Source organism: Micromonospora sp. NPDC005299, assembly GCF_042872345.1.
Classification (GTDB): Bacteria; Actinomycetota; Actinomycetes; order Mycobacteriales; family Micromonosporaceae; genus Micromonospora.
Window position 1 is genome coordinate 1 of record NZ_JBIAKG010000020.1, and the last position, 48,340, is coordinate 48,340.

General features: G+C 70.1%; 41 protein-coding genes and 1 pseudogene. 26 read left to right on the forward strand and 16 right to left on the reverse strand.

Translation table 11 applies throughout. The features are described from left to right. Positions 1 to 425: 425 nt before the first annotated feature. Positions 426 to 782 carry a hypothetical protein gene (locus ACFYPD_RS32375; protein ID WP_387122026.1) on the forward strand — a complete coding sequence of 119 codons (357 nt, stop codon included), beginning with the start codon at positions 426 to 428 and terminating at the stop codon, positions 780 to 782. A gap of 1,153 nt (positions 783 to 1,935) precedes the next feature. Here ACFYPD_RS32375 and ACFYPD_RS32380 read toward each other — a convergent pair. From ACFYPD_RS32380 to ACFYPD_RS32395, 4 genes are read right to left on the reverse strand one after another with little or no spacing between them, the layout of a single operon-like run. Further along, entirely contained in the window at positions 1,936 to 2,958 is a 1,023-nt protein-coding gene (locus ACFYPD_RS32380) for an ABC transporter permease (RefSeq protein WP_387122028.1), read from the reverse strand. Continuing rightward, positions 2,955 to 3,917, reverse strand: coding sequence for an ABC transporter permease (locus ACFYPD_RS32385; protein ID WP_387122031.1), 963 nt, complete (start codon positions 3,915 to 3,917; stop codon positions 2,955 to 2,957). The genes ACFYPD_RS32380 and ACFYPD_RS32385 overlap by 4 nt, the downstream gene beginning before the upstream one ends. Next, complete coding sequence (locus ACFYPD_RS32390) at positions 3,910 to 5,436, reverse strand: sugar ABC transporter ATP-binding protein (RefSeq protein WP_387122034.1); 1,527 nt, start codon at positions 5,434 to 5,436, stop codon at positions 3,910 to 3,912. The genes ACFYPD_RS32385 and ACFYPD_RS32390 overlap by 8 nt, the downstream gene beginning before the upstream one ends. After that, on the reverse strand, positions 5,436 to 6,500 hold the full coding sequence (locus ACFYPD_RS32395; RefSeq protein WP_387122037.1) for an ABC transporter substrate-binding protein: 1,065 nt from the start codon (positions 6,498 to 6,500) through the stop codon (positions 5,436 to 5,438). Before ACFYPD_RS32395 ends, ACFYPD_RS32390 begins: the two co-directional genes overlap by 1 nt. Positions 6,501 to 6,643: 143 nt before the next feature. Between ACFYPD_RS32395 and ACFYPD_RS32400 the strand changes: the two genes are divergently transcribed. Then, entirely contained in the window at positions 6,644 to 6,772 is a 129-nt protein-coding gene (locus ACFYPD_RS32400) for a helix-turn-helix domain-containing protein (protein ID WP_387122132.1), read from the forward strand. Continuing rightward, positions 6,738 to 6,833 (forward strand): zinc ribbon domain-containing protein, encoded by a 96-nt coding sequence (locus ACFYPD_RS32405; RefSeq protein ID WP_387122040.1) that lies wholly within the window; start codon positions 6,738 to 6,740, stop codon positions 6,831 to 6,833. Before ACFYPD_RS32400 ends, ACFYPD_RS32405 begins: the two co-directional genes overlap by 35 nt. A 121-nt stretch (positions 6,834 to 6,954) precedes the next feature. Here ACFYPD_RS32405 and ACFYPD_RS32410 read toward each other — a convergent pair whose 3' ends face one another. Together ACFYPD_RS32410 and ACFYPD_RS32415 are read right to left on the reverse strand one after the other, a co-directional pair. Continuing rightward, positions 6,955 to 9,846 (reverse strand): PA14 domain-containing protein, encoded by a 2,892-nt coding sequence (locus ACFYPD_RS32410; protein WP_387122043.1) that lies wholly within the window; start codon positions 9,844 to 9,846, stop codon positions 6,955 to 6,957. Beyond that, positions 9,843 to 12,329 carry a LamG-like jellyroll fold domain-containing protein gene (locus tag ACFYPD_RS32415; RefSeq protein ID WP_387122045.1) on the reverse strand — a complete coding sequence of 829 codons (2,487 nt, stop codon included), beginning with the start codon at positions 12,327 to 12,329 and terminating at the stop codon, positions 9,843 to 9,845. The genes ACFYPD_RS32410 and ACFYPD_RS32415 overlap by 4 nt, the downstream gene beginning before the upstream one ends. A 258-nt stretch (positions 12,330 to 12,587) precedes the next feature. On the opposite strand from ACFYPD_RS32415, the gene ACFYPD_RS32420 reads away from it, so the two are divergent. The 9 genes from ACFYPD_RS32420 (at position 12,588) to ACFYPD_RS32460 (ending at position 23,412) form a co-directional block, all read left to right on the forward strand. Further along, on the forward strand, positions 12,588 to 13,424 hold the full coding sequence (locus ACFYPD_RS32420) for a DeoR/GlpR family DNA-binding transcription regulator (protein WP_387122048.1): 837 nt from the start codon (positions 12,588 to 12,590) through the stop codon (positions 13,422 to 13,424). A 73-nt stretch (positions 13,425 to 13,497) separates the two neighbouring features. Continuing rightward, the gene (locus ACFYPD_RS32425; RefSeq protein WP_387122051.1) at positions 13,498 to 15,006 is read left to right on the forward strand and encodes a sugar ABC transporter ATP-binding protein; all 1,509 of its coding nucleotides are present in this window, start codon (positions 13,498 to 13,500) and stop codon (positions 15,004 to 15,006) included. 479 nt (positions 15,007 to 15,485) lie between these two features. Beyond that, complete coding sequence (locus tag ACFYPD_RS32430; protein ID WP_387122054.1) at positions 15,486 to 16,739, forward strand: ROK family protein; 1,254 nt, start codon at positions 15,486 to 15,488, stop codon at positions 16,737 to 16,739. Beyond that, positions 16,723 to 17,544: an ABC transporter permease gene (locus tag ACFYPD_RS32435; protein ID WP_387122057.1), complete on the forward strand. Its 822-nt coding sequence runs from the start codon at positions 16,723 to 16,725 to the stop codon at positions 17,542 to 17,544. Before ACFYPD_RS32430 ends, ACFYPD_RS32435 begins: the two co-directional genes overlap by 17 nt. Continuing rightward, positions 17,541 to 18,380: an ABC transporter ATP-binding protein gene (locus ACFYPD_RS32440; RefSeq protein WP_387122060.1), complete on the forward strand. Its 840-nt coding sequence runs from the start codon at positions 17,541 to 17,543 to the stop codon at positions 18,378 to 18,380. Before ACFYPD_RS32435 ends, ACFYPD_RS32440 begins: the two co-directional genes overlap by 4 nt. Positions 18,381 to 18,399: 19 nt before the next feature. Further along, on the forward strand, positions 18,400 to 19,392 hold the full coding sequence (locus ACFYPD_RS32445; RefSeq protein WP_387122063.1) for an aliphatic sulfonate ABC transporter substrate-binding protein: 993 nt from the start codon (positions 18,400 to 18,402) through the stop codon (positions 19,390 to 19,392). Beyond that, complete coding sequence (locus ACFYPD_RS32450; protein ID WP_387122066.1) at positions 19,389 to 20,891, forward strand: sulfatase-like hydrolase/transferase; 1,503 nt, start codon at positions 19,389 to 19,391, stop codon at positions 20,889 to 20,891. The genes ACFYPD_RS32445 and ACFYPD_RS32450 overlap by 4 nt, the downstream gene beginning before the upstream one ends. Further along, positions 20,888 to 22,354 (forward strand): sulfatase, encoded by a 1,467-nt coding sequence (locus ACFYPD_RS32455; RefSeq protein ID WP_387122068.1) that lies wholly within the window; start codon positions 20,888 to 20,890, stop codon positions 22,352 to 22,354. Before ACFYPD_RS32450 ends, ACFYPD_RS32455 begins: the two co-directional genes overlap by 4 nt. An 11-nt stretch (positions 22,355 to 22,365) precedes the next feature. Next, a complete protein-coding gene (locus ACFYPD_RS32460; protein ID WP_387122071.1) occupies positions 22,366 to 23,412 on the forward strand; it encodes a formylglycine-generating enzyme family protein in 1,047 nt (348 codons plus the stop codon). A 66-nt stretch (positions 23,413 to 23,478) separates the two neighbouring features. Here the strand turns inward: ACFYPD_RS32460 and ACFYPD_RS32465 are convergent, their stop codons facing one another. The 9 genes from ACFYPD_RS32465 to ACFYPD_RS32505 form a co-directional block, all read right to left on the reverse strand. Then, entirely contained in the window at positions 23,479 to 25,860 is a 2,382-nt protein-coding gene (locus tag ACFYPD_RS32465) for a family 43 glycosylhydrolase (protein WP_387122074.1), read from the reverse strand. Between the two features lie 32 nt (positions 25,861 to 25,892). Next, positions 25,893 to 27,128 carry a hypothetical protein gene (locus tag ACFYPD_RS32470; RefSeq protein ID WP_387122077.1) on the reverse strand — a complete coding sequence of 412 codons (1,236 nt, stop codon included), beginning with the start codon at positions 27,126 to 27,128 and terminating at the stop codon, positions 25,893 to 25,895. A gap of 189 nt (positions 27,129 to 27,317) precedes the next feature. Next, complete coding sequence (locus ACFYPD_RS32475) at positions 27,318 to 28,661, reverse strand: family 43 glycosylhydrolase (protein WP_387122080.1); 1,344 nt, start codon at positions 28,659 to 28,661, stop codon at positions 27,318 to 27,320. A 50-nt stretch (positions 28,662 to 28,711) separates the two neighbouring features. Then, positions 28,712 to 28,996 carry a transposase gene (locus ACFYPD_RS32480; protein WP_387122135.1) on the reverse strand — a complete coding sequence of 95 codons (285 nt, stop codon included), beginning with the start codon at positions 28,994 to 28,996 and terminating at the stop codon, positions 28,712 to 28,714. A gap of 132 nt (positions 28,997 to 29,128) precedes the next feature. After that, a complete protein-coding gene (locus tag ACFYPD_RS32485; RefSeq protein WP_387122083.1) occupies positions 29,129 to 29,326 on the reverse strand; it encodes a hypothetical protein in 198 nt (65 codons plus the stop codon). A 303-nt stretch (positions 29,327 to 29,629) separates the two neighbouring features. Further along, positions 29,630 to 30,004 carry a DUF202 domain-containing protein gene (locus tag ACFYPD_RS32490; protein ID WP_387122085.1) on the reverse strand — a complete coding sequence of 125 codons (375 nt, stop codon included), beginning with the start codon at positions 30,002 to 30,004 and terminating at the stop codon, positions 29,630 to 29,632. Then, positions 30,001 to 30,411: a YidH family protein gene (locus ACFYPD_RS32495; RefSeq protein ID WP_387122088.1), complete on the reverse strand. Its 411-nt coding sequence runs from the start codon at positions 30,409 to 30,411 to the stop codon at positions 30,001 to 30,003. The genes ACFYPD_RS32490 and ACFYPD_RS32495 overlap by 4 nt, the downstream gene beginning before the upstream one ends. After that, positions 30,405 to 31,130 carry a TSUP family transporter gene (locus ACFYPD_RS32500; RefSeq protein WP_387122091.1) on the reverse strand — a complete coding sequence of 242 codons (726 nt, stop codon included), beginning with the start codon at positions 31,128 to 31,130 and terminating at the stop codon, positions 30,405 to 30,407. The genes ACFYPD_RS32495 and ACFYPD_RS32500 overlap by 7 nt, the downstream gene beginning before the upstream one ends. Position 31,131: 1 nt before the next feature. Beyond that, complete coding sequence (locus ACFYPD_RS32505) at positions 31,132 to 31,998, reverse strand: hypothetical protein (RefSeq protein ID WP_387122094.1); 867 nt, start codon at positions 31,996 to 31,998, stop codon at positions 31,132 to 31,134. Positions 31,999 to 32,122: 124 nt separating this feature from the next. On the opposite strand from ACFYPD_RS32505, the gene ACFYPD_RS32510 reads away from it, so the two are divergent. From ACFYPD_RS32510 to ACFYPD_RS32565, 12 genes and pseudogenes are all read left to right on the forward strand, one after another. Then, positions 32,123 to 32,905, forward strand: a complete 783-nt coding sequence (locus tag ACFYPD_RS32510) for a DeoR/GlpR family DNA-binding transcription regulator (RefSeq protein WP_387122096.1) — start codon at positions 32,123 to 32,125, stop codon at positions 32,903 to 32,905. A gap of 189 nt (positions 32,906 to 33,094) precedes the next feature. Continuing rightward, the gene (locus tag ACFYPD_RS32515; protein ID WP_387122099.1) at positions 33,095 to 34,276 is read left to right on the forward strand and encodes a mandelate racemase/muconate lactonizing enzyme family protein; all 1,182 of its coding nucleotides are present in this window, start codon (positions 33,095 to 33,097) and stop codon (positions 34,274 to 34,276) included. Next, on the forward strand, positions 34,273 to 35,724 hold the full coding sequence (locus ACFYPD_RS32520; protein WP_387122102.1) for an aldehyde dehydrogenase family protein: 1,452 nt from the start codon (positions 34,273 to 34,275) through the stop codon (positions 35,722 to 35,724). The genes ACFYPD_RS32515 and ACFYPD_RS32520 overlap by 4 nt, the downstream gene beginning before the upstream one ends. A 2-nt stretch (positions 35,725 to 35,726) precedes the next feature. Then, on the forward strand, positions 35,727 to 36,839 hold the full coding sequence (locus tag ACFYPD_RS32525) for a diphosphate--fructose-6-phosphate 1-phosphotransferase (protein ID WP_387122138.1): 1,113 nt from the start codon (positions 35,727 to 35,729) through the stop codon (positions 36,837 to 36,839). Between the two features lie 2 nt (positions 36,840 to 36,841). Continuing rightward, positions 36,842 to 38,137, forward strand: a complete 1,296-nt coding sequence (locus tag ACFYPD_RS32530; RefSeq protein ID WP_387122105.1) for an ABC transporter substrate-binding protein — start codon at positions 36,842 to 36,844, stop codon at positions 38,135 to 38,137. A gap of 3 nt (positions 38,138 to 38,140) precedes the next feature. Beyond that, the gene (locus ACFYPD_RS32535) at positions 38,141 to 39,094 is read left to right on the forward strand and encodes a carbohydrate ABC transporter permease (RefSeq protein WP_387122108.1); all 954 of its coding nucleotides are present in this window, start codon (positions 38,141 to 38,143) and stop codon (positions 39,092 to 39,094) included. Beyond that, complete coding sequence (locus ACFYPD_RS32540; protein ID WP_387122111.1) at positions 39,091 to 39,906, forward strand: carbohydrate ABC transporter permease; 816 nt, start codon at positions 39,091 to 39,093, stop codon at positions 39,904 to 39,906. The genes ACFYPD_RS32535 and ACFYPD_RS32540 overlap by 4 nt, the downstream gene beginning before the upstream one ends. A 5-nt stretch (positions 39,907 to 39,911) precedes the next feature. Further along, the gene (locus ACFYPD_RS32545; protein WP_387122141.1) at positions 39,912 to 40,901 is read left to right on the forward strand and encodes an alcohol dehydrogenase catalytic domain-containing protein; all 990 of its coding nucleotides are present in this window, start codon (positions 39,912 to 39,914) and stop codon (positions 40,899 to 40,901) included. Then, positions 40,898 to 41,758, forward strand: a complete 861-nt coding sequence (locus ACFYPD_RS32550) for a 2-deoxy-5-keto-D-gluconate 6-phosphate aldolase domain-containing protein (RefSeq protein ID WP_387122114.1) — start codon at positions 40,898 to 40,900, stop codon at positions 41,756 to 41,758. The genes ACFYPD_RS32545 and ACFYPD_RS32550 overlap by 4 nt, the downstream gene beginning before the upstream one ends. After that, on the forward strand, positions 41,755 to 42,402 hold the full coding sequence (locus tag ACFYPD_RS32555; RefSeq protein WP_387122117.1) for a GntR family transcriptional regulator: 648 nt from the start codon (positions 41,755 to 41,757) through the stop codon (positions 42,400 to 42,402). Before ACFYPD_RS32550 ends, ACFYPD_RS32555 begins: the two co-directional genes overlap by 4 nt. Then, positions 42,389 to 43,417 (forward strand): alcohol dehydrogenase catalytic domain-containing protein, encoded by a 1,029-nt coding sequence (locus ACFYPD_RS32560; protein WP_387122120.1) that lies wholly within the window; start codon positions 42,389 to 42,391, stop codon positions 43,415 to 43,417. Before ACFYPD_RS32555 ends, ACFYPD_RS32560 begins: the two co-directional genes overlap by 14 nt. Before the next feature lie 398 nt (positions 43,418 to 43,815). After that, positions 43,816 to 44,226: pseudogene (locus tag ACFYPD_RS32565) on the forward strand (helix-turn-helix domain-containing protein); the annotation flags it as partial. A gap of 232 nt (positions 44,227 to 44,458) precedes the next feature. Here the strand turns inward: ACFYPD_RS32565 and ACFYPD_RS32570 are convergent. Next, positions 44,459 to 45,649 (reverse strand): aromatic acid exporter family protein, encoded by a 1,191-nt coding sequence (locus ACFYPD_RS32570; RefSeq protein ID WP_387122123.1) that lies wholly within the window; start codon positions 45,647 to 45,649, stop codon positions 44,459 to 44,461. A 386-nt stretch (positions 45,650 to 46,035) separates the two neighbouring features. Here ACFYPD_RS32570 and ACFYPD_RS32575 point away from each other — a divergent pair, with 386 nt between their 5' ends. Then, positions 46,036 to 47,214 (forward strand): IS701 family transposase, encoded by a 1,179-nt coding sequence (locus tag ACFYPD_RS32575; RefSeq protein WP_387122126.1) that lies wholly within the window; start codon positions 46,036 to 46,038, stop codon positions 47,212 to 47,214. 302 nt (positions 47,215 to 47,516) lie between these two features. Further along, on the forward strand, positions 47,517 to 48,206 hold the full coding sequence (locus ACFYPD_RS32580) for a sulfotransferase domain-containing protein (RefSeq protein ID WP_387122129.1): 690 nt from the start codon (positions 47,517 to 47,519) through the stop codon (positions 48,204 to 48,206). Positions 48,207 to 48,340: the final 134 nt, after the last annotated feature.

The following is a 48,340-nucleotide window of genomic DNA, read 5'->3' on the forward strand; positions in this document are numbered from 1 at the left end:
ACGCGGACTTCGGCGGTAGCCAGAGGCGAGGACGGGTCGACACCTTCACAGGTCAAGCCTGCCTCGATCTTGCCCACGACCAACGCAACAGAGCCGGCGAGCACCCCTCTGCGCTCGTCCGGCCTCGGCCGTCACTGTTGATGTCGACCACTGATGTCACGCTGCTTCCCGCGAAGAGCGGAACCGGCCCGCACCAATGCCCGGAGGAAGTGCGCTGGACCCGGAGCGCATGTGATCGCGCACCCCAGACCCGCCCGGTTAGCGTCGATCGGTGCCCGTCAACGTACCGGCGTCCCCTCAACCCACCCATCGTGCCCGCCGCGTGGGCCTGAGACTGGTCTGGCTGGCAACCGCCCTGGCCGGGACAGCGGTGGTGGTGACCGGAGTGCTAGTCGCCCGGATGGACGAGAATCCTCGCCTCGGCGGTGTCGCAGCGCCGCGCGTTCCCATTCACCGGCGAGGCCGGTGACCAGTCCGTGCTGCCGCTCCTGCTCGGGTGCGCCCTGACCGCCCTCTTCCTCACCACCGCGGCGCCGGGCTACCTGCTCAGGGGGTGGGCCTACCACAACGAGCACATCGCGATGGCGCTTCCCGCTGCCGCGCTGACCATCGTGATCGACCTCTGCACGCCGCTCGTCGCGCCGATCGACCTCGCGCACCAGCAGTACACCCGAGACCTCTACGGATGGTGGTACTTCCCCCTCCTCATTGCCACCGTGGTCTGTCACCTGGGCTGCCTTCTCGCTGCGTCGGTGGTCCTGTTTCGCGCCCGCTCAACGTGAACGGGTTGCGGTGACCACGGCGGAACCCTCACCGACCAGACCGACGACCCCCGCCGGGGGAGCCTGGTCGGGCTAACCATCCCGCATCAACGGAGGTCGTCGCGTGCGCTCATGCACCGGCGACCTTGTCACACCTTTCCAGCCGTCATCGACCCGTAGCGAGCCGTTTGCTGACTCTTTGCTGACTCAGCCTGACGGAGGTCATCCACCCGTCTCCGCCGCCTGGTAGGGGCTACGCTCCGGAGCGATCTTGACTCTGAGGAGCGGCCATGAGCGCCAGCGAACCCCCCTTTCCAGCCTGCCCCTGCTGGTGCTGCCTCGGCGGCACAACACCGTTGGCGTGGCTGAACTGCGCACAGGACCTGGCCTCGGCACTGGCCCAGCACCCGCTCACGTTCCTGAATTCGTTGCAATCAGGTGGCGGATCAACGGGGTTGGCCATCGGCCTCATCCGCCGGTACCAGACCGAGGTCTCGGCCCACCTACCGGCGCGTTGCCCCTTCACCCCGAGCTGCAGCGCATGATGATCGGCTACACCGTACCGGAGATCCGCCGACTCATGGTGTCCCTGATCCTCACCGTCCCGCGCTGCCCCGCACGCATCTGGGCCTGGTCAGACTGGCGCCGCCGACGCCAACACCAAGCCCGCACCAGCCACTACCGCCACCGCGGCTACCCGCCATAACTGCCGTTGCAGTATTAGGCGGCCTGGTGGCTGGGGGTGTCGCCATTCAAATGATGTATTACGTAGCGCCTCCACCTCCGGGGTGGCACGGCGAGGCAGCGACGGCTCAGCGTGGGGCACACTCGCTGCGTGGATGAGATCGCGTTTCGGTCCCCGGCTACGACAGCGCGCGTGGCGTTGTGGCGCCGTGGAGGGTGGCACACTGTCCGTAGAGATCGTGGACGGCTCAGTTGAGATCTTCGGCGACCGAGCCGGTCTGCGGGATCTCGCACGATGGTGCCTCGCCCTCTCCGACGAGCGGGCACCGTCTGGGGCCTACATCCACCTCGTCCAGGTCCCCTTGGGCGGCGGCTCGTCGCCCAAGGGGACCTGCCGGTGATGGTCCGAAACCACCAACGGCCGGTCAGCCGCAGCTCGTCAGGCGGCGTCCTGCTGCGCCCCTGGCGCTGGTGCAGCCCGGGGCCGCCCTCAGGACAGCCGCTGCGCCCGGTGCAGGATCCGCTGGGTAACCACCACCAGAGCGAGGAACGCGCCGCTGACGACCTGCTGGAACGACGAGGTGAGCACGCCGATCTGATTGATCAGGCTCTGGATGACCCCGAGCAGGAGCACACCCGCCATCGTGCCGGTGAGACCGCCGGAACCACCGGTGAGTAGCGTGCCGCCGATCACCACGGCGGCGATGATGTCGAGTTCCATGCCGGCACCGAGGATGGTGACCCCGGAGGACAGGCGGGCGGCGTTGAGGGCGCCCGCCAATCCGGCGAGCAGCCCGGAGATGAGATAGACGAGGACCTTGACCCGGGTGACCGGCACGCCCATGAGGACCGCGGCCTCCTCGCTGCCGCCGATCGCGTAGACGTTCTGGCCGAAGCCGGTGCGTTGCAGCAGCACCCCGCCCAGCAGGGCCAGACCCAGCGTGATCCAGACGGGCACGGTGAGGCCCAGGAAGGACGCTTGGCCCAGGGCGCTGAACGCGTCGTTCTGCACCAGGTAGGTGTTCGCCCCCTCGTCGGATACGGCGAGCATGAGGCCCCGCATGCCGAGCAGCCCGGCCAGGGTCACGATGAACGGTGCCATGCCGGTGCGTGCCACGATCAGCCCTTGCACCAGTCCGATCGCGCCGCACACGGTGAGCGGCAGCAGCAGTGCGACGAGCAGCCCGTACCGGGAGCCGTAGGCGGCCAGCACACCGGCGAGCACGAAGGACGAGCCGACGGAGAGGTCGATGCCGCCGCTGATGATGACGAAGGTCATCCCGATCGCGACGATGGCCAGGAACGACGACGACACCGCGATGTTCGCGGTGTTCTGCGGGGTGGCGAACGAATCGAAGGCGACGGCCCCGACCACGACGGTGACCGCCAGCACCATGGGCGCGCCGTGGTGCTGCAGCAGGTGGCCGATCCGTTCGCGGCGCAGCATGCCCGGCCCGCGCCGCGCATCGGTGCCGGGGTCCGCGTCCGCAGCGGTGGTCGTTGTGGTGGTCATGCGCGCCTCCCTCGGGCGGCGTAGACGGCGGCCAGGATGATGACCGCTTGGACCATCTGGGTCCAGGACTGCGGCAGGTTGTGCTTGATGAGCGTGGCCTGGAGGAGCTGGATGAGCAGGGCACCCATCACGGTGCCGAGCACGCGGACCCGGCCGCCGGTGAGCGGGGTGCCCCCGACGACCACGGCGGTGATCGCGGACAGTTCCATGAGCAGGCCCAGCGAGGTGGGGTCGCTGGCCTGCAGCCGGGACGTGGCCAGCACGCCGGCCACCGCGGCGAGCAGGCCGGAGATGATGTAGACCGTGATCAGGACGCGTCGGACCGGCAGGCCGGACAGCCGGCTCGCGGCCCGGTTGCCGCCCACGGCGACCAACTGCCGGCCGAAGGTGGTGCGCTTGATCAGGAACCCGACCAGCACGGTGAGCACCGCCGCGACGATGACCACGAGCGGCAGTCCCAGCACCGACCGGCTGCCCAGGGTGATCAGCGTGGGGTTGCGGAACTCGGTCAGCTGCGGCACCAGCACGTTCGCCACGCCGCGTACGCCGACCAGAAGCGCCAGCGTCGCCACGATCGGCTGCACCCCCACGTACGCCACCAGCGCGCCGCCGGCGGCGCCGGCGGCCGCGCCGGCGATCAGGGCCGCGACGATCGCGACCGGAGCGCCGTAGCCGAGGTAGAGCACCACCATCGCCGAGGCGAGCGCCATGACGGCACCGACGGACAGGTCGATGCCCTCGGTGCCGATCACCAGCGCCATGCCGAGTGAGGTGATCACGACCGGCGCGACCTGGATGAGCTGCGTCCGGAAGTTCGCCACCTCCAGGAAGTGCGGCGTGAACAGCACGTTGAAGAGCAGGAGCGCGAGCACCGAGGCGTAGACGCCGTACTCCTGCAGCCACGCGAGCAGGCGTGCCCGCCCTCCCCACACGTGCGGCGCGGCCGCGAGCTCAGCCATCGGTCTCTCCCGTCCCGGCAATCGTTGCCATGATCGCTTCTTCCGTCACCTGGGCGCCGCTCAGCTCGCCCGCGACCGCGCCGTCGCGCAGGACCACAACCCGGTCCGCCCCTTCGACGAGTTCCTCCAGATCGGATGAGATCAGCAGCACGCCGAGCCCTTCGGCCGCAAGCTCGTCGATGAGCGCCTGCACCTCGGCCTTGGCGCCGACGTCGATGCCCCGGGTGGGTTCGTCGAGCAGCAGGACCTTGGCGCCGGTGGCCAGTGAACGGGCCAGCAGGACCTTCTGCTGGTTGCCGCCGGACAACTCGGAGACCTTCTGGTACGGCGAGGCGGCCTTGATGCGCAGCCGCCGCATGAAGCTGTCGACGATCCGGTCGATCCGGGCGTCGGACACCACTCCGGACCGGGACAGCTGGGGCAGGGCGGCCAGCGCGATGTTGTCCCGTACCGACAGGGTCGGCACGATCCCCTCGGCCTTGCGGTCCTCTGGGACGAGACTGACGCCGGCCCGGATCGCCGCCGCCGGAGAGCCACGACGTACCTGTTGCCCGGCTACCCGCACCGTGCCGGCGTCGACCGGTAGGGCACCGGCGATCGCCTTGGCCGTCTCGCTGCGCCCGGCGCCCAGCAGCCCGCCCAGGCCCACCACCTCGCCGGGACGGACCTGCACGGACACGTCGCGCAGGACCGGTCGGCGGGACACCGAGCGGGCCTCGACGAGCGGCTCGCCGGCCATGGTGGCGTGCTCGCCGGTGAACCTCGTCGCGCCGTCGCGCCGGATCTCGGCGGGGTCGCGGCCGAGCATCAGGGCGACCAGGTCCACCCGGGCCAGCTCGTCGAGCGGCCCGTCGTGCGCGACCCGGCCGTCGCGCAGCACGGTGACCCGGTCACAGATCCGGTACAGCTCGTCGAGGCGGTGGCTCACGTAGATCACCGAGATGCCCTCCGATCGCAGGCCGGCGATGACACCGAAGAGGGTGTCCACCTCCCGCGGTTCCAGGGCCGAGGTCGGCTCATCCATGATCACTACGCGGGCCTCGATCGAGACGGCGCGGGCAAGGGCCACCATCTGCTGGGTGCCCATGCCGAGCGAGCGCAGCGAGCGGCGCACGTCGGTGCGGATGCCGTACCGGGTCATCACCCGCTCGGCCTCGGCGTACAGCTGCGTCGTGTCGATCACCCCGAGCCGGCTGCGCGGTTCCCGCCCGAGCAGCAGGTTGTGCGCGAGGCTCATCTGCGGGACCAGGTTGACCTCCTGGTAGATGGTCGAGATCCCGGCCCGCTGGGCGGCGAGGGGGTTGTCGAAGGTGACCGGCTCGTCGCGCAGCAGCAGCGTCCCACGGTCCGGCCAGTACACGCCGGTGAGGACCTTGATCAGGGTGGACTTGCCGGCGCCGTTCTCGCCGACGAGGGCGTGGACCTGCCCTGCGTCCAGCCGGAAGGACACGTCGTCGAGGGCGAGGACGCCGGGGAATCCCTTCGAGATTCCCCGGGCCTCCAGAACCGCGGTCGCCATCAGTACGCGTTTCCCAGGCTCTCCTTGGCGTTCGCCGTGGTGTACTCCTGGTCACTGATGATCACGGTGGCCGGGATCCCCTCCCCGTCGAGGAACTTCTGGGTGGTGGAGAAGGCGAGCGGGCCGAAGCGCGGGTTCGACTCGACGACTGCGGAGAGCCAGCCGCCGACGATGCCCTGCACGGCGGCGCGGGTGCCGTCCACCGACACGATCTTGACCTGGCCGGGTGACTTGCCGGCGCCCTTGAGCGCCGTCACCGCGCCGAGCGCCATCTCGTCGTTCTCGGCGTAGATGCCCTTGGTGCCGGGTCGGGACTGGATCAGCTGCTCGGTGACCTGCTGACCCTTTTCCCGGGTGAATTCGCCGGTCTGCTCGAACGAGACGGTGATGCCGGGTGCCTTCTCCTGGATGCGGTCCTTGAAGCCCTTGGTCCGGTCGGTGGTGACGTTGTTGCCGGGCGCGCCGAGGAGGATGGCGACCTCACCCTGGCCGCCGAGGGCCTGGATCATCTGGTCGGCCGCCCGCTTGCCCTGCTCGTAGAAGTCCGAGCCGATGAAGGTGAGGTAGTCGGTGCACGGCTGAGCGTTGATCTTGCGGTCGATGGTGATGATCGGGATCTTCTTCTCCGCCGCCTGCTTCAGCACCGGCTCCCAGCCGTCGGAGTTCAACGGCGCGATGACCAGCAGCTTGGCGCCCTGGGCGATGAGTTGCTGAACGTCCGAGATCTGCTTGGAGAACTGGGACTGGGCGTTGGTGACCCGCAAGTTGGCGATGCCGAGCTTGGCGGCCTCGTCCTTGATGGACTTGGTTTCGGCGATGCGGAACGGGTTGGCTTCCTTCTCCGACTGGGAGAAGCCGACCATGTCCTTCTTGAGGTCGAACTTCTGCCCGCCAAAGCTCTGCAGGGTGCAGGTGGGGCCGGTGGCGCCCGCGCTCTGCACGGCCTGCTGGCCCGCGCTGCCGGCTGGTGCGGGCGTGTCGCCGCTGTCCTCGCTCTTGGCGCAGGCCGCGGTGGTGAGCAGGGCGGCCAGCGCGACCGCGGCCAATCCGGAGGTCCTGGACATGAGAGGTCCTTTCGCTAAGGGATTCTTCATCGGATTTGCGGCGTGGAGACCCGGCCGTCCAGGGCCGGGAGGAAACGCCGCTCCCTTCCCTCGATATTTGTCTTATATGGACGGCTGGTGGGGTGTGAGGCGTGGGTGAGGTGGTGAAGCGGGCGTACAGGTACCGCTTTTATCCGTCTCCTGAGCAGGCCGAACAGTTGAGCCGGACGTTCGGGTGCGTGCGCGCTTACCCTCACCGTGCGCGCCTGGATATGCCCGAGTTGCGGGGTTGAGCACGACCGGGACATCAACGCCGCGAAGAACATCCTCGCCGCCGGGCTGGCGGAGAGGTAAAACTCCTGCGGAGCGGATGTAAGACCTCAAGGGAGACCTCCCGGCAAGGCAGTCGGCGATGAAACAGGAAACCTCACGGGTGACCGTGAGAATCCCGGCCCCCTTCAGGGCCGGGAGGATGTCAATCGGCAGGGGGATACAGCGCACAGGTCTCGACGACGCCCTTCGGCTGGCTCGGGCTCTGCCAGCGCAGGTGCAGGTTCGAGCCGCCGTAGTGCTCGAAGTACTCGACCTTGATGTCGTAGCTGGTCCCCGCCCGCAGGGTGATCGGGGCGGCGCTCCGCTCGACGTCCCAGTTGTCCATCCAGTTGTCGATCAACAGTCGCCCGTCGACCCACAGCCGGAAGCCGTTATCGCCGATCATCGAGAAGGTGTAGGTCTGCGAGTACCTGGGCACGATCGAGCCGGTCCACCGGACCGTGACGTCGTCGGACTGGCCGGTGCGCTGCCGCAGGACCGGTTCGAAATCGTCGAAGTCGAGGTTGGGGTCGACCGCGGACGATTTCAGCGCACCGAAGTCGAAGGCCCCCGGTCCCGTACTCACGTAGTAGTCGCCGCGCAGGCCGCGCGGCTGCGCCGGGTCGTAGCCGACCTCGACGGTCGCGCGGGCGTGCGTCGGCTGCCGCACCCCGTCGACGGTGTAGACAGCCTCGCCGGTCAGCGCCGCGTCGTCGCACGGTGCCACACCGTCCGCCGGGTGGACCGACCACCTGGTGGTGATCGTCCCGGCCGGTGGCACGCGCCGGGTGAGCACGGCGTCCAGGGGCGTCACCGTCCAGCCTCGCGGCGCCGCGAGGCTGACCGAGACGTCTTCGGCGGGCCGGTCGGACCGGTTGGTGAACGTGGTGGTCACGGTGGTGGCGTGGCCCGGCCGCACGGACACGTGGCCGCCGTCGCCGACGACGAATCCGGCGGCCGCGCTGGAGGGGCTCCATGCCTGCAGTTCGTTGACGCCGACGAACGCCCCGTCGGGGTTGGTGAAGAGCACCCGGAGCCGGTCGGTCGTCAGCGCCGGGAAGGTGATCCGGTTGAGGCCGTTCCCGATCGGGTGCTGGCTGGAACGGCGTTGCTCCGGGACGTCGACCCAGGCGCCGTCGGTCCAGTACTGCAACCGGTAGTCCGCTGCGGCCTGTACGCCGCCACCGTCGTCGTAGCCGTACCAGCGCACGTCCTGGATCCGGGTCGGGCCGCCGAAGTCGACGCCGTACCAGTCCTGCGCGTTGGGCGACCGGTAGTTGGTCCACCGGGTGTTCTGCGGCACCTCGTTGAACCACACCTTGCCGTCCAGCGCGTTCCAGGGGTTGTCGTACGGCGAGGTGTAGGACGCGATGGGCTTGGGGTAGCCGGTGCGCAGGGGATTCGCCGCGTCGTTGGCCAGGCGTACGGTCTGCGGGGCCGGCTCGGCCGCACCGACCGGCACGGTGAGCGGGCCGGGCTCGGCGGCCATCGTACGCGGCGCGCCGTCGACGTACACGCGCAACCCGGCGCCCTGCCCGTAGTGGGAACCGTCCCGATCCCACAGCACCGTCACGTTGTGCCCGTGGTAGGGCACGTTCTCGATCGCGTAGTGGTCCCAGGCGCTCGGCACCAGCGGCTTCAGCTTCAGCGTGCCGCCGTCCTGTGGGCGCAGGCCGAGCAGACCCGAGATGACCAGGTCGGTGTACGACGAGTGGAGGTAGTCCTCGCTGTGCGAGTGCCCGTCGTAGATCCAGCGTTTCTCGTCCGGGTGGTGTGCCTCGGCGACGTACGGTCGGCCGTCGCGGTACTGGGTGAGCACATAGGTCCGCAGCAGGGCGTAGTAGTCGTCGCGGCCGATGTCGTCCTGCGCCGGCTGGTCGTCGAGCAGGTTCGCCAGGCCGGTCAGCGCCTGTGCGGTGCTGTACGGCCAGGAGGGTCCGTCCCAGTGGCAGCACCCCTGGGCGGCCTCGCTCATGAAGTAGGGGCTGCGCCGTTCGACCGTCGTCGGCCCGTACGTCGAGGCGAAGCCCTGCGGGTCCAGCAGCTGCCGCCAGGCCACCGAGTCGGCCGGCTCGGCCAGGCCGAACTGCCACGGGATGAAGCCGACCTCGGTGCGGACCTGCTGCCGCTCGTGGGTCGGGTTGTTCTCGTCGACGATGTCCAGCCAGAACTTCGCCTCCGGGTCCCACAGCCACCGGTGCGCGTTGGCCTTGAGCGCCGCCGAGCGCCCGGCGTACTCAGCGGCGACCTTCTCGTCGCCGTTGCGCCGGGCGATCGCGCTGATCGCCAGCGCGTCGCCGTACTGGTAGGCGTTGATGGACGGCCGGAAGGTGTGCACGCCGCCGAAGCGGTCGCTGGAGGCGTAGCTCGCCGGGGACAGCTCCTTGGCGTCCCAGACCGGGCGCTGCCAGTAGAGCCCCAGCTCCGGATCGAAGTGGTTGTCCCAATCGCGGTACTGGTCGATCAGGGCGTCCTGCAGGCGCTGGAGGAAGGCGAAGTCGCCGGTCACCTGCGCGCGTTGGTAGGCGGCCGTCGCGGCCCAGAAGCTGTACTCGTGCGCCCAGTCGGGCGCCTCCGGGTTGACCGTCTGCGGCCGCTGCCCCGGACCGGTAAGCCAGAAGGTCAGATAGTCGTTCAGGTAGCTCCCGTCGCGCACCCAGCGACCCTCGGTGATGTGGTGCCCGGCTGCGGCATTGATGGCCTGGTACGGCGCCGAGTACCCGCAGCAGTCAAGGAACTCGGTCAGCACCCAGCCGTCGGTCGGGCCGGTGTAGCGCAGGTGCTCCTTCCACACCCGCCAGCGGTAGTAGTAGACGTCCTGGATCTGCTGGTCGGGCAGGTCCACGAAGGGGATGTTCGCCTCGTACCAGGCCGGCTCGGCGTACCCGGTCAGGTAGCGCCGGTGATCGAGGAAGTGGGTGCCCGCGCCGACGGTGGGATACGGCGACGCGGCAGCCGGCGGGGGGCCCTCCGGCGGTGCGGCGGCGCCGGGGGCGGCCGTCGCCGCCGCGGTCAACACCGCGGCGACGACGGCGACGAAGCGGATCCGCCTCACTTGCTGGCTCCCGCTGCGTAGAGCTGGGCGACCTCGGCGGCGGACAGGGCGCGGTCGTAGACCTGCACCTGGTCGATCGCGCCGCGCCAGTAGTCGACCGGGCCGCTGTTGTACCAGGCCCGCCCGATGACGGTCGGTCCGCTGGACGCCTCGCCCAGGCAGGAGCTGGCCGTGCCGGCCCGTTGCCCGTCGACGTAGAGCGTCAGCGTGCCGGTGGCGGCGTCCCGCACGCCGACCAGGTGGTACCAGCGGCCGGTCTGCGGTGCGGTCGGCGCGAGCGCCCGGACCCCGGCGAAGCTGAACGCGAACCGGTTGTCCGCGCCCGAGTACTGCAGGAAGAAGGCGCTGTGGTTGCTGCCGTCCTGGCTAACCGCGGTGGCGAACCCGCCGAGGCTGTCCAACTTCACCCAGGCCGACGCGGTGTAGTTGCCGGTGGTGTCGAGGATCGCGGCGCCGGTGTCGACGTACTGGTTCACGCCGTTGAGCTGCACCGCGCTGCCGGAGTGGCCGGTGGTCCACGTCGCGCCGTTCATCAGCGTCCCGTCGTGGTTGCCGGCCTTGTCGTCGGTCACTGTGCCGGTGCCCTCGTCCAGCGGCCACCAGCCCACCCCGGTCAGCCCGGGCGTGCCCGGCGGGAGCTGCGGTGCGTTCGCGCCGGTGCCGTCGACCGAGCGGACGATGGCGCGGTTGACGTCCCGGACCCGGTCGAAGTCCATCTTCTGGATCTGGCGGTCGTAGGTGTAGAACCCGTTGACCTCGTGCTCCACGTCGGTGGTCTGGGTGTAGACACCGCCGGAGAGCCCGCACCGGTTGGCCACGGTCAGCAGGTCGCGCTGGTTCTCCACGTAGCGCCGGGTGAGGGTGGTGCTGTCCGGCGTCATCTCGTAGCCGTGCCCGTCGCCGAACCACATGTGGCCGGGCACCTCCAGCCCGAGGCCGCCGTGCTCGCCGTCCACGGCGACCCGGTCCCCGCTGGGGATCGGTGAGGCCGGGCCGAGGTATTGGTGAAAGTCAATGATGTCGCCGCGCCCCGAGTCGCCCTTGGAGGCGCAGCAGTTCACGCCGCTGTGCGCGTTGACCATCCGGCTGGTGTCCTGGGCGCGCAGCTCGTCGGCGATCCGTCCGGTAGCGGTGCGGTCCCACTCGCCCCAGCCCTCGTTGAACGGCACCCACACCGTGATGGACGTCCAGCTCTGGTGCTCGTCGACGATCTCCTTCAGCTGCCGCTCGAACTCCTGCTGCGCGTCGACCGGCGGGATACCGCCGGTACGCATGGCGGGCATGTCCTGCCACACCATGAGGCCCAGGCGGTCGGCCCAGTAATACCACCGGTCCGGCTCCACCTTGATGTGCTTGCGTATCGTGTTGAAGCCGAGCCGCTTGGTCTCGGCGATGTCGAAGCGCAACGCCTCGTCGGTCGGCGCGGTGTAGATGCCGTCCGGCCAGTAACCCTGGTCGAGGGTGGACAGATTGAACAGGATCTTGCCGTTGAGGGCCAGGTGGAGCTTCCCGTCCGCGCCCTTGACCTTGGTCACCTCGCGCATGCCGAAGTAGGACTCGACCCGGTCGACCTCCTTCGGGCCGTCCAGCACCCGCACCGTCAGGTCGTAGAGGTACGGCGAGTCGGGCGACCAGAGCTGCGGGTTTGGCACCGGGACGCGCAGCTCGGCGCCGGCCGGTCCCGAGGCGCGGCCGACGACCTTGTTGCCGGCGTACGCGACGGCCTCGACCGTACGGCCGTCGCCCTCGGCGACCTGCGCGGTGAGCCGGAGGCTGGCATCGTCCGCGTCGGGCGTCATCCGTAGCCGGTCGACGTGGCTCGCCGGCACCGGCTCCATCCAGACGCTCTGCCAGATGCCGGACGACGAGGTGTAGAAGATCCCCCGGTCCGGCACGTTGCGCTGCTTGCCGATCGGCTGCCAGGTCTTGTCGGTGCGGTCCTCGACGCCGACCACCAACTCCTGGGCGCCCCGACCGCGCAGGGCGTCGGTGACGTCGACGCTGAAGCTGTCGTAGCCGCCACGGTGGGTGGCGACCTGGACGCCGTTGACCCAGACCGTGGCGTCGTAGTCGACGGCGCCGAAGTTGAGGCGCAGCCGCTCGTCGCCGCCGATCCGCCAGTTCGCCGGCACCTGGAAGGAGCGCCGGTACCACATGCGGTCCTCGTGCCGCTGAATGCCGGACAGCGCCGACTCGATCGGGTACGGCACGAGCACCCGCTCGCTGAGCTGCTCGCCGATCGGCGGGGCTTCGCCTTCCTGTGCCCCCGCGAACTGCCAGACTCCGTTCAGGCTCTCCCACCTCTTACGGACCAGCTGAGGGCGGGGGTAGTCGGGAAGCGCATTGTCGGGCGACACCTGGCCGGTCCACGGCGTGGCGATCGGTGGTGTGCCCGGATGCCAGGTCGCCTCGGCGCGCGCGACCCCTGGCACGCCGCCGATCACGCAGGCCGCGGCGATCAGCGCGGTGGCTGCTCTTCTCATCGTTCAGGGCCCCTTTCTCACGAGCATGGCGTGAGAGGGCAGGCCGCAGCGCCCGGGCCAGGGCCGGCGGTGGAGCCGGCCGGGCCGGGTGCAGGCCTGCCTGAAATCGTTGAGAAACAATCAATCACCGTCACGATCCCAAGTCAATACCATTCGATCAGATCCGATCAGAAACGATCCGGGAGCGCTCTCACGGGGGTGGGGGAGGTGCAGAGTACGATCAGAACCAGACCGACCCGTTCACGAAGAGAGGACAACGTGGCACCTGGCGACGACTCGCGGACGGCGACCGAGGGCCGGCGAAGCATGTTCGCCGCCGAGCGCCGGCAACGCATCCTCGAACTGATGCACGCCAACGGCGCGGTCTCCCTGCGGGACATCGCCCAGGCCGTCCAGTCCTCAGAGGTCACCGTGCGACGTGACCTGCGGATCCTGGAGGCCGACGGGCTGCTCAACCGCCATCACGGCGGGGCGACCCTGCCAGGCGCGCTGGCCACCCCGCCCGGCGCGCTGTCCCGGGAACCCACCTACGCCCAGAAGGCCCAGGTCGCCGCCGCCGAGAAGGCCGCCATCGCCGAGCTCGCCGCCTCGCTCGTCGAGGACGGCGACGCCATCGTCATCGGCGCCGGCACCACCACGCAACTCTTCGCCCAGCAGCTCACCCGGTACGCCGAGCTTGCCGTCGTGACCAACTCGCTGCTGGTGGCCCAGGCGCTCGCTAACGCGCCGCGGGTCGAGGTTGTCCTCACCGGCGGCACGCTGCGCGGCGCCATCCTCGCGCTGGTGGGCAGCGCCGCCGAGCGCTCGCTCGCCGGGCTACGGGTCCGCCGGGCCTTCGTCTCGGGCAACGGCCTCACCCCCGAACGGGGCGTCTCCACGCCGAACATGCAGGTCGCCAGCGTCGACCGGGCGCTCGCCGCGGCCGCCGAGGAGATCGTCGTACTCGCCGACCACACCAAGATCGGAGTGGACACCATGGTGCAGACCATCCCCACGGACGAGATCGACCACCTCGTGACCGACGACGCGGCCCCCCGCGACGTGCTCGACGAATTGGCCAACCGGGCCGTCCGACTACACGTCGCCCGCCCCTGACGTCTTTACCTTTGCACCCACCGTGCGCAATCATTCGCCTCAGCCGACTCGCCGGCCGCTACGAGGAGGCGCCGTGGCAGGCAGCAGCACTGTGATCGAAGCCGGGGGCGTGGTCCGCGACTTCCCCGGCACACGCGCCCTCGACCACATCTCGTTCACGCTCCGGCGGGGCGAGGTGCACGCCATCCTCGGCGAGAACGGCGCCGGCAAGTCGACGCTGGTCAAGGTGCTCTGCGGCATCGACCGACCGGACGCCGGGGTGCTGCGGCTGCACGGCACGCCGGTACGGTTCTCCTCCCCCCGCGACGCCGAGCGCGCCGGGATCGGCGCGGTCCACCAGGAGGCCAATCTCGTCCCCCAGATGAGCGTCGCCCGCAACCTGTTCCTCGGCCGCGAACCGCGCCACCGGCTCGGCCTCATCAACGTCGCGCGGATGAACGCCCGGGCGCGCGACGTCATGGCCGACTGCGGCCTGCGGATCGACGTACGACAGCCCCTCGAGGCGTTCGACGCCGGAATCCAGCAGTTGGTCGCCGTGGCCCGCGCGATCGCCACCGGCACCTTGGTGATCGTCCTCGACGAACCCACCGCCGGCCTGGACGACGAACAGGCCGAACGACTGCTCAGCATGCTCGACACGCTGCGCGACCAGGGCCGTTCGATCGTCTACGTCAGCCACCGTCTCACTGAGATCGAGCGGATCTGCGACCGGGCCACCGTGCTGCGCGACGGCCGAGTGGTACACACCGGCCCGCTCGCCGGCCTCGACCGGATGCGACTCGTGTCGCTGATGCTCGGCCACCGGGTGACGCTCGGGACGACCACGAGCGGCGGCGCATCAGCCGTCGAGCCCGCCGACCCGCCGATCCTGCAGGCCACCGGCCTCACCCGCCGCCACGTGCTCGGCGGCGTGTCGATCAACCTCCGACCGGGCGAGGTCGTCGGCCTCAGCGGCCTGCTGGGCGCCGGTCGCAGCGAGACGGCGAAGGCGATCGCCGGCGCGATGCCGCTGGACGCCGGGCAGGTGACCGTCTCCGGCGCCCGCCTGCGCCAGCGCTCGATCGCCGGCGCCGTCCGAGCCGGAGTGGGACTGCTGCCGCAGAACCGTACGACCGAGGGCATCATCGCCTCACTGTCGGTCCGCGACAACATCGCGCTCGCCGCACTCCCCCGACTCTCCCGCGCCGGCATCGTCTCCGAGGCCCGGCTCGACCGGATCGTCGAGACCTTCATGCGGCGGCTACGGATCAAGGCGACCAGCCCGCACCAGCCGGTCGGGGAACTCTCCGGCGGCAACCAGCAGAAGGTGCTGCTGGCACGCTGGCTCGCCACCCACCCCCGGGTCCTGATGCTCGACGAACCCACCCGCGGCATCGACATCGGCACCAAGTCCGAAGTGCAGGCCCTCATCGACGATCTCGCGGTGGACGGGCTGGCGGTCATGCTGATCTCCTCCGACCTGGAGGAACTCGTCGGTTCCTGCGACCGCGTCCTGGTGCTGCGCGACGGCGCCGTCGCCGGTCAGCTGACCGGCCCGAACGTCAGCGAGAAGAACATCATGGCGCTGCTCGCGGCGACGTGACCGCCGACGACGACGCCGAGACTCAGGCCGAGACTCTCTCGCAGTGATTGCGGGGCAGGACGAACACAGCCGGCCGGGCGGGGCCGGCGAACCTCTGTCGATCCCCGGCTTTCGTACGCGCGGCTCTCCAAGCGAAACACCAGCGGCGGGCCGCTGCGGACGCACGGCTCACCGGCCGGGCACCAGCGGCGGCACATCCCCAGACGGCCCCGGGAAGACCGCACGACCACACCGACGGCCGCGAGGGCTGGCGACCGGGCAGGCGTACGCGCCGCACCGGCGGCCGGCGCCGACCGGGAAACTCATGCGCGGCGGGGCCCAGGCCGTGACTGGCGGCCCGGCCAGGGGCGCACCGCCGGCGAGCGGTCAGGGTCGGGACTCCTGACAAATTCGAGCCGAATTTTGTCGGAAGGTTGACGGAATAATTCGCCGCTGTAACGGTCGTCACCGTGCCGTCATCAAACGGAGTACACGCCCTCGTGCGGCTGACGCACGAGGAGCGCGTGTTACGCACCCTGCGGGAGCAGGGAGCGTTGAGCCGGAGCCAGATCGCCCGCGCCGTCGGGCTCTCGCGCTCTACGCTTTCCGAGATCACCGCGAGCCTCCTGCAGCGCGGCGCCATCGTGGTGGTGGATACCGACGCGGCGAAGCGCGAGGGCAGTGGACGCCCGGCCGAACGGCTCGCCCTGGACCCCTCCTCCGGGCAGTTCATGGGGGTCGACTTCGGCCACCGGCGGGTCTGCGTTGCGGTTGCCGACGCGTCGCACGAGATCATCGCGTCCGGCTCTGAACGCTATGAGGACGACGCGCCGTGGCCGGAACGGCTGGACGCCGCCTTCCGGCTGATCGACCGGCTCACCGACGAGACGGACGTGCACTACGGCGCGCTGCAGGGCGTCGGTATCGGGGTGCCCGGACCGCATCCGGTTCCGCCGGCTGCGCACCCCGCACCACGGCAGGTCCCGGCACTGGGCCTGCTCGACACCGTCGAGGACGTCGGCGCCGCGTTCGCGAGCCGGTTCGACGCCTCGGTGCTGGTGGACAACAACACCCGCTTCGCCGCTCTCGCCGAGGCGATCAGTGGTAGCGGCACCGTCGACGACCTGATCTACGTACGGGTTTCCGACGGAGTGGGTGGTGGCCTGGTCGTGGGCGGCCGCCTCGTCACGGGATCGACCGGACTCGCCGGCGAGTTCGGCCACGTCAGGGTCAACGTGCACGGCGGGTCGTGCCGGTGCGGTAAGAACGGCTGCCTGGAGACCGTCGCGTCGGTACCGGCGATCCTGGCGAACTGCCGGACCCGCGGCGTCGCGGTCGACGACCTCGACGGACTCCGCGCGGCGGTCGAACGGTCACACCCGATCGTCGAGCAGGTGTTGCGTGCGGCGGCCGCCGCCATCGGCCGGGTCGTCGGCACGGCGGCGATGGCGCTGAACCCTGCCGAGATCGTCATCGGCGGCGAGATCGTGCGCGTCGCCCCCGTCATCGTCCAGCAGGTCCGCGCCACCATCGCCTACGAGCTCCTGCCGGATGCCGCCAGCATTCCGGTCGTCCGCGCGGCGGAGCTCTCGGACGACGACGGCGCGCTGGGCGGCCTGGCCGCGCTGTTTCACAGTTCGCCGCTGCTGGCGGCCTACCCCGAGCCCCCGAAGGCAGGCGCCGCCTGCAGCGGGGGCGGTATCCGCGTCCCGCAGACCACGATCGAAAGGGTGTCCCATGGCCGTCATCATTGAACCGGCTGCGCACACCGGACGTGACAACCGGCTCGCGTCATCGCAGACGCGCCGCGGCCGTCCACGCGGACTGCCGCTGGCGTTGAACGCTGTGTCCATAGCGCTCGGCATCGGCGTCTGGTGGGCCCTCGCGGCCCTCGGCGTGAAGGTGCCACAGCCGACCGAGGTCGTCTCGCGGGCCGGGGATTTGCTCGCCGACGGCACGCTGGAGAACGACATCCTGGTCAGTCTCGGTCGGGTGCTGGCCGGTTTCGTCCTCGGTACGGCGGCGGCCATCCCGATCGGTTTCCTCATGGGGTGGTACGGCGTCGTGCGCGGCCTGGTCGAGCCGTGGATCCAGTTCTTCCGCACCATCCCGCCGCTGGCCATCATCCCGCTCGCAATCGTGCTGATGGGTATCGACGAGGCGCCGAAGATCTTCGTCATCTTCCTGGCGGCCTTTCTGGCCTGCGTCATCTCTACGTTTCAGGGCGTGGTGAGCGTCGACCGTACGCTGATCAACGCGGCGCGGGTGCTCGGCACGCGGGATGCCGGAATCTTCGCCCGGGTGGTGGTGCCCGCCTCCACTCCGTTCATCCTCGTGGGCATGCGGGTCGGCCTCGGCTCGGCGTGGGCCACCCTGGTTGCCGCCGAGCTGATCGCTGCCCAGCAGGGCCTGGGCTACCGCATGCAGAACGCCCAGCTCTACTACGACCTCCCGACGATCTTCGTCGGTCTGATCTCGATCGGGATCCTCGGCCTGCTGATGGACCGCGTGCTGCTCGTGGCCGAACGCAGGCTGACCGGATGGCAGGAGCGCCGATGACCACCTCGAATTCGCCACGTCCCGGCACGCAGGCCGCCAAGATTTCGGTACAGGCGGTCACCAAGACGTTCTCGCTGGGCCGGCAGACGTTCACCGCACTCGACCAGGTGTCTCTCGACATCGCTGACAACGAGTTCGTCACCGTGGTCGGGCCGTCGGGTTGCGGCAAGAGCACCCTGCTCAACATCCTCGCCGGGCTGGAGGAGCCGACCGATGGCCGAGCGATCGTGGATGGGACACCCGTGTCTGGCCCGGGTCCCGAGCGGGGGGTCATCTTCCAGCAGTACGCGCTCTTCCCCTGGCTGACTGTACGCAAGAACGTGGAGTTCGGCCTGAAGACCGCCCGCGTGCCGAAGGCGGAGCGCCGCGAGCGGGCCGAGTACTTCATCCGGATGGTCGGCCTGGAGGACTTCGCCGACGCCCTGCCGAAGATGCTCTCGGGCGGCATGCGGCAGCGCTGTGCCATCGCCCGCGCGTACGCGGTGAACCCGTCGATCTTGTTGATGGACGAGCCCTTCGGCGCGCTCGACGCCCTCACCCGGGTCAAGCTCCAGGAACAACTGCTCGACACGTGGAGCAAGGAGCAACGCACGGTCATGTTCATCACGCACGACGTGGACGAGGCCGTGTTCCTCGCCAACCGCGTCGTCGTCATGGCGGCACGGCCCGGACGCATCTACGACGTCATCGACGTCGACCTCCCGTATCCCCGATCGGAGGAGTTTCGGCTGAGCCCGGAGTTCGCCGCGCTCCGCAACCGGGTCTGGCACTCGGTCTACCACCAGGACGGCACCACCCCTTCCTCACCCCCCGCACCGTCACTCACGACGGCCTGATCCGAAGGATGTTTTGATCATGAGAGTCTCCCGCAGACTCATCGCCGCCGCCGCCGGTGCCATCGTCGCCGCGCTGCTCACCGGCTGTGAGAGTGACTCCGGCTCCGGCGGCAAGGCGGAGGAGGTCACGTTCGGATACATCGGCGATTTCAACGGCACCAGCCTGCTCGCCATCGCCAACGACCAGAAGCTCTGGGCGAAGCACGGGCTCAAGGCCGACGCCAAGGTGTTCACGAACGGTCCGCTGCAGATCCAGGCCCTCGGTGCCGGCGACCTCGACTTCGGCTACATCGGGCCCGGCGCCATGTGGCTGCCCGCCTCCGGTCAGGCCAAGGTCGTCGCGATCAACACCCTGGGCAACGCCGACCGGGTCATCGCCCAGCCCGGTATCACGTCCATCCAGCAGCTGAAGGGCAAGACCGTCGGCGTCCCGGAGGGCACGTCGGGTGACATGATCCTCACGCTCGCGTTGAAGAAGGCGGGCATGACGAAACAGGACGTCAAGGTCGTCCCGATGGACCCCTCCACGATCGTCTCGGCGTTCTCGTCCAAGAAGATCGACGCCGCCGGCTTCTGGTATCCGGCGACCGCGACGATCAAGAAGCAGGTACCGGACCTGGTCGAGCTCGCCAAGAACGACGACTTCGCCTCCGAGGTCTCCTTCCCCACCGCGTTCGTCGCCGGCAACCAGGTCGTCGCCAACGAGAAGGCGAAGACCGAGAAGGTGCTCGCCGTGCTGCGCGACGCGATGCGCTACCGCTCCGAGAACATGGACCAGAGCATCGCGCTGACCGCGAAGATGCTCAAAATCCCGGTGGACCAGGTCAAGGCCGACGCGGCCAACGTCAAGGTCCTCTCAGTCGACGAGCTGGACACGATGACCAAGGACGGCACCATCGACAAGTGGCTCACCGGGATGAGCGACTACTTCGTCCAGGCGGGCAAGCTGAAGTCTCCGGCGGACCCGAAGAGCTACTACACCGGCGACCTGTTCATGGCGGCAGCTCAGTGACCGGACCGAAGAACATCCTCTTCCTGATGACCGACCAGCACCGGGCGGACACGCTCGGGGTGTACGGCAGCCCCCGGGCGACGCCCGTCCTGGACGAGCTGGCACGGACCGGAACCCGGTTCGACCGGTGGTACACGCCCACCGCGATCTGCACTCCGGCCAGAGCCAGCCTGCTCACCGGTCAGGCGCCCTTCCGCCACAAACTGCTGGCCAACAACGAACGCAACGTGGGCTACATCGAGGACCTGCCGGACGGGCAGTTCACCTTCTCGGCGGCGTTGCGGCAAGCGGGCTACAACTGCGGCCTCATCGGCAAGTGGCATGTGGGCACGGAGAAGACAGCGCGCGACTTCGGCTTCGACGGGCCGGAGCTGCCGGGCTGGCACAACCCCGTGGACAACCCCGACTACCTGGCCTATCTCGCCGAGCGGGACCTCCCGCCCTACGAGATCTCCGACCGGATCCGCGGCACGCTGCCCAACGGCGGCCCCGGCAACCTGCTGGCCGCACGCCTGCACCAACCGGTGGAGGCGACCTTCGAGCACTACCTGGCCACCCGCACCATCGAACTCCTCGAACGGTACGCGGAGGCCGCCCGGGACCGCGACCAGCCGTTTTTCCTCGCCCTACACTTCTTCGGCCCGCACCTGCCGTACATCCTCCCGGACGAGTACTTCGACCTCGTCGACCCCGAGGACGTCGAACTGCCCCGCTCGGTCGCCGAGACCTTCCACGGCAAACCCCCGGTGCAGAAGAACTACAGCGCACACTGGACCTTCGACACCATGCCGATCGAGACCACCCGCAAACTCATCGCCGTGTATCACGGTTACGTGGCGCTCATCGACCGGCAGATCGGGCGCGTGCTGGACGCCCTGCAACGCCTCGGTCTCGTCGAGGACACCTCGGTGTTCTTCACCTGCGACCACGGAGAGTTCACCGGCGCGCACCGACTGCACGACAAGGGGCCGGCGATGTACGAGGACATCTACCGCACCCCGGGCCTGCTCCGGGTGCCGGGCGAGCCGGGCGGCGTGGTTCGCACCGAGTTCGTGAGCCTGCTGGACTGCACGGCGACGATCCTCGAACTCGCCGGTCTCGACCCGAAGTCGGCGGTCGACTCGCGCAGCCTGCTGCCGCTGGTCGGCGGCGGTGAGGCGCGCTGGGAGGAGGACCTCGTGTGCGAGTTCCACGGCCACCACTTCCCGTATGCGCAGCGGATGCTGCGGACGGACCGCTACAAGCTCGTGGTCAACCCCGACTCGGTGAACGAGCTGTACGACCTGCAGCTCGACCCGGACGAGTTGCTCAACCTCTACGAGCACCCTGAGATGGCGGAGATCCGGACGCGGATGATGCACCGGCTGTACCAGCTCCTGCAGGAACGGGGCGACAAGTTCTACCACTGGATGACGTCCATGTACGACGTCGGGGAGACCCGCTACGACCCGACGCTGAGCGGCCTGGACGAGGCGACCTACCAGGGGTCGAAGCCGTGACCTCGGCTGGGTTGAACGGCCGACCGCGACGGCCCGACATCGTCATGGTCCTCACCGACGATCACGCCGCGCACGCGGTCAGCGCCTACGGGTCGGCCGTCAACCGCACCCCGCGGATCGACGAGATCGGCGAGCACGGGGTCCGCTTCGAAAACTGCTTCGTCACCAACTCGCTGTGTTCGCCGAGTCGCGCCACGATCCTCACCGGCACGTACAGCCATGTGAACGGCGTGAAGACCCTCGTCACGCCGATCGACGCGGCCCAGCCGACGTTCGTCTCCCAGCTCCGCGACGCCGGCTACCGCACCGCGATCGTCGGCAAGTGGCACCTGGGCGACGGCGCGGGACACGACCCGCAGAACTTCGACTACTGGGACGTGCTCATCGAACAGGGCGAGTACTTCGATCCCCGGTTCCTCTCCGCCGAGGGCCTGCGTACCGAGGGCGGCTACGCCACGGACCTGATCACCGACCTGTCCCTGCGGTGGCTCGACTCGCTGTTCGGGGACGACCCGTGGTGCGTTCTGATCTGCCACAAGGCGCCGCACCGCTCGTGGGAGCCCGACGAGGCGCACGCCGGGATGTACGCGGGGCACATCCCGGTGCCCGCCACCTTCGCCGACGACTACGCCACGCGCACCTCGTCGGCGCGACGGGCGGCCATGCGGATCGCGGACCACCTGACGGTGGAGGACCTCAAACAGCCGGTCCCCGACGGGATGTCGTACGAGGAGCAGGCCCGCTGGAAGTACCAGCGGTACATGGAGGACTACCTGGCCTGCGTCGCCTCCGTCGACGACAGCGTCGGCCGGGTCATCGACTGGCTCCGACAGCGGGGCCAGTTCGACGACACCGTCCTGATCTACTCCTCCGACCAGGGTTTCTTTCTTGGTGAGCACGGGTGGTTCGACAAGCGCTTCATGTATGAACAGTCGCTGCGTATGCCCCTGCTGCTGAGCTATCCACGGGCGGTTGCCGCCGGCCAGGTTCACGACGGGATCGTCACCAACGTCGACTTCGCGCAGTCGATCCTGGACGCCGCCGGGGTGCCGCACCACGAGCGGATGCAGGGCCGCAGTTTCTGGCCCGACCTCACCGGCGCCCGCGGCGAGCCTCCGGCGGAGGGGATGTACTACCGGTACTGGGAACATGACGACAGCAACCACCGGACACCGGCCCACTACGGGTACCGTACGGCCCGCCACAAGCTCATCTACTTCTACAACGACGGCCTCGGCGTCCCCGGCAGCTCATCCCGAACCTATCCACCCGAGTGGGAACTCTACGACCTGCTCGAGGATCCGGACGAGGTGCGCAACGTCTACAACGACTCGGCTTACGCCGCGGTACGCGAGGACCTCAAGGCGCGGATGTGGCTGGCCCAGGCGGCCGTCTGCGACGAACCGCACCCGAGCCACCCGGTGCCCGAGCGCCTCCGCCCGGACCGCCCGGTCGCGAGCTGATCGGAGTGCCGATGAACCAACGGCACGACGATCCGCGAGAGCACGGCTCCGCCTGCTGCGCACCCGGCATACGGGCCCTCCGGGCGGCGCTTGGCCCCGGTGATTCCCCGATCGCGACCCCCGAGCCCGAACCGGGCGTCACCGCCCCCTCCCCCACCGGAACTGCGACCGCACGATTGGCCACCAGCCGGCACACTGTTGCACAGGCGGACGTGCCGGGAGGCCGGTTTCGGATGGGCGACGCGAGCGGCGACGGCAACCCCGGCGACGGTGAGGGCCCCGTCCACCCGGTCGTCCTCTCGCCGTTCGCCATCGACACCACGCCGGTCACCAACGCCGACTTCGCGCGCTTCGTGGCCGCGACGGGCTACCGCACCGAGGCCGAGACGTTCGGCTTCTCCGCCGTGTTCCATCTGGCCGTCCGGGCCGCCCCCGACGAGGTGATGGGCCCGGCGGCCGGCACCCCGTGGTGGCTCGGCGTACGCGGGGCCGACTGGCAGCATCCGCACGGCCCGCGCTCCGACCTGGACGGGCTGGACGACCACCCGGTCGTCCACGTGAGCTGGAACGACGCGATGGCCTACTGCCGGTGGGCCGGCCGCCGGCTGCCCACCGAGGCCGAGTGGGAGTACGCTTCCCGCGGCCGCCTTGACGGCGCCCGGTACCCCTGGGGAGATCGCCTCCTCGACGACGACGGCAGGTGGCGCTGCAACATCTGGCAGGGCCGCTTCCCGACCCGCAACGACCTCGACGACGGATACCTGACCACGGCGCCGGTCCGCACGTTCGCACCGAACGGCTTCGGCCTGTGGCAGACCGTCGGCAACGTCTGGGAATGGTGTTCCGACTGGTACGACCCCGGTTACTACCCGCACTCCCCTGAGCGTGACCCGCAGGGCCCGCTGTCCGGGAATTCGCGGGTGCTGCGCGGGGGCTCCTACCTCTGCCACGACTCCTACTGCAACCGGTACCGCAACTCCGCCCGCTCCGCGAACACACCCGACTCGTCCATGGGCAACGCTGGCTTCCGCACGGTCGCCCTGGGACCGGTCACCTGACGGGCGGCCCGGGCACGGAAAGGCCGGCCCGCCACTGGCGCACCGGCCTTTCCGGCTGCTGCCCGGTCAGCGGGACACAATCCCGTAGGTGCGCACGTAGTCGAAGCTGGCGACTGCCCCGGCACCGCCCATCGAGACGAGCCCGATCCGCAGCTTGCCCTGAACCGGAAGCGACCAGGTGCCACCCCACACCCAGTGCGTCCCATCGGTGCTGGACGCCATCCGCACGTCGTGCTCCTGGCGCGCGGCGTCGTAGTGGTAAACCAGGCGCAGCCACGTCGTCCCGGCCGGCGGACCGCCGAACATCGGCCCGTTGAACACCGGCATCGGGGGCGTGGTGGTAGGTCGCTCACCCTCCTTGCCGAACTCGGTCTGGTGCGTCACCGCAGCGGGGATCCGGTTGATCGGTAGCACCGAGTGGACCAGCTTGAGGTAGCGGTCGTCGTTCTCGTACAGCACGATCCCCGCCTGCTGGGCCGGGTTCGTGCCGGTGAAGTCCAGCTTCGTCTCCACCGCGAAGTCCCCCTCAGGCGTGTCGCGCAGCAGCACGGATGCGGTGTTGTTGGCGTTGTACAGGTCGGCGCTCTGGCTGGACCACGTGAGGGCGCCACCACTCTCGCCGGCGACGGCCGACGTCCCGCGGACCCAGCCCCATGACGGATCGGACGACTCGGGGCGGCCTGTTGCGTTGAACTCGTCCGAGTAGGCCGGCTTGAGATCGCCCAGCACCGGGTCGGGCACCCGCTCGGTGACCGGCTGGTAGAGGGGTGCCGCGCTGATGTTGTCAGCCTGTCCGGGCGCGTTGAGCGACGCCGCGCCGATTCGACCGGGTGCCGGGGTGTCCGGGAGCGAGGTACGCACGACCGCCTGGGCGTCGCGCAGCCGGTCCGCCGAGACGTCGACGCTCAGGCTGGTACCCCTGAGTTCAGCGGAAACCGTGTGCCAGCTGCCCAGGTTGAAGGACGCGGGCAGCGGAGCGCTGGTCTCGGTGGTGTCCCCGCGGTCCGTCACCGACACCACCAGTGCCCGGCGGCCACGGTCGAGCCACGCGACGACACGATTCTGCGGGCCACGGTCGGAGATCACCAGCCCGACCGAACCGGCGTCACCGGCCTGGGGCAGGCGCAGGTCGCCCTCGATCCGCCGGTCGCCGCTGACGGGGCTGGCCTGGACGAACAGCGACGGCTGCGCCGGGGAGCCGGCCTGGGACAGCACACCCTGCGCGTCGGGCACCTGCGTGACGGTCCACCGGCCCACGCCGGCTCCCGCGGGAACCCACTCGGGCGGGATTCCCTCGTTGAAGGTGCTGCCCGCGACGGCCTGCGTGACCGGCGCCGGCTGCTCACCGCTCGACGGCCCGGCCCCGGCGCGCAGCACCGGCCACCCGTCGATCCAGTCGAGGCGGTCGATCATCAGCGGCCGCTTTGACAGCGCGGCCAACCGCCCGCCGCCGCCGTTCACCGGCGGGAAGTCCGGATCGTCGGCCGGAATCGCGTGGTAGACGAGCCAGTCCTGGCCGGAGAGGTCGGTCTGGATCGCATTGTGGCCCGGTCCGACGAACCCGTTGCCGTTGGCGGCGGCGACGATGCCGCCCTTGCTCCGCCGGTCCATGAGGAACTGCCCCTCCTGGTTGACGAACGGCCCGCGCGGGTCGTCGGCGCGTCCCACCTTCACGGTGTAACCGCTGAATGCGCCGTCGCAACAGCCGGCGTCGGAGAAGAACAGGTAGTAGTGGCCGTCGCGCTTGACGACGAAGCCGCCCTCGGCACGCCGTCCCTGCGCCACCTGGGTCACCGGGCCGGCCAGGGCGGTCGCGTCCGGAGTCATCGCCGAGACGCAGATGGTGTCGTAGCTGCCCCAGTAGAGGTAGTGCGTGCCGTCGGAGTCGGTGAACATCGCCTGGTCGATGCTGCCCGTCGGGCAGCCACTGTTGTTCGCCGGGAGGAGCAGGCCGTGGTCGGTCCACGGCCCGGTGGGACCGTCGCTGGTCAGCAACGCGACTCCGCCGCCGGAGAGGCTGTAGGTCAGGTGGTAGGTGCCGTCGACATATCTGATGTCCGGCGCCCAAGGTCGCGTCCGGGCCGGCCACCAGGAGGGGGTCGCGTCGGCGGCGATCGCGTCTCCCGCGTACTGCCACGACACCAGGTCGGTCGACCGCAGCATCGGCAGGATGTGCTCACCCGCCTCGCCCTTGCTGTTGAAGATCGGGTTGGTGGTGCCGTAGGCGTACCACGCGCCGTCCTTGCCGCGGATCATGGTCGGATCGGGGAAGGTGTCGACAACGTGCTGGCTCACCGGATTCGCGTACGTCCTGACCTGACCGGCGGTCGCTGGCGGGGGCGAGGCGGTCGCTGCGGAAGCCGCGTGGGGGAACGCGATGCCGGCGACGAACAACGGCACCGCGAGGACCACGCCGACGAGCGGCCGAGGGGTGGAAAGAATTGTCATCTACGCATCTCCTTCTGCCCGGGAAACTGGTGCTAATCGCCCTGGCTGTGCTCAGGAGCCAGCTGCAGGTCGCGGAAGTCATCGATCCACGGGTAACCTCGTCCGGCCAGCCCGTTCGGCGCCGACTGCACCGTGTACGGCGCGAACACGCTGTTGAGCAACCACGGCACCTTGTCCGGGCCGAAGTTCTGCACCATGAGGGTGTCCTGCCTGAAGCCGTAGCCGGCCATGGCCAACCGCCCGGTGGCCCGGAGCGTTTCCATCTGGTCGCGCAGGTAGTGTCGCTGGCTCTCGAACCAGGGGCTGCTGGACAGGAAGTCGTCCCACTGCTGCTGCGGGAACGGGTGCGCGATGGCCGCCTGGATCACCTGCCAGACCTTCGCGTCGGCAGGGAATCCGTAGCGCTCGGCGAAGCCGGCCGAGATCGGGTCGCTCATGTGCTCCTTCCAGTACCAGACGAGGGAGAACTCCGTGGCCAGGAACGTCTGGTCGGGTCGCAGCCGAGGAAGTACGTAGTCGAGGAACGGCTGGGCCGCTTCCCGGCTCGGCACGTGCGGATGGATGTCGACGCCCTGGATGTCGGGGGTCTCCCGGACGAACCGCATCCAGCGTTCAGCGGCCGGTGTGTGGCGGTCCGGCAGGTCGAGGCGGTTGAGCGCGCCCATGTAGAGCCGGGTCTTGCAGGCCGGCGGGCACTGCGCCCGGCGGTAGGCGATGACCCGCTGGGCCACAGCCTCGTAGAAGTCGTTCAGGACGTCGGTGCGGTCCTGCGGGCGGCTCTCGATGAACGGCTCGTTACCGATCACCAGGAGGTCCACCCGTCCCATGACGACCGGAAGAACTTTGTCCAGGCGGGCCAGCTCGCCGGCCATCGCGTCGGTGCCCGCCGCCGGCATCTCCGTCTCGGCCAGGGGGAACTTCAGGCTGAGTGCGGTGCCGTAGCCCCGCCGCGAGGCGTCCAGCACGGTATGGAGCGTGGTCGTGTCCGCGGGGTCGCCGTGGTCCGCGTCCGGCATCGTGAAGAATCCCCGGATCCAGGTGGCCCGGGCGGCCTGCAGTTCCCGGTAGTTGAGGCTCCCGAGATTCTGGTTGAAGTTGGCACCGAGAACACCGTCGGCGGCGTGTGCGCGGGTCATCGAACCGTCGGGCGTCGTACCGCGGGCAACACCGGCCTGCGCGCTCACGGCCGATGCACCCGACACGAGTCCAGCTGTCACGGCGATTACCGACAACAGTCGACGTAACATTCCATTCCTTCCGAGAGGCATTTGGATTGCGCTGCCGACGTTAGGAGGGCCACATTTTTCCGGCAATGACGCGGCACAATCCAATGTGGCGTGGCCCGGGCTGGCCGGACACCTCGACGCCATTTCCATGCCGGGTGGCCGGGACAGGGGCTGAAGCACAGCGCGGCGGCCGATTTTCCGGGTAGAAGAAACGGCCGCCGCGCGGGTGAGTCAGGCGGTTGTCGTCCGGCCCGGGTTCCGGCGCTCGACGTACAGGTGGCCGCCCTCCGGGCCGGTCCATTCGACGCGCACGACACCGGGCACAGCGGCGTCGGCGAGGCGCGACGGGTCGGACCAGTAGCCGAAGTTGGGATTACGGAAGAACGTCGCCCACAGTTGGCCGCTGCGATCCACGAAGAAGTTGTTGTGGCCAGCGCCGACACCCGCGGTCCACCGCTTGGAATACGGTCCCTCGAAATTGTCCGACACAGCGACTATCGCGTCGTACTGATACTGCGTGCGGCCGGGGCCGGGCGGGTCGTAGGCGTACCGGGTGCTGCCGTCGGGATTGATCGACGTGCGGTCCCACGCGGCCTGGAGGAGGTAGTACCGCCCCTCGTACTTGAACACGTACGCGCCTTCGAGATACGGCTCGGGTGAGTAGGGCATCTGCTGGAATCTCGGGAGGTTCGTCGTCGGGATGACGTCCTCCATGTCGTCCCGGAACTTTGCGTACAGGTCGTTGTGCAGCACGAGCCACGCGTCGTCGCCCTCGGTGTACAGGCTGCCGTCGATGTGGTGGTAGGCGCCGGGCTGGATGAACTTGGGTCCCCCGATGAACGAGTCACCGAAGGGCTTCTCGAGGTTGCCCTCGATGAGCCGGTACGGGCCCTCGACCCCGCCCTCGCTCACGAGCAGGAAGGACCCGACCTTCCGGGAATGGTCCCCCATGCAGGCGACGATGTACCACGTGCCGCGGAAGTAGTGCACCTCCGGCGCCCAGGCCTGGCCGCGCTTGCCGAACTGGTCGTCGTACCAGTACTCCTGCCAGGGAGCGACGACGGTGCGTCCCGGCCGGTTCTCGCCGGCGAACTCGGGCGACCACACCTTGCCCCGCTCGGCGTCGGGCCGGATGCCGGTGGTGTCGGCCAACCTCCACGGTCCCCGCAGGGACGGGGACACCCACACGAAGATGCCGTCGTTCCACGGGCCGGCCGCGTCGAGCCCTGGCACCCGGGTGGTGCCCGTGGCGACGTACATCGGACGACCGTCGACGACGAAGCAGTTGACGTAGGTGTCCCGCATCCAGACCTGGCCGCGCTCCTCGTCCCGCGGACGCAGCTCGAGCGGGAGGATGAAGGAGTTGTCCTGACGCGGCCACAGGTCCAGCCGGTTGTCCGCGAGCCCGTAGGGCTGGGGGTCGGGCCAGTTCGACGGGTACGGCCGCGTCGACGTGACCTCCGCCGACGCCGCCTGCGCCGCGGTAGCGGGAAGTGTCGCCACTCCGAGGAAGCCAGCGACACCGGCCAACAAGGACCTCCGGTCGACGTGCAACCCGTTGTCGGAACTGCTCATCAGTCACGTCCTCCAGTCATGCAGGACGTCTGCCCTGCCTGCGAGGCAGGTTAGTGAGCCTGATTTCGACAGTGAATAGATGACAAAATGGTTTTTGATGCGCCCCCGCCGCCGCCTGGCACCGACATCAGGGGCTTCTCTCCCCAGGCGTCGGCCAACTCCATGAAGCGGTCGGTCGCGGCGTCCTCGGTCGCCGCAGCGTAGACCGGTTTGAGCGCCTTGGCGATCTTGTCCCAGTCCTGCCGGGCCGCGTACCAGAATGAGTTGCGCAGCAGGTGCGCCACACACGTCTGCACGGTCGTGCGCGGCCAGGTCGCCTCCACCGCCTCCGGCAGGCCCTTCCTCGACCGGCCCGACGTCGCTGATCACGTCTCGGCCGGCTGCCGTTACGCCTGTATCCGCTGCCCCGAATGGAAGACCTCACTCTTGCCGAGATCTACTGGGCAAGGACTGCTTGATCCTCTCGATCAATATCGGCCAGATGCCTGCGGCATCGATGCAGCTGGATCAAGAGGTCGCACGATGCTGCCGGGTTCGATCGCCACCTTCTTGACGCCGTCGATACCCAGCCCGGCCTTCCCCAGCGCGGGGCCCGAGATCATATGGCCGAAGATGACCGGCCTCGCCAGCGCCGGCACCGCCGCCGCGGGCCAGAACCATGCCAAGGGCCAGCAAACAACGAGAATCAGTAATGTTTCAATCCTGGGTCCTCGCAGGTCTAGATCGCATGCCGAACACATTTACGAATTTGAGCGAACCCCGCCGGGAGGCGCGGGGCTGCCGCTCCTGCCGTAGGGCAGGTTCAACACAATAACCTCGTCGAGCAGCGTCTCGGCCGAGCCCCATCACCAGTTTCGTGCGATCGATCCGATGGTCTCCCACTCGATGGTGAGGCCGCCGTTGTGCTCCAGCCAGATGTACCGCCCGCTCCCGAAGGTCTCGGATACTACTTCGGCATGGTGGTGAGGTCAGTGTGAGGCGTGCAGTACAGCGAGCGCCACGCTGAGACCGCCGGCGGCGGTGGCGAGGGTGACCGCCGCCAGCCAGGGACCGGGCGCGCGGGCCGAACTCAGCACGGCCGGAGCGGCAGAGGGCGGGAGACGGCGTCGCAGCGCCGCTGCGGCGACGATGATCACTGTCGCCGCGCTGCCGATGGGGGCCAGGAACGCCCAGCCGCCGAGGTGCGGCAGGAGGAACCGACCGGCCACGGCCGCCGCGACGACAAAGGCGGTTGCGGTGCGGCGCCACGCCAGCACTGTCCGTTCAATCTGCAACCCCTGATCAGCCGACGCGTCCGATCCCGGGGAGGGGCGTGAGGGCAGCGAGTGACCAGGGCCGGTCACAGGATGAGCCCCAGCAGGACCAGGATGCCGACGAGCAGGAGGCCCGCACCGACCGGTACGGCCATCAGCGGCGGTGGGAGGCCTCTCCCCCGTCTCAGGGCGAGCTCGGTGCGGACCCAGCCGAACCAGGCCTGGGCCGGGGAGGCGGCACCCAGCAGGATCAGCACGATCGCCGCCGCTCGGCGCAGCCCGGGCACGATGGGCAGGTTCACCGCCTCCAATGCCACGCCTGCGGCGAAGAGCGCCAGGGAGGTGCGGATCCACGCCAGGAACGTGCGTTCGTTGGCCAGGCTGAACCGTGGATCGGGGTCGCTGCCCTGGCTGAAGACGCGGCGAGGCCACCGGGTCGAGGCGCCCGGAGACGCCTGGCTGTCGGCGTGCGGGGCGGTGGAGTGGGGTTTCACCACGCCGAGAGCCCCTTGACGATCGCGATGACGCTTCCGGTGAGGGCGAGCGCCAGGACCCAGCGCCGGGTGGCGGTCTCCGGCAACCACCGCTCCAGATAGTGCCCGCCGCCGATCCCGGCCAGCATCGCCGCGCCGCAGGCCAGCAGCAGTCGCCACGACAGGACCGGGGCGCCCTTCGCCGCGAGCGACAGCAGGTTCGTCACCAGGCCGACGAGCTGCACGGTCGGGACGAAGCTCCGGTGCTCCCAGCCGGTGCTGGCGGCGTAGACGGCGAGCGGCGGTCCGCCGGTGCCCGCCGTGGTGTTGAAGAAGCCGGACGCGAACCCGGAGGCCACCGCCCCGCCCCCACGCCGGAGGAACGGCATGCTCCGGCCCGCCGCCACCCAGGTCACCGATCCCGCCGTGATCAGGCCGATGCCGACGAGCAGGACCGGGCCCGGCAGCTCCCGGACCACCCAGACGCCCAGCGGCAGGGCCAGAACCACACCGGCGATCATCTGGACGGCCACGCGGCGGTGCAGCGCCCGGGCGGTCACGCACAGCACGATCAGGTTGATCACGGCGGAGAGCAGGTTGGCCAGCGTCACCCCTGAGAAGGGGCCGAGGATCACGACCAGGAACGGGGCGGCGACCAGGGCGAAGCCCAGGCCGGTCGCTCTCTGCATGGTGGCGCCGAGCGCGACCGCGCCGACCGCGAGCACGTCGCCGACGGGCGGCATGTCAGCGCGACACGGCGTCGTCAACCACGTCGGCGAGGCGCCGCAGCCGGTCGACCGAGATCGTGCGCAGGTCGTCGGCCATGGTCGGGCTGCCGACCACGGACGCCCAGACGGCCCGACCGGCGAGGAAGCCCGAAGCGCCGGCCCGGCAGGCGAGCCGCACGGCGTCGGGGAAGACCTCCGCGGGCACGCCGGAGGACAGCACCACCCACGGGCTGCTGATGACCGACGACAGCGCGGCGCACCCGGCGGTGATCTCGTCCGGGGCCCCCTTGCCGTGGGTCGGCACCTCCGACTTGTAGAGGTCGGCACCGAGGGCGCCCAGCTCGCGGGCCGCCGCATGGATTCCCGCTTCGTGGTCGTACGCGCCCCCGTCTCGCGGGCCACGGGACACGGGCTCGATGATGCTCACCAGCCCGGCCTCGCGGCAGCGCGCGACGAAGTCGGTGACCATGGTGATCCGCGGCTCCGGCGCCTCGTCCGGCCGGTAGAGCACCAGGAGCTTGAGGGCCTTCGCGCCCTCCTTCCGCACGGTCGCGGGGTCGACCTCCGGGTCGATCGCCACGTCCGCGACGAACTCGGTGGCGCTCGGGGTGAACGCGTCGGCCGCCGCGATCAGGGCGCACGACGGGTCGACCGCGTTCTGTGCGATCACGGCGTTCCAGCCGAACTGCTTGTCGACGAGGATCGCGGACGCGTACGGGCTGAGCGCCCGGGCCGCGTCGACCTTGAAGGCGGTCAGCTGCGCGTCGGTCACCGGCTCCGGCTGGCGCGCGGCGAACATGGCGCGTAGCGCCTCGCGCTGGTCGACGGCGAGCATGGCGTAGCCGCCGGACGGGCGGGCGAGGATCGAGGGGTCGGCGGTCACTGTTCCTCCAGCGCGGGAGCGGCCGGTCCGCCGCCGCAGTCGGCGACGTCGAGGCGCTGAGATCAAAAGATGTTAGAAAACTACCATCCCCTGTTAGCCAAAGAACAAGGGCTAGACTACCGACGTGTCAGTGGAAGCCATGCGCTACGACGGCGCCCCGCAGCGGCGGACGCACATCATGGCCGCGCTCCGCCGGGCCGGCTTCCTCTCGGTCGCCGACATCAGCGCCCAGCTCGGCGTCTCCCAGATGACGACCCGCCGCGACCTCCGCCGGCTCGCTCAGACCGGCGAGGTGCTGCTGGTTCATGGCGGTGTCAGCCTTCCGCCGGGCGGCGTCGGCGGTCCCGGCTACGCGTCCCGCGCGCTCAGCCACGCCGGCGCCAAGCGGGCGATCGGCGCCGCGGCGGCCCGCCTGGTCCAGGCCGGCGACACGATCGGCGTCGACAGTGGCACGACCACGGCCGAGGTGGCCCACGCGCTGCCCGAGGACTTCGACGGCTGTGTGATCACCCATTCCGTTCCCGTGCTGGCCCATATGCTGTCCCGGCCCAGGTCACGGGTCATCGGGATCGGTGGCGAGCTGCTGCACGACAACCAGGCGATGGTGGGTTTCGCCGCGCTGGACCTGGTCCGGCGCATGCGCGTGCGCCTGCTGTTCCTCGGCGCGAGCGCGGTCGACGAGCGCGGCGCGTACGTGCGCTCGGAGGTCGAGCTGAGCGCCAAGCACGCCCTCATGGACATCGCCGACGAGGTCGTGCTGCTCGTCGACGCGAGCAAGCTGACGGCCACCGCCCCGGTCCAGGTGTGCGGGTTCGACCGCATCGACACCCTGGTCGTCGACGGTCCGCTGCCCGACGCGGTGGCCGCGGCCGCGCGCCGCACGGGCACCCGCGTCGTGACCGCGTAGGTCGACCGGGACCCCCCGCTCGGGAACCGTCCGCTGCAGGGGCGACTCCCGCACTTAAAGCTGCCCGAGGGAGGCCTAAGTCCCTTTCGCGCCATCTCAACTCGCGGTCTTTCTTGTTTCGTGGTCTTGACGTCTCGGTGAACTGCGTTCAACACTGCATGCAGATCCTGTCGACGTGAGAGAAGGCACATGGACCTCAAGGCCGCACCCTCTGCCGCGGAGACCCGCGCGGCCGCGCTGCCGGACGCCGCGCTGCCGGACGCCGCGGTGACGGATGTGCGGTGCCGGGTCTTCCGGGCCCGCCCCACCGAGCCGATCGCCATGTCCTTCGCGCCGCTGACCCACCGCGTGATGATCCTGGTCGAGGTCGAGCTGGCCGACGGTTCGGTCGGCGTCGGCGAGAGCTGGGCGAACTACCCGGCCTGGGCGTGGCGCGAGCGGATCGCCACGATCCACGACGGCGTCGCGCCGCTCCTGACGGGCCGCCGCTTCCCCGACCCGGCCACCGCCCAGCGGGCGCTGCTCGCGGAGCTGGCGCCACTGGGCCGGCAGTGGGGTGCCCCCGGTCCGGTCCACCAGGCGATCAGCGGTGTCGACATGGCGCTGTGGGACCTGGCCGCCCGCCGCGCCGGCACCAGCCTGGCCCGGCTGCTCAGCGCCGCCCCCCGCACGGAGCTGCCGGTGTACGGCTCCAGCCTCGGGCCCACCGGGGTCGCCGAGGTCGCTTACCGCTGCGCCGCGCTGGGGCTCACCGCGGTCAAGGTCAAGGTCGGGTTCGGCGCGGACACCGACCTCGCCAACGTCCGGACCGCCCGGCGGATCCTCGGCGACCAGGTGCAGGTCTTCGCCGACGCCAACCAGGCGTGGCGGCTGACCGAGGCGCTGGAGATGGTTCCCGCGCTGGCCGACCTCGGCGTCGCGTGGGTCGAGGAGCCGCTGGCCGGCGACCGCCCCGCCGAGCTGGCCGAGCTGACCCGCCGTACCGGCATGCCGCTGGCGACCGGGGAGAACCTCTACGGCGCCGCGGCGTTCGAGCCCTACCTGGACGCGGTCGAGATCCTGCAGCCCGACCTCGGCAAGGTCGGCGGCGTCACCGAGTACCTGGACGTGCTGGCCGCCGCGACGGCAGCCGGGCGGACCGTGAACCCGCACCTCTACAACGGCGCGGTCGCCACCGCCATGACCGTCCAGGCCGGCGCGATCTCGCCCGCGACCCGCCTCATCGAGTGGGACATCCGCTCCAACCCGCTGCGGCAGGCCGCCGACGGCCTGCTCACCACCCACGGCACGGTCCGCGTGCCGGACGGGCCCGGATTCGGCATCGATCTCGACCAGGACCAGCTCGACGCGTACGAGGAGCAGCTACCGTGACCGACCCCATCGTCAACGACATCCTCTCGGCCGCCACCGCCGTACGCGTGGCCGGCCGGGTGGCGGGCGGACCGCGGCTCGCGGTGCTCGACCCGGCCACCGGCGAGCCGTTCACCGAGGTCAGCACGGGTAACAGTGCCGACGCGGCCGCGGCCCTCGGCCTGGCCCAGCAGGCCCTGCCGGCCTGGGCGGGCACGCCGAGCGACGCACGGTCGGCGGCGCTGCGGGCCATCGCCGCGGACGTCGAGGCCCTTGCGGCACAGCCCGAGTGGCCCGCGCTGATCACTCGGGAGAGCGGCAAGCGGCTCGCCGAGTCGGCGGCCGAGCTGGGGCTGACGGTCGCCTACTTCCGGATCATGGCCGACCTGCTGGACCGGCAGGAGGCCGAGCAGCTCGCCGTCGTACCCGGGATCGGGCACCGCGTGACCGCGCGGCCCGCCGGTGTCGCCGCGGTCCTGACCCCCTGGAACTTCCCGGTCTCCATCCCGGCACGAAAGATCGCGCCGGCGCTGGCGGCGGGGTGTCCGGTGCTGTTCAAGCCCTCCGAGCTGACGCCGCTGTCGTCGATGGTGCTGGCCGCGGTCGTCGAACGGCACGTGCCCGCGGGGGTCCTGTCGACGGTGCTCGGCACACCCGCCGACGTCGTCGATCCGTGGCTCGCCGACCGGAGCGTCGGCGTCGTGTCCTTCACCGGGTCGACCCGGGTGGGGCGGCTGGTCGCCGCGGCCGCGGCGCCGCGCTTCCTGCGTACGGTGATGGAGCTCGGTGGTTGCGCGCCCTTCCTCGTGCTGCCCGACGCGGATCCGCAGGCGGCCGCGCAGACGCTGCTGGTGGCGAAGTACCGCAACAACGGCCAGTCCTGCATCGCCGCCAACCAGATCTTCGTGGCCCGCGAGGTGGCGGCCGAGTTCACCGAGGCGTTCGTCGCGGCGACCGAGAAGATGGTCGTCGGCCTCCCCACGGACCCGGCCACCGACCTCGGTCCCCTCGCGCCGGCCTCGGACCCGGCCCGGATGGCCGCGCTCGTCGAGGAGGCGGTGAGCAAGGGCGCGCGGAAGGTCACGAGTGGGGCCGTCCCGGAGAAGGGCCACTTCGCCCCGGCAACTGTGCTGCTGGACGCGCCCGCCGGCAGCCAGGTGATGACCGATGAGATCTTCGGGCCGATCGCGCCGATCCACGTCTACGACGACCTCGACGACGCGCTGGCCCTGCACCAGGCGACCGGGTACGGCCTGGCCGGCTACGTGTGCAGCGCGGATCTCGACCGCGCCCACGCCGTCGCCGACCGGCTCTCCGCCGGGATCGTCGGCATCAACACCGGCACCCCGAACACGCCGTGGATCCCGTTCGGCGGCGTGCGGGACTCGGGCCTGGGGTACGAGGGCGGCCGCCCCGGCCTGGAAGCCTTCCAGACCTTCCTGTCCGTCGGTTCGAAGGCGCAGGGGTGACGATGCGCCTGCTCATCGGACAGACCGGCGCACCGACCAGCGTCGTCAACGCCAGCCTCCGCGGCTTCCTCGAGGCGGCTGCGGATCACGACGTGCTGGCGCTGCGGGGCGGCCCGGACGGCCTGGTCGAGGGCCGGCTGACTCCGGTCACCGCCGCCGACGTGCCGGCCGCCGCGACCCGGCACGGCGGATCCTGGCTCGGCGCCGGCCGGCGGGCGGTCACGGAGGCGGACCTCGACCGCACGCTCGACGTGCTGGCCGCCAACGGTGTCGAGGGCCTGGCCCTGATCGGCGGCAACGGGACGATGGCGCTGCTGCACGCCCTCGCGCAGCGCGCCGCCGCGACCGGGCGCGAGCTGAACGTCGTCGGCATCCCGAAGACCGTGGACAACGACCTGGTCGGCATCGACCACTGTCCCGGGTACGGCTCCGCCGCCCGCTACCTCACGACCGTCGTCCCGGACCTGGCCCGCGACCACGCGGCGATGGCGGGCATCGAACCGGTCCGCATCGTGGAGACCCTCGGCCGCTCGGTGGGCTGGCTGGCCCTCGCCGCGACGTGGCACCGCGACGATCCGGCGCACGCGCCGCACCTGGTGCTGATTCCGGAGCTCGCCTTCGACCGGGCGGCGTTCCTCACCGCCGTGCAGGACGCTCTGCACGCGCACGGGCGGGCGTTCGTGGTCGTCAGCGAAGGCGCGGCGAGCGAGATGACCGACGACCCCTTCCAGGCCGTCAACCACACGCGGATCATCCTCGGCGGCGTCTCCCGGGCGCTCGCCGGGCTGGTGAGCACCGAGCTGAATGTCGCCGCCCGCGGCGAGGTGCTCGGCATGGTGCAGCGCAGCAGCGGCGCGCTCGCCAGCGATGTCGACCGGGCGGAGGCGGCGGAGGCCGGGCGGCACGCGGCGAAGCTGCTGGCCGACCGCGCCAGCGGACTGATGGTCGGCCTGCACCGCAGTGCCGGAGAGACCGTGTACGACCCGGTGCCGCTCACGGAGGTGGCCGGCCGGACCCGGCCCGTACCCCCGCGGTGGCGCACCACCGACCCCGCCGACCTCGGCGACTTCTACGACTGGCTCTTCCCACTCCTCGGTCAGAACGGAAAGGCATAAAGATGCGGCACAAGTTCTTGAGCGCCGGGTTCGCCCTGGCCCTCGTCGGCGGGCTCGCCGCCGGCTGCGGCGGCGGCGACTCGGGCGGCAGCGCCAACGAGATCTCCATCGTCATGTCCAACCACCCGTGGCAGAAGGCCATCGAGCCGCTGATCCCCGAGTTCGAGAAGGCCTCCGGCGTCAGGGTGAAGGTGCAGACCTTCGCCGAGCAGCAGGCCCGTGACAAGATTTCGCTGACGCTGCAGTCGCGCAGCTCGTCGATGGACGTCTTCATGACCCTGCCGTCGCGCGAGGGCCTCCAGTTTAGCAAGGCCGGCTACTACGCCGCGCTCGACGACTACATGAGCAAGTCCGCCGCGTACGACGCCGCTGACTTCCCGGCCGCCGTCAAGACGGGCATGACGATCCGGGACAAGATGATCGCCGCGCCGGTGAACGTCGAGGGTGTCGTCCTCTACTACCGGACCGATTTGTTCAAGCAGTACGGGATCACGCCGCCGAAGACCCTCGACGAGCTGCCCACGGTGGCCGCCGCGATCAAGCAGAAGTCCGGTGGCAAGGTGACGCCGATCGCGCTGCGCGGGCAGTCCGCCGCCCTGCCGTTCACCTTCGGGCCGTTCCTGCACTCCCAGGGCGTGGAGTGGACCAAGCCGGACGGCACTCCGAACTTCGACGCGCCGGGCGCTGTAGACGCGATCAAGCGGTACGCGACCCTCGCCAAGGAGTACGGCCCGCCCGGCGTGGTCAACAACACCTTTACCCAGTCCTCGGCGCTCTTCGCGGCGGGCAACGCGGCCATGGAGCTGGAGTCCAGCAACGAGATCAGCAGCATCAACGACCCGAAGACCTCGAAGGTGGTCGGCAAGATCGGCGTGCTGGACTTCCCGGCCGGCTCGGCGGGCTCGAAGTCGACCGTCCTGAACTGGGGCATCGCGATGTCCTCCTACTCGAAGCACAAGGACGCGGCCTGGAAGTTCATCGAGTGGGCGACCGGCAAGGCCACCCAGCTCAAGCTGACCGAGGGTGGTATCGCGCCGCCGCGCACCTCGGTGGCGCAGGACAAGGCGTACACCGACACGTTGAACACCGACACGCTGAAGCAGTGGAGCCAGGCGCTCGCCAACGTGCAGACGAACGGCTCCACCGAGGTCGGTCCGGTCGGTGTCGCCGCCCCCGAGATGCGCAAGCTCGTCGGGGACGCGGTCGGCAAGGTGATCCTCGGCCAGGCGGACGCCGGCGCCGCCGCCAAGGAGATCCAGGACGGCCTGACCCCGCTGCTGGCGAAGAACGCCGGATAAGTCATGAGTGACCTGATGACGAAGCCGCCCACCGCCTCCGGATCCGCGAGCGCGGCGCCGGGGGCGGGGGCGCCGCCCCGGCGTCGCCGCCGGGTCGACCCGACCGCCCGGGGCGTGTGGCCGTTCGCGCTGCCGGCCGTGCTGGTCACCGCCGTGCTCGTGCTGGTGCCGGTGGCGTACACGATCTGGCTCTCGGTCAGCGACCGGCAGTCCGACGGGACCAACACGGGGTTCCTCGGGTTCGCCAACTACGCCGAGATGTTGGGCAACCCGGAGTTCTGGAACTCGCTGAAGGTCACGCTGTTCCTCTTCGTGGTCTGCCTCCTGGTGGAGACCGTCCTCGGGCTGGCCCTGGGGTACGTCATGAGCCTCGACGTGCCGGGCCGGCGGATCTTCCAGGGCATGATGCTGATCCCGGCGATCACGGCGTCGGTCGCGGTCGGCCTGGTCTGGCTGCTGATCATGGACCCGTCGCTCGGCGCGGCCAACCAGATCCTCGCCAAGGTCGGCATCGACCCCGTGGTGTGGCTCGGCGACCCGGACATCGCGCCCTGGTCCATCGCCCTGGTCGACATCTGGCAGTGGACGCCGTTCATGGCACTAATCATCTCGGCCGGGATCCGGTCGCTGCCCGAGGAGCCGTTCGAGGCCGCCGCGATCGACGGCGCGAGCGGTTGGCGCACGGCCTGGAACATCGGCCTGCCGCTCCTGCGCCCGGTGCTCACGGTGGCGATGCTGCTGCGCACCGTGGATCTCGTGCGCTTCTTCGACACGATCTACATCATGACCCAGGGGGGTCCGGTGAACTCCACGAACACCCTCAATGTGTACGGCTACAACGCCGGCTTCGTCGACCACGAGCCGAGCTACGCGGCCACCCTGCAGATCGCCCTGCTCGCCCTGGTGATCGTGATCGCGGGCGGGTTCACCTGGTTCCGGCAGCGGGCCGCGCGATGACCAAGCGACTCGGCGGCGTGTACGCCGCATACCTCGTCTTCGCGGTCATCTTCTTCGGCCCGGTGCTCTTCATGCTCTGGTCGTCGCTGCGCAACAACGTCGACATCACCGGCTCGCTGTTCAACGTCGGGTCGCCGCTGACGCTGGAGAACTTCACCAACCTCTTCGAGCGCTTCGAGTTCGGCCGCTACATCGCCAACAGCTTCATCGTTGCCGGCGGGTCGACGATCCTCGGGCTCGTCCTCGGCGCGCCCGCCGCGTACGTGATCGTGCGCCGCAAGCTGGCCACGCTGGGCTTCGTCACGCTGCTGGCCCGCATGGCCCCCGGCGTGCTGTTCGTGCTGCCGCTGTTCGTGCTCTCGATCCGCGTCGGCGGCCCGGACAGCGTGGCGCTCAACTACACGCTGCTGATCGTCGCGCACCTGATCATCACGCTGCCGCTGTGCATCTGGCTGCTGGTGCCGTTCTTCGAGGAGATCCCGATCAGCATTGAGGAGTCGACGCTGATCGACGGCGCGAACGCCTGGCAGCGGTTCCGCCGGATCGCCCTGCCGCTGGCCCTGCCCGGGCTGTCGGTCGCGCTGACGCTCAGCTTCATCTTCAGCTGGAACTACTTCCTGTTCGCGCTGGCCCTGGCGAACGAGCGGACCCTGCCGCTGACCGTCATCGCGTTCAACTTCATCGGCCAGGGCTCCAACGACTTCGGCGGCCTGATGGCCGCGAGCACGCTCATCTCCGCGCCCGCCCTGCTGCTGACGCTTTTCGCGCAGCGCTGGCTGGTCCGCGGCATCACCGGAGGAGCCGTCAAGTGACGTCCATGCGGGCCCGCTTCCAGGGCAACGGCGAGATCACCTTCGAGAAGACCACGCTCGGCGACGTCGCCGAGGGCGACGTTCGCCTGCGGGTCGACGTCTGCGCGCTCTGCGGGTCGGACAAGCGGCTGCTGCAGAGCGGCTCCCCCGTCGTCCCGGGCCACGAGATCGGCGGCACGGTCGTCGGTGGTGCGCTGCCCGAGGGCACGCGCGGCATCGTCTACATCCCGGTCTTCTGCGGTACGTGCGCGCGCTGCGCCGCCGGCCGCACCAACCAGTGCCTGCACCTGTCGCAGCTGATCGGCTGGCAACGGGACGGCGGTTTCGCCGAGCACGTGGACGTCCCGGCACGGTGCGTCCTGCCGGTGCCCGACGACATCCCGCTGTCCGTCGCGGTACTCGGGCTCGACACGGTCGGCACCGCCGCGCACGCCCTGCGGTTGGCACTGCGAACCCAGGACTCGGTGGATCGCGCGCTGGTCGTCGGCGCCGGGCCGCTCGGCCTCGGTGTCGTCGCGGTCACCCGGGCCATGGGGATCGCGGTGGACGCCTTCGACCCCAATCCCACCCGTCTCGACGCCGCGACGACGCTCGGCGCGACGCCCGCCGGCGACCTGTCCGCCGAGAACCAGTACGACATGGTCGTCGAGGTCAGCGGCGCGAACGCAGCCCGGGAGACGGCACAGCGGGTGGTCCGGCCCGGCGGCACGGTCGTCGCACTCGGCGAGTCGAACGAGCCGTACACCATGCCCGCCACGCCGCGCTGGCGGCGGACCGACTGCTACACCGTCCGGTCCTTCTACTTCCCGGTCAACGAGGTCGAGGCGAACTGGGACCTGCTGCGCGTCATGGGCGCGTCGCTGCGCGACCTCATCGTCAAGCCCCTCACCCTACCCGAGCTGCCCGAGGCGTTCGCCCGCTTCGTGGCCGGCGACTACGTCAAGCCCTGCATCGTGTCGGCGGACGCCCATCCCGTGTCGGAGGTAACCCGATGAGCCTGTTGATCCTCGCCGTCGACCAGCGTCCCTGGCTCACCCAGGCCCTCTACGGGCACACCGCCACCGCGCTGCCCGGCGAGCGCGCGGCGATCACCGACGGCAAGCACATGGTCCTCGAAGGACTTCTCGCCGCCCTCGACGCCGAGCCGCGCCTGGCCGCGCACGCCGGCCTCCTGGTCGACGACCAGCTCGGCGCGGGGGTGCCCGAGCGGGCGCGCGCCCACCGGGTGACGCTGAGCATGCCCGTCGAACGCGGCGGCTGCGACGTGTACGAGACCGAGCCGGCCGACCTGCCGGGGTTCCTCGCCCACTTCCGCCCCGAGTTCCCCAAGGTGCTGGTCCGCTACAACGTCGAGGGGTCGGCGTCGGACAACCGCGAGCAGCGGTCCCGGCTGGCCAAGGTGTCGCAAGCGGTCCGGGACTCCGGCGGCCGGTTCCTCTTCGAGCTGCTCGTGCCGCCGACGCCGGAGCAGCGGAGCATCCCGAGCGAGGCGTTCGACACCGAGGTGCGGCCGGGGCTCATCCACCGGGCGATGGCGGAGATCGTCGAGGAGGTGCCCGTCGACGTCTGGAAGCTGGAGCACCTCGGCGCGCCGGAGCACTACCGGACGGCCGCCGACCTCGCCGCGCAGACCGGCGGCGAGTGCATCCTGCTGGGCGCGAACGCCCCGCGAGCCACAGTCGACGGTTGGCTCACCGATGCCGCCGCCAACGGGTTCACGGGCTTCGCGATCGGCCGTAGCATCTGGTGGGACTCGCTGCGCGGACTCTTGGCCGGCGACCTGACGCGGCCCGAGGCGATCGCGGCGGTCGCTGCCAACTACCGCCACTTCGCAGGGACGTTCCTCCAGTGACCAGCTCTCTTCAGGCCGACCAGCGCGTCGGTGAGGTGCTCTACAAGACCCTCCGCGACCGGATCATCTCCGGCGAACTGCGGCCGGGCGCGCGTCTGAGCGTCCCGGCCCTCGCCGAGGAGTTCCACGTCAGCCGCAGCCCGGTCCGGGACGCGGTGATCCGCCTCGTGCAGGAGAACCTGGTCGCCGAGACGATGAACCGCGGCGCGGAGGTCGCCCGCATCTCCCGCGCCGAACTGGTGAGCCTCTACGAGGCCCGCGAGGTCCTGGAAGGAGCAGTGGCCCGGCTGGCGACGGAGAAGTACGACGCCTCGCTACGGCGTAGCCTGCTCGCGCTGCTCACCGAGCACCGCACCGTCGCGGAGCAAGGCGACTTCGCCCGCCACATCGAACTGGACGCGGCGTTCCACCGGGAGATCCGGCAGGCGGCGCAAAGCCCGGTGCTGGCCCGGATGCTCGACAGCGTCCAGAGCCGGGTGCTGGTGGCGATGCGCTCCACCAGCCTGACCGGTGGCATGGTCCAGGCCGTCCACGACCACCAGGCCATCTTCGAGGCCATCGGTTCCGGTGACGCGGAGGCCGCCGAGGAGGCCGCGCGCTCCCACATCCGCCGACTGAAGGAGTTGCTGCGTGCTGCTGACTGAGGCCCGTTTCTTCGGCACCGGCGACGTACGGCTGCTGAAGTCCGAACCGGCGCCGCTCGGCCCGCGGGAGGTGGCGATCGCACCCCTCGCGGTCGGCGTCTGCGGTACCGACAGCCACATCGTCGCCGGCAGCTTCGCCGCCGCGCCGCAGGTCGTGCTCGGCCACGAGGTGTGCGGTCGGATCACCGAGCTGGGTCCGGCGGTCGACGGGTTGGCCGTGGGCGACCTGGTCACCGTCGAGCCGCACGACTACTGCACCCGGTGCACGTACTGCCGGCTCGGCCAGGAGCACCTCTGCGACAGCAAGCGGGGGTACGGCGTGAAGCTCGACGGCGGCATGACCGAGCGGATGGTGGTGCCGGCCCGGATCGCGTACCGGCTGCCGGACGCGACGCCGCCGTGGATCGGGGCGCTGACCGAGCCGCTCGCCTGTTGCCTGCACGGTATGGACCAGCTGAACCCGCGCTCGGGGCTGCCGATCCTCATCTTCGGCGCCGGGCCGGCCGGGGCCATGATGGTGGCCCTCGCCAAGGCCCGCGGCCTCGCGCCGGTCGTGGTGCTGGACCCGCGCGCCGACCGGCGGGCCGCCGCGCTGCGCATGGGTGCCGACGCCGCCCTCGACCCGGCGTCCATGGACGAGGCCACCGCGCTGACCGGCGGGCTCGGCTTCCCGCACGTGATCGACGCGGTCGGCTCCGGCCGGATCCTGGAATCGGCGATCGCCGTGTCGTCGCGGGGCGGCCGGATCCTCGTCTTCGGGGTGGCCCGGCCCGACGACGAGGCCCGGGTACGCCCCAACGAGATCTTCGCGCGGGAGCTGACGCTCGTCGGTGCGGTGATCAACCCGTACACGCACCACCGCGCGGTGCAGATGCTGCCGACCCTGGGCCTGGACCGGCTGCGTCCGGCCTTCTACGGCCTGGACCAGCTACCGGAGGCCCTCGAGGCGCAGCAGACAGGCACGGCCGACAAGGTGTTCATCGCCCCGCACGGCATCGCCGCCGCACAGGGCTGACTGTGAGCATGGCGGCATCGGTTCCGCAATCGTGAGCCGATAGCCGGCAGCGGCAGGCGTGATTCTAGGTCTGACTGGCATGGTGCCTTTGAGACGACTTGTCCGCCTGCTGCTGCCGGCGCCGGCGCCGGCGCCCAAGGCAAAACCGACCGCGAGATCAAACGCTGCCTCACTGGGGGAGTATCGGTTCCGCGATCGATCCCGTTGGCGACGCGGCCCGCGCACCCCATGTACTGCCGTTTTGCCCCACAGGTCGCCTCGCCCTGCTTCTGCTGGCCGGTCTCGTTCAACGCCCCGACCACCAAGCCACGATGCCGACCGCGGCGGGCCGCCGCATCCAGCCCGCCGGCGGCGAACCGGCGCACCACACCCATCGCCGCCCGGGTGTCCCAGACCGCCCGGTTCGGCGGGCGGCTGAGCGGTTCCAGGTCAGCCCAACCACGGCGAAGCGGTGGGCCGACCGCTACCGGTCGGACGGGGTCGCGGGGATGGTCGACCGGTCCAGCCGTCCCCGCCGCTGTCCGCGACGTACTCCGGCGCCGGTCGAGCGGAAGGTGCTGCACCTGCGGGCGAAGCGGCGGTGGGGACCGGCCCGGATCGCCGGCCGGCTCGGCATGCCCGCCTCAACATGCCACGCGGTACTGCGCCGGGCGGGGGTGGCCCGGCTGGCCCACCTGGATCGGGCCACCGCAGCACCGGTCCGCCGCTACGAGCATGCCGCGCCCGGCGACCTGGTCCACGTCGACATCAAGAAACTGGGCAGCGATCAGTTCGGCGTTGGCCGCCGGCCCATATCGGCTGCTTGCGGTCTCGTACGAGGCGTTCAGTCAGGCGTACGCCTTCCGCAGCGTGCGCCTCGCCGTCCGTCTCAGGCCTCTCGGCTTCTCGTGATGACTCACCTGCCGCTGGCGGCGTCGTGCTCGCAGCTGCGGCCGCGGCCGACACACTGCGGGCGCGGGGCCTGTCGTGACAGGCACCGCGGGACGAGGCGCGGCAGTGTTTCCCCTTTGCCTTGGACGCCACACCCCGGGGACCAGCACCTTACACAGGCTCGTGTTTGACGGCTTGGCGGACGAGACGGTTGGCGTCTGCGCGGGGGATTGTGGTGGCGCGTAGCAGGTCGCCGGCGATCGTGGCTACGTGTGCCATGACGACGGCGCCGGACAGGTCTAGTCCGTCGCGTCCGGCTTGCCCTGCCTGGGAGACAGCGGTGAGTGTCGTCCGGCGGGCGATTGTGGGTTTGCGGCCGTTGACGAAGTCGGTGTGCAGTTTGCTGACGGCCGCGCTGAGGGTGGTGACGGCGCCGCCAAGGACATCGAGGTTCCGTTCGTGGTCTTCGATCGCGCTCTGGGCGCGGCGGGCAATGCCCCGACTGGCCTGGATCGCCCGGCCGAGGTGTTCGGCGGCGTCGACGTACTGCCTCAATGTGTTGCGCCAGCGGCGCCGCTGCGGGGAGTAGTGGACCACCTCGCTGGCCCCCTGCAGCGCCTCGGACAGCTGTTGCAGCTGCCCATCCATGGCCCGCAGCCGCTGCAGCGCCGACTGCGCCACGTCCGCCTCACGTCGGCGCAAGGCACGGCCCGTGGCGGCGAGTTCTTCCGACAGGGTGGCCAGGGCCGGGCCGGCGGCCCGCTCGACGGTGCGCAACGGGTTCAGCGGCAGCAGGAGAATCACGACGGTGAGCGCGGTGAGCCCGCCGATAACCGCGTTGACGATCTGTGGGGCCTCGACACGCGCTCCGGTGGGCGCCACCGTCGACACCAGCACGGCGGTGCCTCCAGCCTGCGTGATCAGCCCGCCGCGCCCGGATACCGCGATGGCCAGCAGGATGGTGGCGGTAACGATTCCCCCGGTCTGCCACGTCCCACGTCCCGTGAACCTGATCAGCACGTCGGCGACACCGATGCCCAACGCCACCCCAAGGACCAGCTCGACCGTACGGCGCAGCCGCTGACCAACCGCGGCGGCCACGGTGCTCACGGCGGCGATCGGCGCGAACACCGGATTCGTGCTCACACCCACTCTCCGCGCCACCGCCCATGCCAAACCCGCGGCCAGCCCCGCCTGCACCGCCACGATGCAGTACATCCGCAGCTGCCGCCACCGGTCACGCTCGGTGGCCCTGCTCCGCTCCTCCCACCGTCGCACCAGCGCATCCGCGCGAGCAGCATGAAGGTTCCCGTCCCGCGGATACGTCCGTGTCGAAAACCACGCCATTGCTGGCCATCGCATGCGTGCTTCTACCCGGCGGACAGACTGGCTATGACTCGACGAGCAAACACCTTCGTCCTCGTGCTGCGCACGGCCGCCCCCGCGCGGCCATCCTTGGGCGGGCGCTGGTGCAAACGCTGCTTGCGCCAGCCGCTCTGCTCACGCCATGCCGCACCCTCGCCCACGACACCGCGGTGACCGGCCACCGCAGACCGGGACCGCGTCCGGATGCGTCGGTTATGGGCTAGTACTCCAACGTCACTTGGTTTCGGCGTTGGGCGTGGCGCGGGCATGAAGACGGCCACCGCGTTGATCATCGATGGTTTGTGAGGACAACCGAAGATCGTGCGGTGGCCGCGTGCCACAGCGTAGACCCCGCCGGATGGCGGGTCATCCTCGACGAGGCGGTGACGCGTGTCGCTGACCGGTTCGTGCGGGCGGAGCCACGTCGGACCGCCGGGCAGTTCGTGGAAGGACTGCTGTCGGGCGTGGAACGCAAGACCTGCTGGTCGCTTGCAGAACGGGCGGGTCACGACGATCCACAGGCGATGCAGCGGCTGCTGCGCACGGCGGTGTGGGACGCCGACGCCGTTCGCGACGACGTTCGGGCCTGGCTGATCGAACAGCTCGGGCACCCCGACGCGGTGCTGGCCTGCGACGAGACCGGCTTCCTGAAGAAGGGCCTGTGCTCGGTCGGGGTCCAGCGGCAGTACACCGGCACCGCCGGCCGTGTCGAGAACAGCCAGGTCGGGGTGTTCCTGGCCTACGTGTCGCCCGAGGGGCGGGCGATGATCGACCGTCGGCTCTACCTACCCGAGACGACCTGGTGTCAGCAGCCCGACCGCCTCGCCGCCGCCGGCGTCCCCGACCAGGTCGGGTTCGCCACGAAGCCTGCCCTCGCCCGGCAGATGATCGCCGCCGCCCTGGATGCCGGAGTCCCGTTCGGGTGGGTGACCGGCGACGAGGTCTACGGCGCCGACCCCGGCCTACGCGCTGACCTGGAACACCGCGGGATCGGCTACGTCCTGGCCGTCGGCTGCGACCGACGCGTGCACATCAACGACGGCCGCACCCTCATCCGCGTCGACGAACTCGCCGAGCGGATACCCAGGCGTGAGTGGCAGCAGCACAGCTGCGGACTCGGGGCGAAAGGACCCCGCGACTACCTGTGGGCCTGGATCACCACCGCCACCCAGCCAGGTGAGCATCGGTGGCTGCTGATCCGCCGCAACCGAACCACCGGCGAGCTGGCCTTCTACCTGTGCTGGTCACCCCGACCGGTGCCACTGCACACCCTCGTAACCGTCGCCGGCTCCCGTTGGAGCATCGAGGAGCTGTTCCAGACCGGTAAAGGCCAGGTCGGCCTGGACCACTACCAGGTCCGCGGCTGGACCGGCTGGCACCGCTTCATCACCCTGGCCATGCTCGCCCTGGCCGTCCTAACCATCCTCGCCGCGCAGCAGCCCGCCGCCGACCCGGAGATCATCGCGCTGACCGTCGCCGAGATCCGCCGAATCCTCAACGCCTTCGTCCTCGCCGTGACGCTCCCACCAGAGCACATCCTGCACTGGTCGACCTGGCGATGAACATCCCAAGCCAGAGCCCGACGAGCCCACTACCAGCGCAGACAGGCGAAGTGACGTTGGAGTACTAGCCGCTGGAGCCCCCGACGCTCCCCCGGCCATCCCGAACTGTCCCCTTGCGTCACTAGTTCGACGTTGTGCGTCCCCCTCCGGCGATCGGATGTCGGTGTCCGCCCCTCCATCTGGACCACCGGGACCTGGCCTGCCTCGCTCTCGAGGTGCCCCGCGCAGTCGTGGACCTCGACACGGAAGGCGGCCGTGCGGGCCGGTGCCGGCGCCCGGCGGCCGCGCCTAGGCTGCTGCCCATGATCGTGTGGGTGTCCTCGTTTCCACGCTCGGGAAACACGTTCCTCCGCATCCTGCTGCGCCGTCTATACGGCGTACGGACGTCCGTCGTATACGACGTCGACGGCGTCGCCACACGCTTGGGCGCGGCCCTGGTCGGGTTCGAGGAGCGGCCTGCGGCAATCCGCGCGATGCGGACTGACGAGCAGGTGCACTTTGTCAAGACGCACAGGCAGCGCGATGACGACGTCGACGAGTCGGACCGAGCCATCTGCCTCGTCCGCGACGGCAGAGACTCGCTGGTCTCATGGGCTCGGCTCAACAGCGAAGGGAAAGGTCGCGAGTTCGAGACCGAACTGAGAGCGATGATCAACCGAGAAGACACGGTCGGGACCGGGAGTTGGGGGCAGAACGCGCTTAGCTGGCTGCTGCCACCAGCACCCCATCGGGTCATGCTCAGGTACGAAGACCTCGTACGTGAGCCGCGAGCATCCGTCCAGCGGGTGATGGCGGAACTACTGTTGTCCGGGATCACGCCGCGGGTCGACGTGGGCATTCCGTCGTTCGAGGAGTTACACGCAATCGATCCGGGGTTTTTTCGACGAGGACAGGCGGGCACCCATCTCGACGAACTTTCGGACGATCTTCATCAGCTCTTCTGGTCCCGGCCCGACAATTGCGCCGCGATGACGCTCCTGGGCTACCGCTAAGGGACGTCTCGTAACTGGGTGAAGGTGTTGCCCGGGGCCGGGCCGGTGGTCAGCCGGTGAGGATGATGTTGTGGAGGTTGGCGATGCCGGAAGCGGCGTCGGCCAATGTGTGGGCGGCGCGGCGGTAGTCGCGC

Excerpts from the sequence above, each read along its gene's own strand:
- ACFYPD_RS32540 (WP_387122111.1), top strand. The coding sequence starts at position 39,091 with ATGACCAAGCGACTCGGCGGCGTGTACGCCGCATACCTCGTCTTCGCG.
- ACFYPD_RS32475 (WP_387122080.1), bottom strand. The coding sequence starts at position 28,661 with ATGAGCAGTTCCGACAACGGGTTGCACGTCGACCGGAGGTCCTTGTTG.
- ACFYPD_RS32525 (WP_387122138.1), top strand. The coding sequence starts at position 35,727 with ATGCGCCTGCTCATCGGACAGACCGGCGCACCGACCAGCGTCGTCAAC.
- ACFYPD_RS32380 (WP_387122028.1), bottom strand. The coding sequence starts at position 2,958 with ATGACCACCACAACGACCACCGCTGCGGACGCGGACCCCGGCACCGAT.
- ACFYPD_RS32465 (WP_387122074.1), bottom strand. The coding sequence starts at position 25,860 with ATGACAATTCTTTCCACCCCTCGGCCGCTCGTCGGCGTGGTCCTCGCG.
- ACFYPD_RS32535 (WP_387122108.1), top strand. The coding sequence starts at position 38,141 with ATGAGTGACCTGATGACGAAGCCGCCCACCGCCTCCGGATCCGCGAGC.
- ACFYPD_RS32440 (WP_387122060.1), top strand. The coding sequence starts at position 17,541 with ATGACCACCTCGAATTCGCCACGTCCCGGCACGCAGGCCGCCAAGATT.
- ACFYPD_RS32500 (WP_387122091.1), bottom strand. The coding sequence starts at position 31,130 with ATGCCGCCCGTCGGCGACGTGCTCGCGGTCGGCGCGGTCGCGCTCGGC.
- ACFYPD_RS32515 (WP_387122099.1), top strand. The coding sequence starts at position 33,095 with ATGGACCTCAAGGCCGCACCCTCTGCCGCGGAGACCCGCGCGGCCGCG.
- ACFYPD_RS32415 (WP_387122045.1), bottom strand. The coding sequence starts at position 12,329 with ATGAGAAGAGCAGCCACCGCGCTGATCGCCGCGGCCTGCGTGATCGGC.
- ACFYPD_RS32550 (WP_387122114.1), top strand. The coding sequence starts at position 40,898 with ATGAGCCTGTTGATCCTCGCCGTCGACCAGCGTCCCTGGCTCACCCAG.
- ACFYPD_RS32460 (WP_387122071.1), top strand. The coding sequence starts at position 22,366 with ATGAACCAACGGCACGACGATCCGCGAGAGCACGGCTCCGCCTGCTGC.
- ACFYPD_RS32385 (WP_387122031.1), bottom strand. The coding sequence starts at position 3,917 with ATGGCTGAGCTCGCGGCCGCGCCGCACGTGTGGGGAGGGCGGGCACGC.
- ACFYPD_RS32570 (WP_387122123.1), bottom strand. The coding sequence starts at position 45,649 with ATGCGATGGCCAGCAATGGCGTGGTTTTCGACACGGACGTATCCGCGG.
- ACFYPD_RS32530 (WP_387122105.1), top strand. The coding sequence starts at position 36,842 with ATGCGGCACAAGTTCTTGAGCGCCGGGTTCGCCCTGGCCCTCGTCGGC.
- ACFYPD_RS32395 (WP_387122037.1), bottom strand. The coding sequence starts at position 6,500 with ATGTCCAGGACCTCCGGATTGGCCGCGGTCGCGCTGGCCGCCCTGCTC.
- ACFYPD_RS32470 (WP_387122077.1), bottom strand. The coding sequence starts at position 27,128 with ATGCCTCTCGGAAGGAATGGAATGTTACGTCGACTGTTGTCGGTAATC.
- ACFYPD_RS32545 (WP_387122141.1), top strand. The coding sequence starts at position 39,912 with ATGCGGGCCCGCTTCCAGGGCAACGGCGAGATCACCTTCGAGAAGACC.
- ACFYPD_RS32445 (WP_387122063.1), top strand. The coding sequence starts at position 18,400 with ATGAGAGTCTCCCGCAGACTCATCGCCGCCGCCGCCGGTGCCATCGTC.
- ACFYPD_RS32580 (WP_387122129.1), top strand. The coding sequence starts at position 47,517 with ATGATCGTGTGGGTGTCCTCGTTTCCACGCTCGGGAAACACGTTCCTC.
- ACFYPD_RS32390 (WP_387122034.1), bottom strand. The coding sequence starts at position 5,436 with ATGGCGACCGCGGTTCTGGAGGCCCGGGGAATCTCGAAGGGATTCCCC.
- ACFYPD_RS32435 (WP_387122057.1), top strand. The coding sequence starts at position 16,723 with ATGGCCGTCATCATTGAACCGGCTGCGCACACCGGACGTGACAACCGG.